Source organism: Pantoea sp. Cy-639 (assembly GCF_011752525.1).
Lineage (GTDB): Bacteria > Pseudomonadota > Gammaproteobacteria > Pseudomonadales > Pseudomonadaceae > Aquipseudomonas.
This window is the reverse complement of record NZ_VWXI01000008.1, coordinates 173,014-229,930: the sequence shown is the minus strand read 5'-3', so window position 1 is coordinate 229,930 and position 56,917 is coordinate 173,014. Positions and strand designations below refer to the sequence as shown.

General features: G+C 66.3%; 47 protein-coding genes, 2 pseudogenes and 2 riboswitches (2 of these 51 running past the window's edge). Of the genes and pseudogenes, 19 read left to right on the top strand and 30 right to left on the bottom strand.

The features are described from left to right. On the top strand, positions 1-59 hold the 3' end of the coding sequence (locus F3J43_RS12650; protein ID WP_166886445.1) for a DUF4019 domain-containing protein. It extends 442 nt beyond the left edge of the window; 59 of the gene's 501 nt are visible here — the last part of the coding sequence; the start codon falls outside the window, past its left edge; the stop codon is at positions 57-59. A 75-nt stretch (positions 60-134) separates the two neighbouring features. Here the strand turns inward: F3J43_RS12650 and F3J43_RS12645 are convergent, their stop codons facing one another. Beyond that, positions 135-494 carry a hypothetical protein gene (locus F3J43_RS12645; protein WP_166886442.1) on the bottom strand — a complete coding sequence of 120 codons (360 nt, stop codon included), beginning with the start codon at positions 492-494 and terminating at the stop codon, positions 135-137. Here F3J43_RS12645 and F3J43_RS12640 point away from each other — a divergent pair. Next, complete coding sequence (locus tag F3J43_RS12640; RefSeq protein WP_166886439.1) at positions 493-798, top strand: hypothetical protein; 306 nt, start codon at positions 493-495, stop codon at positions 796-798. The two genes, F3J43_RS12645 and F3J43_RS12640, sit on opposite strands and share 2 nt — an antisense overlap. Positions 799-947: 149 nt before the next feature. Beyond that, complete coding sequence (locus tag F3J43_RS12635; RefSeq protein WP_166886436.1) at positions 948-1,214, top strand: hypothetical protein; 267 nt, start codon at positions 948-950, stop codon at positions 1,212-1,214. A 105-nt stretch (positions 1,215-1,319) separates the two neighbouring features. Here F3J43_RS12635 and F3J43_RS12630 read toward each other — a convergent pair whose 3' ends face one another. Genes F3J43_RS12630 through cobW form a run of 4 tightly spaced genes read right to left on the bottom strand, consistent with a single transcriptional unit; the run spans position 1,320 to position 7,821 of the window. Next, entirely contained in the window at positions 1,320-1,934 is a 615-nt protein-coding gene (locus F3J43_RS12630; RefSeq protein ID WP_205297822.1) for a vWA domain-containing protein, read from the bottom strand. Positions 1,935-1,987: 53 nt separating this feature from the next. After that, positions 1,988-2,986, bottom strand: coding sequence for a magnesium chelatase ATPase subunit I (locus F3J43_RS12625; RefSeq protein WP_166886431.1), 999 nt, complete (start codon positions 2,984-2,986; stop codon positions 1,988-1,990). A gap of 2 nt (positions 2,987-2,988) precedes the next feature. After that, on the bottom strand, positions 2,989-6,750 hold the full coding sequence (gene cobN / locus F3J43_RS12620) for a cobaltochelatase subunit CobN (RefSeq protein ID WP_166886427.1): 3,762 nt from the start codon (positions 6,748-6,750) through the stop codon (positions 2,989-2,991). Positions 6,751-6,753: 3 nt separating this feature from the next. Further along, on the bottom strand, positions 6,754-7,821 hold the full coding sequence (cobW, locus tag F3J43_RS12615; RefSeq protein ID WP_166886424.1) for a cobalamin biosynthesis protein CobW: 1,068 nt from the start codon (positions 7,819-7,821) through the stop codon (positions 6,754-6,756). A gap of 101 nt (positions 7,822-7,922) precedes the next feature. After that, positions 7,923-8,121: riboswitch (cobalamin riboswitch) on the bottom strand. Positions 8,122-8,193: 72 nt separating this feature from the next. Continuing rightward, positions 8,194-8,420: riboswitch (cobalamin riboswitch) on the top strand. Positions 8,421-8,520: 100 nt separating this feature from the next. Between cobW and F3J43_RS12610 the strand changes: the two genes are divergently transcribed. The 7 genes from F3J43_RS12610 (at position 8,521) to F3J43_RS12580 (ending at position 14,990) form a co-directional block, all read left to right on the top strand. Further along, positions 8,521-8,706 carry a CbtB domain-containing protein gene (locus F3J43_RS12610; protein ID WP_166886419.1) on the top strand — a complete coding sequence of 62 codons (186 nt, stop codon included), beginning with the start codon at positions 8,521-8,523 and terminating at the stop codon, positions 8,704-8,706. A 10-nt stretch (positions 8,707-8,716) separates the two neighbouring features. Continuing rightward, positions 8,717-9,406, top strand: coding sequence for a CbtA family protein (locus F3J43_RS12605; RefSeq protein WP_166886415.1), 690 nt, complete (start codon positions 8,717-8,719; stop codon positions 9,404-9,406). After that, entirely contained in the window at positions 9,406-9,816 is a 411-nt protein-coding gene (locus tag F3J43_RS12600; RefSeq protein ID WP_166886410.1) for a cobalamin biosynthesis protein, read from the top strand. Before F3J43_RS12605 ends, F3J43_RS12600 begins: the two co-directional genes overlap by 1 nt. A 29-nt stretch (positions 9,817-9,845) precedes the next feature. Continuing rightward, positions 9,846-10,598: a precorrin-4 C(11)-methyltransferase gene (gene cobM / locus F3J43_RS12595; RefSeq protein ID WP_166886405.1), complete on the top strand. Its 753-nt coding sequence runs from the start codon at positions 9,846-9,848 to the stop codon at positions 10,596-10,598. Between the two features lie 64 nt (positions 10,599-10,662). After that, positions 10,663-10,905, top strand: a complete 243-nt coding sequence (locus F3J43_RS12590; protein WP_166886400.1) for a DUF1272 domain-containing protein — start codon at positions 10,663-10,665, stop codon at positions 10,903-10,905. 206 nt (positions 10,906-11,111) lie between these two features. Further along, positions 11,112-11,726, top strand: a complete 615-nt coding sequence (locus tag F3J43_RS12585) for a response regulator transcription factor (protein WP_166886397.1) — start codon at positions 11,112-11,114, stop codon at positions 11,724-11,726. Between the two features lie 3 nt (positions 11,727-11,729). Beyond that, positions 11,730-14,990, top strand: a complete 3,261-nt coding sequence (locus F3J43_RS12580; RefSeq protein WP_205297821.1) for a transporter substrate-binding domain-containing protein — start codon at positions 11,730-11,732, stop codon at positions 14,988-14,990. Here F3J43_RS12580 and F3J43_RS24445 read toward each other — a convergent pair. Together F3J43_RS24445 and F3J43_RS24440 are read right to left on the bottom strand one after the other, a co-directional pair. Continuing rightward, a pseudogene (locus F3J43_RS24445) lies at positions 14,965-15,399 on the bottom strand (methyl-accepting chemotaxis protein); the annotation flags it as partial. The gene F3J43_RS12580 and the pseudogene F3J43_RS24445 overlap by 26 nt on opposite strands. 102 nt (positions 15,400-15,501) lie before the next feature. Next, positions 15,502-16,218: pseudogene (locus tag F3J43_RS24440) on the bottom strand (PAS domain-containing protein); the annotation flags it as partial. Positions 16,219-16,581: 363 nt separating this feature from the next. Between F3J43_RS24440 and alkB the strand changes: the two are divergent. After that, positions 16,582-17,226 (top strand): DNA oxidative demethylase AlkB, encoded by a 645-nt coding sequence (alkB, locus tag F3J43_RS12570; protein WP_166886392.1) that lies wholly within the window; start codon positions 16,582-16,584, stop codon positions 17,224-17,226. Between the two features lie 12 nt (positions 17,227-17,238). On the opposite strand, the gene F3J43_RS12565 is transcribed toward alkB, so the two are convergent. The 10 genes from F3J43_RS12565 to F3J43_RS24435 all read right to left on the bottom strand — a co-directional run bounded on the left by F3J43_RS12565 (position 17,239) and on the right by F3J43_RS24435 (position 27,309). Further along, complete coding sequence (locus F3J43_RS12565) at positions 17,239-18,165, bottom strand: LysR substrate-binding domain-containing protein (RefSeq protein WP_166886390.1); 927 nt, start codon at positions 18,163-18,165, stop codon at positions 17,239-17,241. Positions 18,166-18,261: 96 nt separating this feature from the next. Continuing rightward, positions 18,262-19,218: a peptidylprolyl isomerase gene (locus F3J43_RS24310; protein WP_166886387.1), complete on the bottom strand. Its 957-nt coding sequence runs from the start codon at positions 19,216-19,218 to the stop codon at positions 18,262-18,264. After that, the gene (locus F3J43_RS12555) at positions 19,215-19,691 is read right to left on the bottom strand and encodes a YbjN domain-containing protein (protein ID WP_166886385.1); all 477 of its coding nucleotides are present in this window, start codon (positions 19,689-19,691) and stop codon (positions 19,215-19,217) included. Before F3J43_RS12555 ends, F3J43_RS24310 begins: the two co-directional genes overlap by 4 nt. A 40-nt stretch (positions 19,692-19,731) precedes the next feature. Further along, positions 19,732-20,379, bottom strand: a complete 648-nt coding sequence (locus tag F3J43_RS12550; protein WP_166886383.1) for a DNA repair protein — start codon at positions 20,377-20,379, stop codon at positions 19,732-19,734. A 15-nt stretch (positions 20,380-20,394) separates the two neighbouring features. After that, on the bottom strand, positions 20,395-22,092 hold the full coding sequence (locus tag F3J43_RS12545) for a putative porin (RefSeq protein WP_166886381.1): 1,698 nt from the start codon (positions 22,090-22,092) through the stop codon (positions 20,395-20,397). Between the two features lie 38 nt (positions 22,093-22,130). Then, positions 22,131-22,802 (bottom strand): TonB family protein, encoded by a 672-nt coding sequence (locus F3J43_RS12540; RefSeq protein ID WP_205297820.1) that lies wholly within the window; start codon positions 22,800-22,802, stop codon positions 22,131-22,133. A gap of 8 nt (positions 22,803-22,810) precedes the next feature. Further along, positions 22,811-23,236: an ExbD/TolR family protein gene (locus F3J43_RS12535; RefSeq protein WP_011534002.1), complete on the bottom strand. Its 426-nt coding sequence runs from the start codon at positions 23,234-23,236 to the stop codon at positions 22,811-22,813. A gap of 10 nt (positions 23,237-23,246) precedes the next feature. After that, the gene (locus F3J43_RS12530) at positions 23,247-25,052 is read right to left on the bottom strand and encodes a DUF2341 domain-containing protein (protein ID WP_166886375.1); all 1,806 of its coding nucleotides are present in this window, start codon (positions 25,050-25,052) and stop codon (positions 23,247-23,249) included. Between the two features lie 47 nt (positions 25,053-25,099). Next, positions 25,100-26,692 carry a ShlB/FhaC/HecB family hemolysin secretion/activation protein gene (locus F3J43_RS12525; protein ID WP_166886372.1) on the bottom strand — a complete coding sequence of 531 codons (1,593 nt, stop codon included), beginning with the start codon at positions 26,690-26,692 and terminating at the stop codon, positions 25,100-25,102. 35 nt (positions 26,693-26,727) lie between these two features. After that, complete coding sequence (locus F3J43_RS24435; protein WP_205297819.1) at positions 26,728-27,309, bottom strand: transposase; 582 nt, start codon at positions 27,307-27,309, stop codon at positions 26,728-26,730. 253 nt (positions 27,310-27,562) lie between these two features. Here F3J43_RS24435 and F3J43_RS24305 point away from each other — a divergent pair, with 253 nt between their 5' ends. Further along, entirely contained in the window at positions 27,563-29,887 is a 2,325-nt protein-coding gene (locus F3J43_RS24305) for a putative bifunctional diguanylate cyclase/phosphodiesterase (protein WP_166886365.1), read from the top strand. Next, positions 29,878-30,750, top strand: a complete 873-nt coding sequence (locus F3J43_RS12510) for a phosphate/phosphite/phosphonate ABC transporter substrate-binding protein (RefSeq protein ID WP_166886363.1) — start codon at positions 29,878-29,880, stop codon at positions 30,748-30,750. The genes F3J43_RS24305 and F3J43_RS12510 overlap by 10 nt, the downstream gene beginning before the upstream one ends. A 20-nt stretch (positions 30,751-30,770) precedes the next feature. Here the strand turns inward: F3J43_RS12510 and F3J43_RS12505 are convergent, their stop codons facing one another. Further along, positions 30,771-31,913 carry a glycerate kinase gene (locus F3J43_RS12505; RefSeq protein ID WP_166886359.1) on the bottom strand — a complete coding sequence of 381 codons (1,143 nt, stop codon included), beginning with the start codon at positions 31,911-31,913 and terminating at the stop codon, positions 30,771-30,773. Positions 31,914-32,141: 228 nt separating this feature from the next. Next, a complete protein-coding gene (locus tag F3J43_RS12500) occupies positions 32,142-33,239 on the bottom strand; it encodes a sugar diacid recognition domain-containing protein (RefSeq protein WP_166886357.1) in 1,098 nt (365 codons plus the stop codon). A gap of 162 nt (positions 33,240-33,401) precedes the next feature. On the opposite strand from F3J43_RS12500, the gene F3J43_RS12495 reads away from it, so the two are divergent. Continuing rightward, positions 33,402-34,730, top strand: coding sequence for an MFS transporter (locus F3J43_RS12495; RefSeq protein WP_166886354.1), 1,329 nt, complete (start codon positions 33,402-33,404; stop codon positions 34,728-34,730). A gap of 42 nt (positions 34,731-34,772) precedes the next feature. On the opposite strand, the gene F3J43_RS12490 is transcribed toward F3J43_RS12495, so the two are convergent. After that, on the bottom strand, positions 34,773-35,885 hold the full coding sequence (locus tag F3J43_RS12490) for a DmpA family aminopeptidase (protein ID WP_166886352.1): 1,113 nt from the start codon (positions 35,883-35,885) through the stop codon (positions 34,773-34,775). 15 nt (positions 35,886-35,900) lie between these two features. Then, on the bottom strand, positions 35,901-37,265 hold the full coding sequence (locus tag F3J43_RS12485) for an APC family permease (RefSeq protein ID WP_166886350.1): 1,365 nt from the start codon (positions 37,263-37,265) through the stop codon (positions 35,901-35,903). A gap of 258 nt (positions 37,266-37,523) precedes the next feature. Between F3J43_RS12485 and F3J43_RS12480 the strand changes: the two genes are divergently transcribed. Continuing rightward, complete coding sequence (locus F3J43_RS12480) at positions 37,524-38,315, top strand: helix-turn-helix transcriptional regulator (RefSeq protein ID WP_166886348.1); 792 nt, start codon at positions 37,524-37,526, stop codon at positions 38,313-38,315. 79 nt (positions 38,316-38,394) lie between these two features. On the opposite strand, the gene F3J43_RS12475 is transcribed toward F3J43_RS12480, so the two are convergent. Genes F3J43_RS12475 through F3J43_RS12465 form a run of 3 tightly spaced genes read right to left on the bottom strand, consistent with a single transcriptional unit; the run spans position 38,395 to position 42,205 of the window. Further along, the gene (locus tag F3J43_RS12475; RefSeq protein ID WP_166886346.1) at positions 38,395-39,777 is read right to left on the bottom strand and encodes an aspartate aminotransferase family protein; all 1,383 of its coding nucleotides are present in this window, start codon (positions 39,775-39,777) and stop codon (positions 38,395-38,397) included. Between the two features lie 21 nt (positions 39,778-39,798). After that, positions 39,799-41,310, bottom strand: a complete 1,512-nt coding sequence (locus tag F3J43_RS12470; RefSeq protein WP_205297818.1) for an aldehyde dehydrogenase — start codon at positions 41,308-41,310, stop codon at positions 39,799-39,801. Between the two features lie 46 nt (positions 41,311-41,356). Then, positions 41,357-42,205, bottom strand: a complete 849-nt coding sequence (locus tag F3J43_RS12465) for a helix-turn-helix transcriptional regulator (protein ID WP_166886341.1) — start codon at positions 42,203-42,205, stop codon at positions 41,357-41,359. Between the two features lie 306 nt (positions 42,206-42,511). Between F3J43_RS12465 and F3J43_RS12460 the strand changes: the two genes are divergently transcribed. Continuing rightward, on the top strand, positions 42,512-43,582 hold the full coding sequence (locus tag F3J43_RS12460) for an enoyl-CoA hydratase/isomerase family protein (protein WP_166886339.1): 1,071 nt from the start codon (positions 42,512-42,514) through the stop codon (positions 43,580-43,582). Between the two features lie 16 nt (positions 43,583-43,598). After that, positions 43,599-44,750, top strand: coding sequence for an acyl-CoA dehydrogenase family protein (locus F3J43_RS12455; protein ID WP_166886336.1), 1,152 nt, complete (start codon positions 43,599-43,601; stop codon positions 44,748-44,750). Positions 44,751-45,160: 410 nt separating this feature from the next. Here F3J43_RS12455 and F3J43_RS12445 read toward each other — a convergent pair whose 3' ends face one another. The 3 genes from F3J43_RS12445 to ptrR form a co-directional block, all read right to left on the bottom strand. Then, positions 45,161-45,676, bottom strand: a complete 516-nt coding sequence (locus F3J43_RS12445; RefSeq protein ID WP_502706609.1) for an acyloxyacyl hydrolase — start codon at positions 45,674-45,676, stop codon at positions 45,161-45,163. Positions 45,677-46,069: 393 nt separating this feature from the next. Next, positions 46,070-46,513: a carboxypeptidase regulatory-like domain-containing protein gene (locus F3J43_RS12440; RefSeq protein ID WP_166886330.1), complete on the bottom strand. Its 444-nt coding sequence runs from the start codon at positions 46,511-46,513 to the stop codon at positions 46,070-46,072. An 82-nt stretch (positions 46,514-46,595) separates the two neighbouring features. After that, a complete protein-coding gene (ptrR, locus tag F3J43_RS12435; protein WP_353618228.1) occupies positions 46,596-47,480 on the bottom strand; it encodes a putrescine utilization regulator PtrR in 885 nt (294 codons plus the stop codon). A gap of 105 nt (positions 47,481-47,585) precedes the next feature. Here ptrR and F3J43_RS12430 point away from each other — a divergent pair, with 105 nt between their 5' ends. After that, the gene (locus tag F3J43_RS12430; RefSeq protein WP_166886324.1) at positions 47,586-48,971 is read left to right on the top strand and encodes an aldehyde dehydrogenase family protein; all 1,386 of its coding nucleotides are present in this window, start codon (positions 47,586-47,588) and stop codon (positions 48,969-48,971) included. Positions 48,972-49,108: 137 nt separating this feature from the next. Here F3J43_RS12430 and F3J43_RS12425 read toward each other — a convergent pair whose 3' ends face one another. The 3 genes from F3J43_RS12425 to F3J43_RS24300 all read right to left on the bottom strand — a co-directional run bounded on the left by F3J43_RS12425 (position 49,109) and on the right by F3J43_RS24300 (position 56,520). Then, entirely contained in the window at positions 49,109-52,108 is a 3,000-nt protein-coding gene (locus F3J43_RS12425; RefSeq protein ID WP_205297828.1) for an autotransporter outer membrane beta-barrel domain-containing protein, read from the bottom strand. A gap of 191 nt (positions 52,109-52,299) precedes the next feature. Then, positions 52,300-55,299, bottom strand: a complete 3,000-nt coding sequence (gene eprS / locus F3J43_RS12420; RefSeq protein WP_166886317.1) for an autotransporter serine peptidase EprS — start codon at positions 55,297-55,299, stop codon at positions 52,300-52,302. A 315-nt stretch (positions 55,300-55,614) separates the two neighbouring features. After that, positions 55,615-56,520, bottom strand: a complete 906-nt coding sequence (locus F3J43_RS24300) for a helix-turn-helix domain-containing protein (RefSeq protein ID WP_166886313.1) — start codon at positions 56,518-56,520, stop codon at positions 55,615-55,617. A gap of 162 nt (positions 56,521-56,682) precedes the next feature. On the opposite strand from F3J43_RS24300, the gene F3J43_RS12410 reads away from it, so the two are divergent. Next, positions 56,683-56,917, top strand: partial view of a glutamine synthetase family protein gene (locus tag F3J43_RS12410; RefSeq protein ID WP_166886310.1) — the 5' portion only. Its footprint extends 1,124 nt past the window's final position; 235 of the gene's 1,359 nt are visible here — the first part of the coding sequence; its start codon is at positions 56,683-56,685; the stop codon falls past the right edge of the window.

Sequence of the window (56,917 nt, the reverse complement as noted above, 5' to 3'; positions counted from 1 at the left end):
TTGTCGGCTATAACATCAGTAAAACCGTCGAAGTCACCGCTGGGGTTCGGTTGTTCTAGCGGGAGTAAAGGCCGCCGAGCAGCGATCAGCCAAGGCGAAAGCAAGCAATGCTGGCCACAGCCGCTAACGCCGTTTCAGATCCCTGCCGAGCGTCGGGCCTGATCAGAGCGGTACCCGTGCAGCGACCTGCGTGAGCGCAACAGGTCGCCGCACTTGATCAGCAACACCGCTCCCCAAGGCAGGAGCAGGCCAACACTGAGCAAGGTCATCAGCAGTACATGGCGCTCCCCCATCCGGTAGAAGTCCAGCGCGGCGCAGCCAAGCAGCAGTGCCATGCCCAGCGCCATGGCCGCTCCGGGGCTGAGCAGCGGCTTGCCATTGGCCAGTGGGTGCTGGCGGACATAACCGATGAGCCAGAGGAACCCCCAGCTCGTGACCGACGCCATGAATACCGTGAAAAACAGCAAGCGATAGCCAAGCATCGAGGCGTGCATGAGCGGCCTCCCCTCCCTTGTGAACGTGCGATGCCTCTGTTCTATGGGAGTGAAGATGAAAGATCCGTCAAAAATACGTATGGATGGCCTTCTGCCCTTCGAGCTGACGTCAACCTGTGAGAGCACCGTGCGCAGCGCTGGGAGCGATCAGATAAGATTTTTTCAAGAAGAAACAATAAGTTGTGGTTTACAACTGAACAGAAACAGCGAACTTTATGCGTCCATCACCGCTGCTCAGTCCGACCGCACTCTATTATCGGAGGTGGGAATTTTCATGAAATTCCACCGTCACATCCAGCGCTGAAAAGACAGGACCGTAAAAATATTTTAGCCAGCCTGTGACTCGAACCCTGACTTGGAGCATCAGTAGCAATAACCCCGCGCTGTATACTTTGCCGGAATATCACCGCGGAACAATTATTTCGCTGTTTGGGACCACAGAGAGACCGAACCATGAACGCCTCGCTCCGTGTCAACGAAGCACTGCTGATCGCCGACCACGCCTTCGAACCCTTCCAGTGCGTTGCCTGGGATGCCCCTAACGGCACCGGTGAGCTGAGCCTGGCCGTGGTCGACCGAACCAGCACCCGTATTGGTGCCAAGCAGGTATCGTCGCGGGTCTATACCGATCCGGCACAATGGGCCAGCCTGATCGAGGAAGTGCGCGCGGAACTGTGTGAAAAAGGTTACGACCTGCAACCCTGGTCGATGCCAAAGTAATTCAGCCGGCACAAAAAGTGCGTGACCGTCACGCACTTGTGCAACGGTTCCAATTGCCTGACCAGCAACTTTCAATATTGCGACATATTGTCGCACCCTGCATGTTCAATCCAACACACTGAACTGTTCGATGTGCCGGTAGTCGGCCTGTAACTGTTCAGCAAGTTGTCGTGCCCGCCCCACACGGACGGCCGCACGCTCAATATCCACCAGCAGCGTCGTGCACGGTAATGGCTGTACCGGCTGCCAGGGTTTCAGTCGCCCATCGGTCAGCACCAGGCAACGCTGCACTTCGTGAGGCAGACGCTTGCCGCGTGCATGCAACCAGTGTCGGGCCTCCTCCAGCGCTGCGAGCAGAGGCGTGCCGCCACCGGCACCGAGCGCCTGCAGCCAGGGCTGCAACGCCGCCGACGCTTTCAGTCCATGGCGCTGCCACTGTGGTTTTCCGCCACTGGCCGTGAGCAAGGCAAGCCGGGCCCGCTGTCGGTAGGCCTGGTCGAACAGGCTGGCCAGCAGCCCTTTGGCCTGGGCCAGGGCCTGGTACCGGCGAGTGGAGGCCGAAGCATCGACGATCACCAGCCACAATTCCGGCGCCTGAGCCTGGCGCTGCTGCCAGCACAGGTCGCGGCGCTGTCGGGGGCGCCCCTTGAACAGCGTCGGCAGCCAGGCGACACGACCATTGTCGGCGGCCCGCGAACGTCCTCGGGAGGTTCCGCTCAATTGGCCTGAGCGTGGCCTTGCATCCGCCGCCTGGGCGTCACGGGGGCGGATGCTCAGGGCTTTTTTGCCCAGTTCGGCACCTCGCGCCGCGCACCTGCGGCTACAGGCTGGGGCGGCATGGCGCCCCAGTCGCCCTGCCCGCCTGCGGCCTCGGGACGGCTGGCCTGCTCGGCAGGCGCGCTGGCCGGAGGCGTCGATGCGCCAGAACGGCGGCGATGGCGCAAGGCGAAGTCGGCGACAGCCTCGACATCGCCCTCCTCGATCACCGTACGCCCATGCCAGGCCGCATGGGCTCGGGCGGCGCGCAGCCAGACCAGGTCAGCGCGCAAGCCATCGACTCCGGCGGCATAGCAACGCTCGGTGATCCAGGCCAGCGCCTGGTCGTCCAGGGCGATGCTCTCAAGGTGTTCGCGAGCCGCCTGGCAACGCGCGCGCAACGCCTCCTGCGCTGGCGCCCACTGGGCACAGAACGCCTGTGGGTCGCTGTCGAAGGCCAGGCGTCGGCGAATGATGTGCTGACGGGCCTCAGGTGCCGGCAACCCCTCCAGCGCCACATTGAGGCCAAAGCGATCGAGCAGTTGCGGGCGCAACTCACCCTCCTCCGGATTCATCGTGCCGATCAACACGAACCGCGCCGGGTGGCGGTGGGAAATCCCGTCACGCTCGATACGGTTGGTCCCACTGGCGGCAACATCCAGCAGCAGGTCAACCAGTGGGTCGGGCAACAGGTTGACCTCGTCCACGTACAGCACGCCGCCGTCGGCCTGGGCCAGCACCCCGGGCGAGAAGCGTGCCTGCCCCTGCCCCAGCGCGGCGTCCAGGTCCAGGGTGCCGATCAGCCGCTCTTCGGTGGCGCCCAGCGGCAAGGTGACGAATGGCCCGTCGCCAAGCAGGTCGGCCAGGCCACGGGCCAAGGTGCTCTTGGCCATGCCCCGCGGGCCTTCGATCAGAACACCGCCGATCTTCGGGTCGATGGCGATCAGGCACAACGCAAGCTTCAGCTCATCGGCGCCGACCACGGCGGCCAGGGGGAATTGCACGGGTTCACTCATGTTCAACTGTCTTCCTCGCCTTCGAGCAACTGCTGCTCGAGGCTGTCGCGGTAGTCGCCCGGTTCCTGCCACAAACCGCGCTGCTGGGCTTCCAGCAGCCGCTCGGTCAGGTCGCGCAGGGCCTCGGGGTTGTGCTCGCGCATGAAATCGCGGGTCGCCGGGTCGAGCACGTAGGCGTCGGCCAGACCTTGGTAATGATGATCGTCGATCAGGTGGGTGGTCGCGTCGAAAGCGAACAGGTTATCGACCGTGGCCGCCAGCTCGAAGGCGCCCTTGTAGCCATGGCGCTTGGCGCCGTCGATCCACTTGGGGTTGAGGGCACGGGCGCGGATCACCCGGTTCAGTTCTTCTTTCAGGGTACGGATGCGTGGCCGATCGGCCTGGCTGTGGTCACCGTGGTAACTGGCCCGCGTACTGCTTGCCAAGGTTTCGGCGGCGGCCAGCATGCCACCCTGGAACTGGTAGTAGTCGTTGGAGTCGAGCAGGTCGTGCTCGTGGTTGTCCTGGTTTTGCAGCACCGCCTGCACCTGGCTCAGGCGCTGGGCGAAACGGGCGCGGGCCGGCGTGCCTTCGTCAGTGGCGCCATAGGCATAACCGCCATGGTTGAGGTAGACCTCGGCAAGGTCTTCACGGCGCTGCCAGAGGCGGCCGTCGATGGCATTCTGCACACCTGCGCCATAAGCGCCGGGCTTGGCGCCGAACACCCGCCAGCCGGCCTCCCGGGCAGCCTGCTCGGCCGTCAGGCCTTCGTCGAGCAACGCCTGACGCTCGGCACGCACACGGGCGGCCAGTGGATTGAGGTCGTCCGGCTCATCCAGCGCCGCCACGGCCTGCACCGCCGCGTCGAACAGGCGGATCAGGTTGCCGAAAGCGTCACGGAAGAACCCCGAGACGCGCAGGGTAACGTCAACCCGCGGCCGGTCGAGCAGGCTCAGGGGCAGGATCTCGAAGTCATCGACCCGCTGGCTGGCGCTGGCCCATACCGGTCGTACGCCCATCAGCGCCATGGCCTGGGCGATATCGTCGCCGCCGGTGCGCATGGTCGCCGTGCCCCATACCGAAAGGCCCAGTTGGCGCAGATGGTCGCCATGATCCTGCAAGTGGCGCTCGAGTATCAGGTTGGCCGAGGCGAAACCCAGACGCCAGGCCGTGGTAGTGGGCAGGTTGCGCACATCGACGGTGTAGAAATTGCGGCCGGTCGGCAGCACGTCCAGGCGTCCACGGCTCGGCGCGCCGCTCGGCCCGGCCGGCACGAAACGACCGGCCAGCGCAGCCAGCAGGCCGGCGATCTCGGCGTCGCCACAGGCATCCAGCTGTGGTGCAACCTGTTCGACCAGTGCCTGTAGCACTTCGCCTACCGGCTGCCAGGAGGGTGCCTCCGGCAATGCCACAGGCGCCTGCAGCGCCTGCTCGATCAAGCGTGCCGCCAACAGTTCAAGGCGCTCGCGGGTATCGCCGGTAGTGCGCCAGAGGCTGTCATCGATGTCCTGCAACACAGTCGGCCGTGGTCCTTGCCATGCCTCGCCGAGGTCGCAGTCCAGCGGGTCGAAGCCCAGCGACAGGGCCTTGGCCAGGGTGCGGATGAGACTGGCGTTGGCACCCTTGCCGTCGCCACGCTCGACCCGTAGCAAGGCCAGCAGGGTATCGTTGCGCAATCGCCCCACGGGGGACTGGCCGAATACGTGCAAGCCATCGCGGATCTGCGACTCCTTGAGGTCGCACAGGTAGGTGTCCAGCCGGGGCAGCCACACCGCCGCGTCATCCAGTTGACCTTCGAGCGCCAGCTCGCGGTCGATATGGTTGGCCTTGAGCAGCGCGAGGATGTCGCGCTGCAACTCCTGGGCGCGACGCGGGTCGAGCAGTTGCGCCTCGTAGTATTCGTCTGCCAGCTGTTCCAGGTGACGCAGCGGGCCGTAGGTTTCGGCACGGGTCAATGGTGGCATCAGGTGGTCGATGATCACCGCCTGGGTACGCCGCTTGGCCTGGGCGCCCTCGCCCGGGTCGTTGACGATGAACGGGTAGATGTTCGGCAGCGGTCCGAGCAGAGCATCCGGCCAGCACTCGGCGGACAACCCGACCCCTTTGCCCGGCAGCCACTCGAGGTTGCCATGCTTGCCGACGTGGATCAGCGCATCGGCGGCATAGCCGTTGCGCAACCAGAAGTGAAACGCCAGGTAGCCATGGGGCGGAACCAGGTCCGGATCGTGGTACACGGCACTGTGGTCGACCTGGTAACCACGGGCCGGCTGGATACCGACAAAAGTCAACCCATAGCGCAGCCCGGCTACCATCAGCCGGCCATCACGATACATCGGGTCCTGCTCCGGCGCGCCCCAGCGCTCGAGCACGGCGCGCTGGTTGGCAGCCGGCAGCGCGGCGAACGCCGCCTGGTAGTCGTCCAGGGCCAGGCTCTGGGCACAGGGCCGCAGGTCAAGGTGGTCCAGGTCGTTGGTCACCCCGCCCAGCAACTGGTGGATCAGTTCGCTGCCAGTGTCAGGCAGCCCTGCCACCGGATAGCCCTGCGCCTGCATCGCCTGCAGGATGTTCAGCGCTGCGCCCGGGGTATCCAGGCCGACACCATTGCCGATGCGCCCGTCGCGGGTCGGGTAGTTGGCCAGCACCAGCGCCACGCGCTTTTCCTGGTTGTCCAGACGTGCCAGCTCGACCCAGCGCCGCGCCAGTTCGGCGACAAAATCCATGCGCTCGGGGTGGGCGCGGTAGCAGACCACGTCCGACTGGCTGCGCTCGCTGCGCCAGGCCAGGTCCTTGAAGCTGACCGGGCGCGTGATGATGCGCCCATCCAGCTCCGGCAGGGCAATGTGCATGGCCAGGTCACGGGCACCCAACCCCTGCTCGCTCTGCTCCCAGCCTGGCTGGTTGTCCTGGGCACAGATCGCCTGCAGCACTGGGACATCGCGGCGCAGTGGGCGCAGGTTCGGTTGCTCGGGGCTGGACAGGGCAAAGCCGGTGGTGTTGATCACCACTTCGGCCTGCACTTCGTCGAGCCAGGCGTCGACCTGGTCGAGGCAGCCACGCTCCTTGAGGCTGGCCACGGCGATCGGCAACGGGTTCAGGCCACAGGCTTGCAGGCGCTGGCAGAACACATCGATGAAGGCCGTGTTGGCCGCCTGCAGGTGCGAACGATAGAACAGCAAAGGCGCCACTGGTTGCTCAGGATGCCAGTCCGCGTACCAGTCCTGGGGGCTGCTGGCCGTCTTGCCTGGGTGATAGACCGTGGTGCGAGGCAGTGGCTGGGGCTCTTCCCAGGCATAGTCACGTCCCAGCCATTGGCTCGCCAGACAGTTGAACAAATTGATGGCGTTGGCCCGACCGCCCTGGCGCAGGTAGTGCCAGAGGCGCTCGGCCTGCATGCCACGTACCGAGCCAAGCTCAGTGAGCTCGGGGTCGGGACGGTCGTCACCTGGCACCAGGATCAGTTGCACGCCCTGGCGGGCCAGCTCCACCAGTTGCTCGACGCCATAGCGCCAGTAGCCGATGCCGCCGTGCAGCGATACCAGGATGACCTTGGCATGGCGCAGTACCTGGTCGACATAGAGGTCGACCGAGGCATGGTTCTGCACCTGCATGGGATTGGCCAGGCGCAGGCTGGGAAAATCGTCCGGCAACTGCTCGGCGGTATCGGCGAGCAGTGCCAGGTGCGAATCACCGCTGCAGAGGATCACCAGTTCGGCGGGTGTCTGGCCGAGGTCGGCGATGCTGTCGTCCGGCACGAAGCCGCCGGGCTGGGTCCGCAGCAGGTGCATCGGTCAGGCGCCCAGAGCCTGGCGCAGACGCGCTTCCAGCTGGGCTGCATCGAGATCCTGGCCAATCAGCACCAGGCGCGTGATGCGTGCCTCACCGCTGCGCCAGGCGCGGTCGAAGTGCTTGTCGAAACGGGTACCCACGCCCTGGATCAGCAAGCGCATCGGCTTGCCGGGGATTGCCGCGAAGCCCTTGGCGCGCAGGATGCCGAACTCGGTGACCAGTTGCGCGAGCGCGTCCAGCAGCAGGCCTTCGTCGGCCTCGGGCAGGTCGATGGAGATCGAGTCGAAGGCATCGTGATCGTGGTCATCGTGATCGTCACCATCATGGTGCGAGTCGTGGTGGGTGCGGCGGCCATCGATGTGCACCTCTGACTCGGCGCCCACGCCCAGCAGCACGTCCAGCGGCAGGCGGCCGCTGCTGGCTTCGATCACCTTGACCGCCGGCGGCAGTTCCTCGGCCACTTCGGCACGGACCTTGGCCAGGCCCTCGGCGTCGATCAGGTCGGCCTTGTTCAGCACCACCAAGTCGGCGCTGGCCAACTGGTCGGCGAACAGTTCGTGCAGCGGCGACTCGTGGTCCAGGTTGGGATCGAGCTTGCGCTGGGCATCGACCTGCTCCGGGTAGGCGGCGAAGGTGCCGGCCGCCACTGCCGGGCTGTCGACCACGGTGATCACCGCATCGACGGTGCAGGCATTGCGGATTTCCGGCCACTGGAAGGCCTGTACCAATGGCTTGGGCAGTGCCAGGCCACTGGTCTCGATGAGGATATGGTCGAGGTCGCCGCGACGCGCCACCAGCTCGCGCATCACCGGGAAGAACTCTTCCTGCACGGTGCAGCACAGGCAACCGTTGGCCAGCTCGAACACCCGACCGACAGCTTCTTCCTCGGTGCAGCCGATGCTGCATTGCTTGAGGATCTCGCCATCGATGCCCAGTTCGCCGAATTCATTGACGATCACCGCGATGCGGCGGCCCTGGGCGTTGTCGAGCATATGCCGGAGCAAGGTGGTCTTGCCCGAGCCGAGGAAGCCGGTGACGATGGTGACGGGGAGCTTGGCCAGTGTTTTCATGTCGCGTTGCCCTTGGCTGCAATGGCGCGGGCATGCGGGACGCCAGCCTCGGGCCTGAGCGGCCGGGCGCGTTCGCCACCGGATCACCCCGCCCGGTTGAAAGTCGAAATCGTGACGAGGCAGGTCTCCTGGCTTGCACGGTGCCAGCGGCATGGCTGGCGGGATGGCGCCTTCCCGCGCGTACGCAGTGGCTGTGCCGATCCGTTACGGTGCTTACAGTTGCGGGGGCAGCCGCGGCTTGTACCGCGTTCCCGTCTTAGCTCCGGCCTGGGCCGGAGAACCTCGAAGCGGCAAGGCTACGCAGTGCCTGGCGTGCGGTCAACTGGCCGACCGGTGCTGCGGCGCGATTGACGCCGCCTCTGCCCCATGATCTGCTAGCGCATTGCGTCCAGGTGCCCCCGTTCGGGGGTGAAACGGGAAACCGGTGCGTCGCGCTTCGCCCTGCGCGAGGTCGAACAAGGCCGGTGCTGCCCCCGCAACGGTAAGCGAGTGAAGCGTCTTGACCACTGTGCCGCTCGATCGGCATGGGAAGGTGACGCCGTCACGGGAGCCCTGCTCCTCTCGCCAGCCCGGAGACCGGCCTGACGTCCTGATCTACACTCCCGCGGTGGGCGGGCGCTGTCGTTTGTCCTGGGCAAGCCTTGCCCGGGACTGTCGCGCTTGCCCGTTGCCACAACAAAAGCAGCAGAGGAACGCGTCATGCCAGTCACCAGTGCCAAGCACAGCCTCACCACACCCGTCACGCTCAGCCAGCGCCTGGTCATCGCCATCGGGGCCAGCCTGCTGGGGTTATGCCTGGTCTACTTCGCCGGTTTCTCGCACATCGAGGCGGTCCACAACGCCGCCCACGACACCCGCCACAGCGCCGCCTTCCCCTGCCACTGAGAGCACTCGAATGATCACACGCATCGCCCGCACCGCGGGCTTCAGCGGGTTGCTCGCGGCCCTGCTGCTGACCCTGCTGCAGAGTTTCTGGGTGGCCCCGCTGATCCTGCAGGCAGAAACCTATGAAAGCGCGGCCCCCGCCATCGAGCAGCATGAGCATGCCGAGGGCGCCGCCGCGCATGAACACAGTGCCGAAGCCTGGGCGCCTGAGGACGGTTGGCAGCGGGTGCTCTCCACCACGGGTGGCAATCTGGTGGTGGCCGTGGGCTTCGCCCTGATCCTTGCCGCGCTGTACAGCCTGCGCGAGCCTGGCCGAGTGGCTGCCGGAGCGCTATGGGGCCTGGCCGGCTTCGCCGTGTTCTGCCTGGCGCCGACCCTGGGCCTGCCGCCGGAGCTGCCCGGCACCGCGGCGGCCGACCTCGGCCAGCGCCAGACCTGGTGGATCGGCACCGCCGCTGCCAGCGCCGCCGGCCTGGCCTTGCTGGTGTTCGCCCGCCACTGGCTGTTCAAGGTGCTCGGCGCAGCCCTGCTGGTCACGCCTCACCTGATCGGCGCGCCACAGCCTGCGGTGCATGAAAGCCTGGCGCCAGAAGCCCTGGCGACCCAGTTCAAGATCGCCTCATGGCTGACCAACGCCGCCTTCTGGCTGGCCCTGGGTCTGCTCAGCGCCTGGCTTTACCGCCGCGCCGGCCAGGCTTGATGTCCACCCACTCTCCTCGGTCGGCACTGTACGCCGGCCTTGGCTGTCGCCGCGGTTGCCCGGTCGAGACCCTGGCGGTCCTCCTGCGCCGGACCCTGACTGACCAGGGAATACCGCTGAGCGCCCTGCGTGGCATCGCCAGCATCGCGCCGAAGGCGCGTGAGCCCGGACTGCTGGCCCTGGCCGAACGCCTCGATCTGCCACTGGTGTGCTTCGAGGCCGAGCAACTGCTCGACTTCGAGCCGCTGCTCAGCCAGCGCTCGGCCACGGTCTTCGCCCAGACCGGTTGCTGGGGCGTCGCTGAAAGCGCCGCTCTGGCGCTGGCGGGCCGCACCTGCAGCCAACCGCGCCTGTACGTGCCACGGCGCATTCTCGGCGGCGCTACCCTGGCGCTGGCCAGTGGCGGATAATCCGTCCTTTTTACCTGCAAGGAACCCCCATGACGGTCTATTTCATCGGTGCCGGCCCCGGCGATCCCGAGCTGATCACGGTCAAGGGCCAGCGCCTGATCCGCCAGTGCCCGGTGATCATCTATGCCGGCTCGCTGGTTCCACCGGCCGTGCTCGAAGGCCACAACGCACAGCATGTGATCAACAGTGCCGAGCTGCACCTCGAACAGATCGTCGAGGCGATGCGCGAGGCCCATGCCCAGGGCCTGGATGTGGCCCGGGTGCACAGCGGCGATCCCAGTCTCTACGGCGCGATCGGCGAGCAGATCCGCCACCTGCGCGCGCTGGGCATCGACTACCAGATCGTCCCCGGTGTCACCGCCACCGCCGCCAGTGCCGCATTGCTCGGCTGCGAGCTGACCCTGCCGGACGTGGCGCAGACAGTCATCCTCACCCGTTATGGCGACAGTTCACCAATGCCACCGGGTGAGCAGCTCGCCGACCTGGCCCGCCACGGCAGCACGCTGGCCATTCACCTGGGCGTCCGCCACCTTGAACGCATCGTCGCCGAACTGCTGCCACATTATGGTGCCGACTGCCCGATAGCCGTGGTGCACCGGGCCACCTGGCCGGACCAGGACTGGGCCAGGGGCACTTTGGAGAGCATCGTCGAGCAGGTGGCAGCCAAGGGCTTCCGGCGCACGGCGCTGATCCTGGTCGGACATGTCCTGGGCGATGCGCCGTTCGCCGACTCGGCGTTGTACCGTGCCGGCCACGCCCATCTCTACCGGCGCGGCGACTGACAGGATTGCCGCAGGAGCGTGCCCCGTAGCACACTGCGGCCATCCCTGGATGGAGATCACGCTCATGCTCGAACTACGGCCCAACTGCGAATGCTGCGACGTCGACCTGCCGGGCGATAGCCCGGATGCCTTGATCTGCTCGTTCGAGTGCACGTTCTGTCGAGCCTGCAACGACCAGCATTTCCACGACCAGTGCCCCAATTGCGGTGGTCGGCTGAGCCCCCGTCCACCCCGTTCCGGGCAGGCCTTGAAGAACAACCCTGCCACTACCCAGCGGGTACTGAAAAAACACCAGTCCTGCGGCTAAGGCCTGTGCCAGAGGCTTTCGTGGAGGCACGCGCTTTTCTTCCTTGTAGGACTTTTCAACAAAGTATCCGCGCCTTTTCAACACACCTATACTCGCCTATTACCAAGGATCCTGAATCCTCGTAAGGTGCGCGCCTGCCTACCAGGCCCGCCGCTCTCTCCAGCACCCAAGACAGGGCGCGGGCCCCTATCGACAGGAGTTACCGAATGACATCTGTGTTGTTGGTCGATGATCATCACATTGTTCGGCTGGCCGTGCGCATGCTGCTCGAGAGTGAGCGCTTCACCGTGGTCGGTGAGACCGGCAAGGGCAAGGAAGCCGCGCGCCTTGCCGAACAGACCAAGGCCGAGGTGGTGATTCTCGACATCGGACTGCCTGACCTGGACGGCATGGAAGTGATCAAGCGCCTGAAGCTGCTCCAGCCGGCCCCGCGGATCATGGTCCTTACCGGGCAACCCGCCGATCTCTACGTGCGTCGCTGCATGGATGCCGGTATCAGCGCCTTCGTCAACAAGGACGAAGACCTCGATGCCCTGCTATTTGCCCTCAAGGCGCTGGTCAAGGGTTATTCGACCTTCCCGCAGATGGCCGTCAACAGCAATACCCTGGAAAGCGAGAACGACCGCCTGCACAGTCTCTCCAACCGAGAGGTGGAAGTGTTGCGAAGGCTCAGTTGCGGACAGAGCAACAAGCTGATCGGCGAACAGATGAACCTCAGCGCCAAGACCATCAGTACCTATCGCGGGCGGATCCTGGAGAAACTCAAGGCCGAGTCGTTGGTGGAGATGGTCGATCTCGCCAAGCGCAACAAGGTGGTCTGAACAATGATCAGGCGCACCCTGTTGTGCCTGTTGCTGGCCTTGCTGTCCGTTCCCGCCGTGGCCGACGTCCCGGGCGAAAACCGCCGTCTGCTGGCGCGGGCACTGAGCGCCGCACCGCCCATGGTCCTCGCCACAGTGGACCGGCAATGGCTCGACGAACATGGCAGGTTGCTGCTTGGCAGCTCGCGTCCTGACTACCCGCCCTTCGACATCAACACCAGCCTGACCGACTACGAAGGTCTCAGCGCCGACTACGCCGGCCTGCTCTCCGAACAGCTGGGCATACCCGTCGAAGTCCGCCGCTACCCCAGCCGGGCTCAGGCAATCAACGCGCTGCGAGCGGGTGAGATCGACCTGCTCGGCAGCTCCAACGCCTATGAAGCCAGCGACGCCAACCTTGCGCTCAGCCAAGCCTACGCCGACGACCTGCCGGTGATTGTCTCGCGCCAGCGCAGCACCTTGCGGGACAATGAGTCCCTGGACGGGCTCACCCTGGCGATGGTCGACCACTACCTGCCGCTGCCCACCGTGCAGCAACACTTTCCCCAGGCGCAACTGAGCCTCTACCGCTCGACCCTGGGTGGCATCGCGGCGGTGGCGCTGGGCCGGGCCGACGCCTACCTGGGCGATGCCATCAGTACCGACTACATGATTGCCAAAGGCTTCCAGGGCATGGTCAAGGTCGATCATTTCGTGAAAATGCCAGGCAACACCTTCGCCTTCGCCCTGGCCCACGACAACCCCCGGCTGTTGCGCCTGGTGGACGAGGCGCTGGGACGTGTCGCCGACAGCGAGCGGCTGAACATTCTGCGACGCTGGACCAGCGGCAGCACCAGCACCCTCCTCGACCGGCGCCTCGATGCCCTCAGCCCCGAGGAGCGTGACTGGATCGCCAGTCATCCGACCATCAAGGTGATGATCAACACGACTCTGGCCCCGCTGAGCTTCACCGACGTCAATCAGCATCCCCGTGGCATTGCCGTCGACCTGTTGCAGCGGATCGGCCTGCGCACCGGCCTGAACTTCCAGATCATCGAGTCCGACTCCTTCGAGGACATGGTCGAAGCCACCGCGCAAGGCCAGGTCGACATGATCGGCGCAATCGGCTACGGCACCCACCGTGCCCAGCGCTTGCGCTATACCCGCCCCTACATGATCAGCCCACGGGTACTGGTGACCCGCCAGAGCGCCCCGCCGCTACCGCTCACACAGCCCCTGAGCGGCCAGCGCGTGGCGTTGCTGCGTGGTTCGCCCTTGCTCGAGGAGCTGCTGCGTCAATCCCCCGGCATGCGCCCGGTCGAGGTGGAGAACCCGTTGCAACTGATGGAGGCAGTGGCCAATGGCGATGCCGACGTGGCGCTGAGCTCGCAGGTGAATGCCGTGTACTTCATCAACCAGGTATTCAAGGGACAGTTGCGGGTCGCCGGCCTGCAAGGCGACGAGCCAGCCTTGGCCGCATTTGCCGTCAATCCGGCGTTGCCGCAGTTGCAGGGGATCCTCGACAAGGCCTTGTTGAGCATTCCACCCGATGAACAGGAACAGTTGGTCAATCGTTGGCGCACCAACGCCGTGGTCAGCGACAGCCCCTGGCGCAACTACCGGACCCTGGCACTGCAGGTGCTGGCCCTGGCTGCGGTGCTGCTGGCGGGCGTGGTGTTCTGGAACACCTACCTGCGCAAGCTGATCCACCAGCGCACCGAGGCCCAGCGTGCCTTGCAGCAGCAACTGGCGTTGAGCCGCGGCCTGCTCGAGCAATTACACCAGGCCAAGAACGACGCCGAGCAGGCCAGCCAGGCCAAGAGCACCTTCCTGGCGGTCATGAGCCATGAGATCCGCACGCCGATGAACGCAGTCATCGGCCTGCTGGAGCTGGCACAGGAGGATAGCCGCCACGGTTTCAGCGATACCCAGGCGCTGGAGACCGCCCACGCGTCGGCAACCGGTCTGCTCGACCTGATCGGCGATGTGCTCGATATCTCGCGCATCGAGTCAGGGCACATGAGCCTGCAACTGGAGGCCGTCGACCTGGTGAACCTGGTCCGGGCCACGCTGCACGTTTTCGAAGCCAACGCCAGGTTCAAGGGCATCGGCCTGCAGGCCACGCTGCCGGACGCGCCCTGCTGGGTACAGGCCGACCCGCTGCGACTGCGCCAGGTGTTGTCCAACCTGTTGAGCAATGCCCTCAAGTTCACCGACCAGGGTTTGGTCGAGGTCAAGCTCGATACCCGCGCCGCGCCAGGACGGGCAGTCGCGGTCGAACTGCAGGTCAAGGACAGCGGCATGGGCATCAGTGCTGCCGACCAGGCGCGACTGTTCAGCGCTTTTGCCCAGCTCGATGGCCGCAAGGGACGCCAGGGCGCCGGGCTGGGTCTGGCGATCAGCCGCAACCTGTGCGAGCTGATGGGGGGCGAGCTGGCCCTGAAGAGCCTCGAGGGCCTGGGTACCCAGGTCGACGTGCGTCTCACCCTGGCGCTCGCCGACCCCGTCGCCACTCCCGTCATGGCCGACGAACAGGCCAGGACAGATGGCAAGCCACTGCGCATTCTGGTGGTCGATGACTATCCGGCCAACCTGATGCTGCTCGAGAAGCAGTTGCACACGCTGGGACACCAGGTCCGGCTCGCCGAGCAGGGCGAACAAGCCCTGGCGCTCTGGCAAGAGGGCGGATTCGATGTGGTCATGAGCGACTGCAGCATGCCCGTGATGGACGGCCATGCACTGGCCCGACGCATCCGCGCCGAGGAGCGCGAGAAAGGCCTGCCACCCTGCCGGATCATCGGTATCACGGCCAATGCCCAGGCCGAGGAGCGTGAACGCTGCCTGGCCAGCGGCATGGACGAATGCCTGTTCAAACCCCTCGGCCTCCAGGCACTACGGGCCTGCCTGCCCCAGGCGACTGTCAGCGCCACCATCCGCCCCAGTGGCTTCGACTTGCAGGCGCTGCGTCACCTGACCAAGGACGACGAACAGCTGATCCAGCGCCTGTTGCAGCAACTGGCCGAGAGCAATGGCGAGGATCTGCAGGCCCTACAGGGCCTCGGCGACGAGCCGGCCCCGGCCGTGCTGGGGCCACTGGTACACCGTATCCGCGGTGGCGCACGCATGCTCAAGGTCACGCATGTGGTGGCCGATTGCGAGGCGGTGGAGCTCGCCATCGCCGAGGGCCGTTCGGTAGCCGCGGCGCTCGCGCACCTTCGCGCGAGCCTGCAGGGGCTGGAGCAGGAACTGCGCGAAGGCCTCAGTGCAATTGCAGGGTCGAGCTGATCTGGCTGATCGCATCCACCACGTGCCGTGAACCCTGCTGGATCTCCATGATGACCGTGCCCGCCTCGTTGGCCAGTTCCACGCCCAGCCCGGTGCGGGTCAGGCTCGACTGCATGCTGGCTACTGCCGTCAACGACAGGTCGTGGTTCTGCCGCACCACCTCGACGATCTCCAGGGTCGCCTTGCTGGTGCGCGCGGCCAGGTTGCGCACCTCGTCGGCCACCACGGCAAAACCACGCCCGTGCTCGCCGGCCCGGGCGGCCTCGATGGCGGCGTTGAGCGCCAGCAGGTTGGTCTGGTCGGCGATGCCGCGGATGGTCAGGACGATCTGCCCGATCACCTCGGACTGCTTGCTCACCGCATCGATGCTGCGCGCGGCCTGGTTGAGCTCGGCGGAAATCTGCTCGATCACCTCGACCGTCTGCTGCACCACCTGGGTGCCCTTGCGCGCGCAGGCGTCGGTCTGCACGGAACTGGCGTGAGCGGCATCGGCGGCAGTCTGCTGGGTGCTGACCTGGCTGGTGATGTCGCTGGCGAACTTCACCACTTTGTACAGGCGCCCCTTGTTGTCGAAGATCGGGTTGTAGGACGCCTCCAGGTAAACGGTCTGCCCCTGCTTGTTGACCCGCTCGAAACGGTGGGAGTGGTATTCGCCGCGATTGAGGGAGGCCCAGAACTCCCGGTACTGGGCGGATTCACGTTCGTGGGGCAGGCAGAACAGGCCGTGGTGACGCCCGCTGACCTCCTCCAGGCGGTAGCCCATGGTGTCCAGGAAGTTCTGGTTGGCCTTGATCACCCGTCCGGCCGGGGTGAACTCGACCACCGCCATGGAGCGACCGATGGCCTTGAGCAGGCTTTCGCTCTCGTGCTCTTCGTTGACATGGCGGGTGATGTCCGAGGCCACCTTGATCACGCTGGTGACCTGCTGGCGCTCGTCGAGCACCGGCATGTAGCTGGCCTCGAGCCAGACTTCCCGGCCATCCTTGGTCAGGCGCTCGAAGGTGCCGCTGATGGCCTTGCCCTGGCCCAGCTCCCGCCACAGTTGCTGGTACTCGGCACTCTTGGCGTAGGCCGGGTCGCAGAAGATCCGGTGGTGCTTGCCACGGACTTCATCGGCGCTGTAGCCCATGGTCGCGCAGAAATGCTCGTTGGCATCGAGAATGGTGCCATCGGGGGCGAACTCGATCATCGCCATGGAACGGCTGATCGCGGCCAGCTTCGCCTCCATGGTGGACAGGGCCTGGCGGCAACGCTGGATCTCGACCAGGTCGGACTTGCGATGGTACTCGAACATGAGCCGGGTCTCCTTGTGGCCACGGGGTGTTCCTGAGCATAGATCGGGGTTTGCGGGGTGCAAGCGAACTGATATCACCTTGGGGTTGGGACTGAGGTGGTGGTTTTGCGGGATGTATGCGCATCTACACCTGGCCTTCTGAAGTCGCAATGGGGGCGCCTGGACTATTGCGCGCTTAAAAGCCCAAACAAGAGCAACAGCCACAAGCTGGAGTTGAAGCACCTGTTTCATTGCACGGCTGGGCGCTGGTCCTTGTCGGGGATACACTTCCCGTATTCACGCTCCGGCGGCACAGCAATGATCCAGTCCGACCTCGACCTCTTCGATACACAACCACAACGGCTAGCCAGCCATACCGTGCTGCTTCCAGGCTTTGCCCTGCCAGTGGTCGAACAGCTGCTCGACGGGTTGCGGCCTGTGCTGCGCGCCGCGCCATGGCGCCACATGCAGACACCCGGCGGGCTGCGCATGGCCGTGGCCCTGAGCAACTGCGGCAGCCTCGGCTGGATCAGCGACGACCATGGCTACCGCTACACCCCTACAGACCCGCTCACCGGCAAGCCCTGGCCCGAACTGCCCGCGGCATTGCTCGAACTGGCCAGCGCCGCCGCAGCGGCAGCCGGGTTCCCGGACTTCATTGCGGATGCCTGCCTGATCAACCACTACCTGCCTGGCACCCGCCTGAGCCTGCACCAGGACCGCGATGAGCGGGATCACGGGCATCCCATCGTCTCGGTGTCACTGGGGTTGCCGGCCGTGTTCCTGCTCGGCGGCCTGCAGCGCGCCGACCGTACCCGGCGAGTGCCGCTCAGCCATGGCGATGTGCTGGTATGGGGCGGGGAAGATCGCCTGCGCTTTCATGGCGTGCTGCCCATCAAGCCAGGCGTGCATCCACGCCTGGGCGAACGCCGCGTCAACCTCACCTTGCGCAAGGCCGGCTGAGCGGCAAGCGCTTCATATCCCGGCAAACCACTCCCGACGCTCGTCGAATGCCGCCCGGATCGCCGCCACCATTACCTGCACCAACGGATCGCCCTCGGTGTCGGCATTCACGGCTAGCCACACGCGTCTGCGCATCGGTTCCCGGAACATTCCCGGCAACGCCAGCAGGCCGCGGTCCAGATGAGACGCGTAATGGGGCAGCAGGCCCACGCTCGCGCTGCACTTGATCAACTGGCAGTACATGTCGTAGTCCTGGATCTGCGTCACCCCAGTCGAACGGCTCTGCAACAGGCTGTGCCACGGCGTCAATGCCACCACGCCCGCCTCGCCCTGCCATTGCACCAGCATATAGTCCTGCAGGTCGGCCAGGCTGGCCGGCCGATTCGCCTCGCGAGCGTAGCGCTTGGCAATGTGCGGCAGGTATTCCAGGGTTGCCAGCGCCTCCGGCTGGGCGCCGGCGAAGTCCGTGGCACGGGCACCGTGCTGCAGGTCCCCCAGCCACAGCGCCACGTCGACCTCCCGGCCGGGCGTCTGGCTGGCGTCGAAGGTGTCCACCTCCAGGCGCATGCCGGCATGCTGGCGAACGAAGTTGATCAGGTTGCGCCCGAGCAGGTCCTGCAACAAAGGCTCGGCCACTGCCAGGCGCACCCGGGTGGGCGCGGCACAGGGCTCAGGCGGCAGCACGGCAGGTTCACGGGCCTGGAGAATCGACAACAGCCGCTCGCCCTGCTGGCTCAACACCGGGTTGTTGTTGCGGTTGACGAACAAGCCATAGCCCAGTCGCGCCTCCAGCACCGCCAGGCGCTTGCGCAATGCCACCGGCTTGAGATTGAGCCGCCGCGCGGCCTGCATGAAGCAGCCACAGCGTGCGGTGACCACGAAACAGTTCAGCGTCTGTTCGTCCAGGGCCAGCGGCACCTGGGGGCGAACGACAGGCATGGCAGTTTCCGGGGGTCGCCCCCGGGACAGTTCGATCGGCATCCCTCGCCTCCCGCGGGCCCGTGTCCACGGGCCCGGTTCTTCCATGGTTAAGGATTAACGGCTGCTCTCCAGCACCTGGTTGAGCGCCGCGCCATCGATACTCAGTGTCGCGTTGTCGAACATCCCCTCGACATAGGCCTTGGCTACCTGCTCCTGGCGCTGGGCGCGCAGCAGTTGGCGCAGGCGCGGAGCGACCTCCTCCAGCGTCGCGGCCCTGGCAGGCTGCTGTTCGACCAGCTTGATGATGTGATAACCCGCCGCGCTCTGCACCGGCTCGCTGACAGCGCCGACCTTGAGCTTGGGCACCACCCCGCGCACCTCTGGCAACAACTGCGCCAGGGCTTGCAGGCCGGTGTCCCCGCCCTTGGCGGCCGTCTCGGCATCCTGCGAGTGCGTGCGGGCCAGCGCGGCGAAATCGGCATCGCCCGCCTGGGCCTGCTTGGCCAGGGCCAGCGCCTGCTTGTGTACCGCCTCGTCATCCTTCGGGTTGGCCACCCGCAGGAAGATCTGGCTCAGGCGATAGCGCACCGGCAGCTGCAAGCCGGCCTTGCCGGCCTCGTAGGCCTGTTTGAGTTCGGCTTCGCTGGGGTAGTCATCGGCGACCTTGCTCACCGAGTCGAGGTAGTCGCGCAAGACGATCTGTTCGGTCGCCGCACGGGTCTGGGCCTGGATATCCGGACGCTGCAGCCAGCCCTGGGCCTCGGCCTGCTGGTACAGCGTCTTTTCCGCCAGACGGGTGCGAATCCACGCCTCCAGGGCTGGACGATCACCGCGCAGGCGACTGCGGGTGTCCTCCGGCAGTTGGCTGAACAGCGCCTTGAGCTCGCCACTGCCGACCTGCTGGTCGCCCAACCGGGCCAGGCTGGGGCCGCTATCGGCCGGCAACGAGGTGGCCGCCGGCAGCGAACGGGCCGCCGCCACCGGCTCGTCGCCCGGGCGCAAGGCCAGGGCGACGGCTACCGCGACAACGGCCAGCGCACCGGCGCCGGCCCAGAAAGTGCGCGCCGTCACGAGGCGCTCACTGCATCACGCTCGACCGCCTCGGCGCCCTGCTCAGCGACATTGCGGCTGTAGTCGCGCAGGTAGACGATGAACTCCTGCAACAGGCGATCCCACAGCACCAGGCTGCCCAGCAAGTGCTTCTCGCTGACGCCATCGGCGACCACCACATCCTTCTCCATCACCAGGAACTCGCCTTGCACCGACAGACGGGCGAAGCGGCGGCTGGCATTCCACAGCTCGGCCAGGCCCTGGGGCAACTCGCCCTGGATGCGCAAGGCGCAACTGAAAGTGAAATCGAGAAACTCACCGTCCTTGTCCACGGCCCGGTTGCCGAATCGCACGGCATAGCCCACGCCCTGGCTGGCGCTGAGCAACTGCACCACGGCATTCTGCTCGCTGCGGTTGACCCGGCAGCCGGCATCCTGCAACAGCTTGGTGAGGGAGTCGGCGCTAACGGTTTCGATCAGGGTGACTTCGGTCATGTCTTGCCTTCCTTGCTGTTATGAAAAAGGTGATGGAACGTCACTGCATCACGCCCGGTGGGGCGTCGAACTGGCTTTCGTAGAGTTTGTCGCCATAGGCCTGGGCAAGCTCCTCGAACCTCACCCGGGCGCTGCCGGCGAACGGCTGGCGCAGTTTCACCACATCGGCGATATCGACCTTCTCGTAGGCGGCCAGCATTTCCTTGGCCACCCCGTACATCTGCTGGTTACGTGCCTGGCACTGCTGCACCTGGCCGTCGCGCTCGGCCAGGCGCGCCTGCAGGCTGGCACGCTCGCCCTCCTTGCTCCGGGCCATGCCCAGCAGTTCTTCATAGGCTTGCTTGTACTTGTGCAATTGCTCGTTGCTGCTGGCCACCAGCGCCTGGGCCTGGCTGTGCACGGCCTGTTGCTGGCCGGCCAGTTGCTCGCTCTGGCCGCGCGCCTTGGCCAACTGCGCGGTGAGCTCGCGTACCTGGCCCAGAGCCGCGTCACGCTGCTGCTCGGCCGCCTGGCGGGCAACGCTGGCCTGGGCCTGCTCGCTCTGCAGTGCCTGCAATTGCTGGGTGGTGCTGCGCAACTGGGCGCGTAGACGCTCTTCGAGGGTGTCGGCCGACACCGAGGCCGCCAGGCTTGCGCCCAGGGCCAGTATCAACCAGGTGCAACGACGGCGGTAGGCTCCCTTGTTCATCCCCGTGCTCCTTCCCTAGAACCGCGTGTTGACTTCAAGTTGTAGCACATCGATGTCAAACGGCGCGCCGTAGACCGTCTCGCTGCTCAACCAGCGTGCTGTAGCGTAGACGTTGTTGGCCAGGCCGTAGTTGCCACCGAGGAAATAACCCTTGGCGTTGGTGCCGCCGAGGTGGAAGCTCGAGTCGTTGAAACCATCCGGCAGGGCGTCCGGTTCGATGCGCTTGTAGCCGGCGAACAGGTTCCAGTCCCCCGCCTTGCGCATGTCCAGGGCATTGCCCAGGGTGAACTGGAACATCCAGGCGTCGCTGCCGCTCTTGATGTTGCCGTTCGCGTCGATGTTGTTGGCGAGCTGGCCGGCCGAGCGCTTGCGCATGTCGCCTTCATCGTAGGCCAGGTTGTGGATGTAGTTGGCCTGGCTGCGCAGCTTGAAGTCATGCGGCAGGTCGGCGTCCCACACCAGGTTGAGGTCGAGCAGCTCGAACTCCGAGGCGATGCCGACGAACTGCGGTTGCGGCGTCGCCGCCGGATTGGCCGGGTTCGGCGTGATGTCGCGCAGCAGGAACACGGTGTTGCCCTTCTGCATGAAGGTCGGCCGGGTCTCGTCGCTGTCGCAGCCGGGCTGGCCGTCCCACGGGGCGCAGGGGCTGGAGCGTTGGCCAGCGATGTCGTCGAAGCGGTAGTAGGCCATCGCGCCCTTGAGCCGGTGGTGGTCGTTGATCGCCCACTTGGCGCCGAGCTGCGCGCCATACAGCCACTTGTTGTCACTGCCTTCCTTGTCGAAGCCGTTGCTGCTGGCGCTGTCGTCGCTGTACTGCACCGGGAAGGCGCCGACTGTGCCGAACACACTGAGGTCACGGTTCACCGGCTGGTTGAAGAGCGCCGCCAGGCCGTCGAAGTTGAGGTCGTTGGAATACAGGATGTCGGTGGACATGAACGGGTTGGCAATGCGGCCACCGGTGAGGGTCAGGCGCTCGCTGGGACTCCAGCTGACATAGCCCTGGTCGAGCCAGATGTCCTTCTTGCCGAAACCACCGCCGAGGTTCTGGGTGGTCGAGACCGGGTTGTTGTTGCCACCGGTGGCGATGCGGATACCCGCCACCCAGTCCTCTGCCAGCTGTGCCTTGAGGCCGAAGCGTGCCCGCAGGCGCAGGATGCTGTCGCGGTCTTCGCGGGTGTTGAGCAGTGGTGGCAGGCTCGAACTGCTGTTGGGGTTGACGTCGTACGGGCCTTTGTCGTTGAGCTTGGCGAAGTCGACGATCTCGTTGCTGTTGCCATCGGCGTAGTAGCGCGACTCGCCACGCAGGCGCAGGTCGCCGTCGAAGCTGATGCGCGAGGCCCAGTCGGGGAAGCTGTTGGGCGCCGCCCAGTTTTCCTGCTTGGCGGTGTGCATCACCTCGGCCTTGATCTCGTCGCGAATCTGCTGACGAACGATGGCCGGCACATACTGCACCCGCACCTCGCCGTTGGCCGCCGGGGCCTGGGCAACGATCGGCGCGCTGCTGGCGGCGCGGGCCTGCTGGGCCTCGCGCTCGGCCTGGGCGATCAGGGCATCGGCCTTGTCCTGCTTGAGCACGCCCTGTTCCACCAGCAGGCGGATCAGGTTGACGGTCGCGTTATCCGACGGGGCGGCCTGCGCGACTGCCGGACCGACCGCGGTGGCCGCGGCCAGCAGGCCGAGCGCCAGGGTCAATCGGTTCACTGGGCACTTCATGGTTGTGCAACTCCTGTTGGTCAGTCGTGCTTCGTTGTTCATGGCCGGCGCCCCTGCAGGGCGACTTTCACCGGCAACGTAAGGCTGGCGGGCGGACGCTGGTCGAGGGCACGGGCGGCGCGCAGGGCCGCCAGCACCTGGGCGTCGACCTGCGGCTCGCCGCTGGAGCGCAGCAGCTCGACGCGGGTGATCTCCCCGGCGGCGCTGAGCCAGATCTCGGCCTGCAGGTTGAACACCAGGTTGCGCAGCTCGGGGGTCTCCCGCAGCAGGCGCTGGAAGGCGTAGGCCAGGTACTGGCTGTAGGTGCCACTGCCCAGGCCGCCTGCGCCACCTCCTGCCATGCCTGCGCCCTTGCCGGCGCCGACGTTGAAGCTGTCGCTGCCGGACTGGGCGTCGCCGTCCATCTGCATCGGCTCGGCCAGGTCCTGCGCCGGATCCGGAGCGTCCTCGGCGGGCTTGACCTCCTCGGCCTCGGGTACCGGCTCGGGCTCGACGATCTTTTCCTCGACCGGTGGCTCGGGCTCCTTGGGCGGCTCCGGAGGCGGTGGTGGTGGCGGCGGCAGCGGGATGATCGCCGGTACCTTGGGCGCCTCGCGGCGCACCCCGGCCATGTCGTTGGCCCACTGCCACAGCAGCCAGGCCAGGCCGGCGCCGACCACGGCCAGCACCGCCCAGAACAGCAGCCGACGAGGATTGGCTGTACGTTCCATGCCGGTCCTCATCCCTGATTCGGCTTGCCGGTGACCAGCCCGACCTGGGCCAGCTCCAGACGGCGCAACAGGTCGAGCACCTCGACCACCTTCTGGTACTGCACCCCGGCGTCGCCGCGCACGATCAGCGGGAAGTCCGGATTGCGCGCTTTCTCGCTGCGCAGCCGGTCCTCCAGTTCCTGCAACGTCACCGGGTAGGCGTCGAGGAACACCTGGCCGGCGTCGTTGATCGAGATCGCCTTGGTCTTGGGCTGGGCCAGCGACACCGAGGCGCTGGCCTTGGGCAACTGGACCTGGATGCCGGAAACCTGGGCGGTGGCGGTGAGGATGAACATCACCAGCACCACCATGAGCACATCCACCAACGGCGTGATGTTGATGCTGTCGACCGCGGCGTCGGCGTCGTCGTCATGGGCGTTGTTCACGGATGCCATGGCTGCGCCCTCACGCCGGAACCGACGGGTTGTGGATGCGTTCGGCCTGGCGATGGGCCGCCTCGCCGGCCTGCCCTTCGCCATGCAGCTCGGCCAGCCGAGTGATGAATTCGTCGACGAATACCCGCATGTCGGCGCTGACCTCGCGATTGCGGGTGGTCAGGCGGTTGTAGCCGAACAGCGCGGGGATGGCGACGAACAGGCCCATGGCGGTGGCCAGCAACGCCGCGGCCATGCCTGGGGCGATGGCGTTGATGTTGACGTCGCCGGCCATGGCGGTGCCGAGGAACACCACCATGATCCCCAGCACGGTGCCCAGCAGGCCGATGTACGGGCCGCCGGCGATGGCGTTGGACAAGGTCGAGAGCTTCGCCGACAGCACCTGGTTCTCACGGGTACGCACGCCGTCCATGGAGCAGCGGATGGCTTCGATGGTGGCGGCGGACACAGCGCTGGTATCGGCGCCTTGGGCGCGGCGGGTGCGGATTTCCTGCACGGCCACCCCATACAGGCGCCACAGCGACGAGTCGTGCAGTTGCACATGCAAATCGCGGTCGTCGGCGAACTGCTCGAGGCGGGTGCCGACCGTGGCGAAGCGCTCACGGAACAGGGCGTTGGCGGTGGTGACGCGGTTCAGCGCGCGCTGCTTGCGCAGCATGATCACCCACGATTGCACCATCATCAGCAGCAGTACGGCGATGATCACCCAGGCATCCATCGGCACGGCCTTGAGCAGAAAGCCCAGGCTGCCGAAGCCGAAGCCCGACTGTTCTTCATCGACGCCATAGCTCACCAGGCGCGATTCGGCCCCCTGGGCCAGCACGTCGGCCTGCAGGCTCGCCTGGCTGCGGGCCACGCGGGAGATCCGCAGCTCGTCCAGGGCCCCGACGAAGGCGGCGAATGGGCTGGGCGACTCGCCTTCGGCTGGCGGCAGGTCGCCGGCGATACCCACCGCGGTGGTGAAGGCCGGCAGGCTGGTCGCCAGGCGTGCCACCGGTTGTCCTTCGAGCAACAGGCTCAGGTTGCCGCCCTCGCCCACCAGTGCCAGGTGTTGCCACTGGCCGGCGGAAAGCGACTGGTTGGCGCTGGCGCGCTGGCCGTCGACCTCGACGAACGGCACACCCTGGGCCAGGCCCAGCAGCAGGCTGTGGCCCGCGTCACGACGGGCCAGCAGCAGTTGCTCGCCGACTGCCTGGTCCTGGCGCAGCCAGGTGCTGAAGGTGAACGCGCCACCGGCAGGCAACTGCAGCGAGGCGCTGGCCGGCAGTTGCAGTGGCTGACCGCCAAGCTGGATAGCGCGGCCGATCACCCCGTCGACGGCAACCACCGGGCCTTGCAGTTGGTTGCCATACGGGCTGGCATCGTGCGCGGTCGCGCCGTCGAAGTGGTACAGCGCGGTGTAGTCGGCGTCGAAGCTCGGCTGGCCGTTGGGCGCCTGGGCCTTGGGGTTGCCGTAGTACATCCACAGTTCCTGGCGCTGGCCGGCCTCGATGCGCGGCACATCGACCCAGATCAGTGCCATGCCCATCAGCGGGTCGAACTGCTCAACATGGTGGTTGAGCACGGTCTTGTCGTCAGCGCCGACGAAACGGATGTCGGCGCCGCTCTCACTGATGCCGTCGAAGCTGAAGTTGCCGGTGTGCAGGCGCACCAGCAGCGCGGTGCGGCCCAGCGCCTGGGTCAGTCCGGCGCCCTGGGGGGTGGTGTCCACGGCGATCTGCTTGCGGTACATCCAGTCGTCCTGCCACCAGGCGCTGGCGCTGCCGGGCAGGGCGAAGCCCAGGCACAGCAGCAGGGTCAAGATCAGGCGTTGCATGAGAGGTCTCCAGGGTCGATGCCGGTCGGTGATTCGTTGATTTGGGCTCAGAAGGTCGCCTGCACGCTGAAGTGCACCCGCGAGTCGTTCTTGTCGGTGTTGGGGCCGTCCTTGAGCGGCACGGCCCAGTCGAGGCTGCCGGACAACCAGTCGTTGAGCGTGGCGCGGGTGCCGATGCCGACACTGGCCAGGCTGTAGCTGTCGTCCTGCTCGGGCAGGGCGTCCTGTAGTCGCAACTGGGCGCCCTCGGCAAACAGGTAGAAGCGCCAGTCGCTGATGTAGTTGCCGACATAGCGGCCGATGGACGGCGTGCGCAGCTCCTGGGAGAACAGCACGCCATCGTCACCGGTGCGCTCGGCGGCCAGGTAGCCACGCACCGAGGTGGCGCCACCGGCGGCGAACTGCTCGTTCGACACCAGCGGGCCGGAGGCCAGCTGGAACGCGAGTTTCGATGCGCTCTGCCAGTTGCCGGCGAAGTCGAAGGTGTAGCTGGTGTCGCCCTTGAGCACGGCGAAGCTGGGGTTGGCGCGGTAGCGCTTGTAGTCGAAGTCGCCGTCGTCGCTGCCGTAGCCGAACAGCCGGCGGGTACCGGCGACCAGGTTCAGGCCCAGGCTCAGTTGGTCCTGTTCGGTGAAGCGGTAGCCGTTGTAGCCCAGGGTGATCGGTGCGTACTTGAGCGGTACCTTGTCGCTGTTGCCGCCCAGTCCGACCTGTTCCTCGAAGTCCTTGAAGTCGATGCCGATCGACAAGGCATTGGCCCAGGCGCCGACACCCGGCAGGTTGTAGACGACCGAGACGCCATAGGAATGCCCCTTGCCCAGCACATTGGTGCCACCGACCGTGGCCACGTTGCTGTCGGAGTGATAGCCGGAGAACTGCAAGGTCCAGCGCTCGTTCAGCGGCGCGGCGTAGGAACCGGACCAGACCTCGGCGTTGTTGCGGTCCTGCGGCGCGGTGAACCAGGTCAGCGACACGCTGTGGCCGGCCTGCCACAGGTTGTTGTAGCCAAGGCTGACGACACTGCGCAATTGCTCGGTGTCGGCACTGTGGTCGTTGTTCAGGCCCAGGCTGAGGTTCCAGGGCTGCTTGTCCTCGACCTGCAGGTCGACATCCATGGTGCCGGGCCGCTGCCCTTCGCGCACCAGCGGCATGACCTGGCGGCCCGGGGTGCGGTTGAGGGTCGCCAGCTCTGCCTGCACTTGTTCGAAGTCGGGTACCTTGCCCTCCTCCAGCGCCGGCACCTGCTCGCGGATCTCCACCGGCGAATGGTGCTTGGCGCCAACCACCCGCACACGGCCGACCTTGGTTTCACTCACCTGCAGGTAGACGATGCCACCTTCGACCTTCTGCTCCGGCAGCTCGACGAACACCGACTGGTAGCCGTGGGCCTGGTAGCTTTTCTGCAGCGCTTCGCGGGCGCCCTCGAGGTCGGCCAGGGTCTTGTCCGGGCCCAGGTACGGGTACACCGCCTCCTCGATTGCCTGGGCATCGAGCACGCTGTTGCCGCGCACCACGTATTCGTTGATCTCGACCCGCCGCTCAGGCTGGGTCGGTGCCTCGTCGGCGCTTGCCTGGGTCGCCAGCAGGCACAGCAGTGCCCCTGCGCCCATGCCGCATCGCTTGAAGAAAAAGTGCTCCACACCGCCCCCTTGAGCGCCAGGAATTCGAATGGTTTCTAGTGATTGTCGGGCGAACCCTGGCCGTGGTGACGGGCCAGCCAGCTGTGCAGCAGGGCCAGGTTGAGGCTGAACTCGGGCATGCCCTGCAGACTGGCGCCCAGCACTTCATCGACCATGCGCTGCAGCAGCGACACGGCCATCGCGTTGCCGAGCAGCACGCCGAGGTCGTGACTGAACAGGCTGAAGCTCCACATCCGCGACTTCAGCTCCAGCCCGGCGAACCAGCGGAACAGCAGGTTGTAGTTCAACTGCTCGTAGAGCTGCTTCTCGCTGGGCACCGAGTACAGCAACTGCAGCAGCAGCACCTGCATCAGCGTGTGCGGGGCGATACTCATGCCCTGTTGCTCGGCCAGTCGCGCCAATGGCACCTGGTGCTCGCCGAGCAGCGCTTCGATGCGTGGCCTGAGCAGCGCCAGCGAATGTCCCGGTGGCACGCAACTGGCCACTTCGCGCAGGGCCCCCTGCCAGTCCTCCTGGGACACGATCCAGACCCACGGCGCGCCGTAGCGGTACACCGAGACCGGCTGCTTGCGCGCCGCCTCGACGATCTTCGCCAGGCGCTGGTCCAGCTCCTGCATTCCCACTTTCGTGTAGCGCTCCATAGTTCCCATCGCCCCGCTCCCCAGCCTGCTCCCGCGACGCGTCGTGGCCCCTCGGGCAGACGCTTCGTCCGTGTCCCTGGCTTGACGGAGATGGCGCTTTGCTACCGAACTTTTGTCATGAAAGGTTCATCAGCCCGGCATTCGCCTGGAGGCAATCTGCCACCAGTCATCGCGCTGTCATTTGCCTGTCGTATTTTCTGCCGACCACCCAAGGCCGGGGAAACCAGCCGTGATCCGCCGTTCCCGCTCTTCCGCGGGGCTGTTGCCCCTGCTGTTGCTGATGCTGTGCGCCGCGACCCTGACCTTCCTGTGGGGGCTGCACTTCAATCAGAAAGCCGCTTCGCGCCAGGATGCGCTCTCGGCCAAGGCCATCGAGCACCTCAACCTGGCCAGCATCGTCGCCGAGAACCTGCGCCAGCTGGTCGACCGGGCCCAGGCTGTCGGTCGGGTCACCCAGGACGACATGAAGCGCCTGCGCCAGGGCAACCTGAGCCTGGCGCGGATCCTCGCCGAGGACCCGGTGTTCAAGCGCATGAGCCTGTACGACCACAACGGCCGGCTGCTTTCCTCCAGCCACGGCGACGAGCCGGCGCAATTGCCCCAGGCCTGGCTCGAGCAGCTCAAGCACCACGTCGGGCAGCATGGCTTCAAGGCTTTCCTGCCCCGGATGGCGGCGGCCAGTCCGGCATCGGTGCTGCCCAGTTGGCGCCTGCCGTTCCTGCTGCCGTTGACCGACCTGCCGGGCCGCGAGATCGACAACATCCTCGTGGTACAGCTGGACATCGGTTACCTGGCGGTGCTGTTCCAGCACATCGACCTGGGCCACACCGGGCTGGTGCGCCTGCTCCAGGACGATGGCCAGGAGCGCCTGCGCATCGACACCAGCGGCGTGGTGGTGGCCGGCGAAGCGCTGTTGCCGGGCTTGCCGGACGCGGGCGAGGCCAGTGGCCAGCTCACCCAGTACAGTCTCGAGGGGCCCTTCCAGAGCCTGTACCGGCGAGTGCCCGAGCGCGGCTTCAGCGTTGTCGTCAGTCAGCGCCATGACGAGATCCTCGCCCCTGCACTGCTCACGGCCGATCGCCAGTTCTGGCTCAACCTGAGCATGACCCTGATGATCCTCGCCAGCCTGGCCTGGGGCCTGCGCCTGCTGCACAAGCGCCAGGAGGCGTTCGCCGAGCTGGAGCGCGCGCAGCAGGTCAACCAGCAACTGATCGGGCGCCTGGAAGACGAGCACCGGCGCAGCAGCCAGGCCGCCGCCACCGACCACCTCAGCGGCCTGCACAACCGCCGCCAGTTCGTCGAGATGGCCGCCCAGGCGCTCACCCAGCAGCGCGGCAGGCGCCGTTTGCTGGCGATCCTGTTCATCGACATGGACCGCTTCAAGTCGATCAACGACTCGCTTGGCCACAAGATCGGCGACCTGTTGCTCCAGGCCGTGGCCGGACGCATCCAGCGCCTGCTGGAATCAGGCGACGAGGCCTCGCGCTTCGGTGGCGACGAGTTCGTCGTGCTGCTGGCCGGCGAGCGCGGCGAGGAACAGATCGACGCCTGGGTTCGTGCGTTGGTGGAAAAGCTCTCGGCCACCTACGCCCTCGACGGCCAGGAGGTCAACACCAGCCCCAGTGTCGGGGTGAGCATCTGTCCGCGCGATGGCCAGGACATCGACAGCCTGATCCGCTGTGCCGACGCCGCGATGTACTCGGCCAAGCAGGCCGGACGCGCCCAGTACCGTTTCTTCGACCCTTCGCTGAACCTCGCCGACATCCAGGCCTTCACCCTCGAACAAGCCTTCGGCAGCGCCCTGGCCGAGCGCCAGTTCGTCCTGCACTTCCAGCCACAGATCCGCCTCGACACCCTGCAGGTGCTGGGCTACGAAGCGCTGGTGCGCTGGGACCATCCCGCGTTCGGCCTGCTTTACCCGGACCGTTTCATCGGCGTCGCCGAGCGCAGCGGCTTCATCGTCGAACTGGGCTGGGAGGTGCTGCGCCTGGCCTGCGAGGAGCTGGCGCGCTGGTGCTTGCGCGACCATGGCGCGTGCCTGGCGGTCAACGTCTCGGCACTGCAACTGCGCCAGGCCGATTTCAGCGAGCGCTTGCTCGCCGAGCTCGACTACTACGGCATCCCCTCCCGGCGCCTGGAGCTGGAAATCACCGAGACCACGGTGCTCGAGCCCGAGGGCACCGCCGTGGAACACCTGCACCGCCTGCGCCGCGCCGGACTGGGGATCAGCCTCGACGATTTCGGCCGTGGCTACGCCGGTTTCGCCCATCTGCAGGCGCTGCCGCTGTCCAAGCTCAAGATCGACCGCGCGCTGATCGCGCCACTGTGCAACAGCCATGACGACAGCCCGATCGTGTCCTCGACCATCATCCTGGCCAAGCGCCTGGGGCTGGAAGTGGTGGCCGAGGGCGTCGAGACCCGCGAGCAGGTGGTGTGCCTGAAGCTGGCTGGCTGCGACATCGCCCAGGGCTACCACTTCAGCCGGCCCCTGTCGGCGGCGCAGTTGTACGACTATCCCCCCTTCAACAGCCACGAGGAGAAGGCATGCGTGTAGTGAAGATCCTGGCAGCCGTGGCCATGGCCCAATGGCTGGCCGAGGCCGCCCTGGCCACGTGCAATCCGCACAGCCTGCGCCTGGCGGTGATCCCGTTCAAGAGCGTCGAGCAGATGACTCGCGAGCACCAGCCATTGCTCGAACGCCTCAGCCAGGCGGCCGGGGTACCAGTGGAACTGGTGCTGAGCGCTTCGTACGAGAGCGTGGTCGACGCGGTGGTTTCCGGAGGCGTCGATATCGCCCGGCTGGGGCCTGCGTCGTACATCCTCGCCCATCGGCGCGACCCGCGCATCCTGCCATTCGCCACCTTCACCCTCGCCGCCGGGCCCTACACGCCAGCCGGGAATCATTACCAGGCATTGTTGCTGGCACGTGCCGATGGCCCGGCCAGCCTCGATGCCTTGCGTGGAGCCCGGGTGGCGCTGAGCGACCCGGCCAGTACCTCCGGCAGCCTGGTGCCCAGTGTCGAGTTCGCCGGGCAGGTGAACATGCCGCTAGCGCGCTACTTCGGCGCGCTGGTGTATGCCGGCAATCATGACAAGGCGCTCGATGCGTTGCTCGCTGGCCGGGTGGACGCGGCCTTCGTCGCCAGCGAGCGGGCCGATGCCTACCTGGCCAGCCACGCCATCGCCCCGGCGCGCCTGCAGGTGCTATGGCGTTCGGCGCCGATCTATTACGACCCGTATGTGTTCAGCGCCGGGCTGTGTCCGACGCTCAAGGCGCGCTTGCGCAAGGCAATGCTGGAAACCCCGGAAGCGCTGGCAGCGTTCGTCGCTTCACAGGAAGCCACTGGGCTGGTGCCTGTGGGGCATCAGGAATATGCGGGGGTGGAGCGGATGATGGCACTGACGCCGCAGCCTTGATGAATGCAGTACGACAGGTGTCACCTGGCGAGATGAGCGACCTGCCACAAGCGCGCCAGATCACCCGCCCGCGCCTTGAGTAGCGCACCGGCCTCGGCACAGGCCTGCTCCAGGGTCATCGGTCCATTGGCCAGGGCAAAGGCGGCATCGATGCCATGGGCGTACAACTGTTCGTAGCCGGCACCCAGCGTGCCGGCCAGCACCAGCACCGGCACGCCATGGCGCTTGGCCACCCGCGCCACGCCCAATGGGGTCTTGCCGCGCAGGGTCTGGGCATCGAAACGCCCTTCCCCGGTGATCACCAGGTCGGCGCCTTGCACCAGGGCGTCCAGGCCGGCCAGTTCGGCAACCACCTCGACGCCAGGGCGGAACTGCGCCCCCATGAACGCCTTGGCCGCGAACCCCATGCCTCCGGCCGCACCACTGCCCGGCTCGTTGCGCACATCCTTGCCCAGCAGGCCGGCACAGTGCTCGGCAAAATGCCCCAAGGCCTGGTCCAGTGCCTGCACCTGTTCGGGGCTGGCACCCTTCTGCGGCCCGAAGATCGCCGAGGCACCGTTGACGCCACACAGGGGATTGTCGACATCGGCGGCAACGTCCACCTGCACTTCGCCCAGGCGCGGGTCGAGATCGCTGGCATCGATATGCGCCAGTTGCGCCAGGGCCAGGCCACCTTCGGCCAGCGGCTGGCCGGCGGCATCGAGCAGGCGCAGGCCAAGGGCACGCAGCATGCCACTGCCGCCGTCGTTGGTGGCGCTGCCGCCGATGGCCAGGACAATGCGCCGGGCACCGGCCGCCAACGCGGCGGCGATCAGCTCGCCAGTGCCCCAGGTGCTGCTGCGGCAGGCATCGCGACAGGCGCCGGGCACGAGTTGGATGCCACTGGCCTGGGCCATTTCGATCACCGCGGTACGGCTTTGCGCCAGCCAGCCCCACGTGGCCTCGACAGGTGCGCCGAGCGGGCCGCGCACTACCTGGCGCCGCTGTTCGCCCTGGCTGGCGGCGACGATCGCCTCCAGGGTGCCCTCGCCGCCATCGGCCATCGGGCACTCGATCAGTTCGGCCTGGGGCCAGACCTCGGCCAGCCCTGCGGCGATGGCGCTGGCGACACCGGCAGCATCGAGGCTGTCCTTGAACGAGTCGGGGGCGATGACGATTTTCATGGCGGTTCTCCTGTCCTGTTACCGCGCATGCTGACAGCTACACGCTACAGCGGCCTCGGTCGGATGCACAAAAGCGTAGGGGGAGTGTTTGGGCGAATGCCTTCGTCCGATGCCGCCGAAGCAGACATTAGAAACACTACGGGAACATTCGAATTCAGCATTTAAAAACAAGCAGCTTGAGACTTTGGCTAGCGCCGAGCGCCGCCAACGTTTCTTTCAGCCTGCAAGTCATCGCACGACCAAAAGTTGCATGCCCAAGTAAAGACTTAACATTCCATCCATCTTCGTCGGATTCACCTCCCCTAACTCAGCAATGCGTTCCAACCTGTATCGAAGACTATTGCGATGAATACCCAAAGCATCTGCACACGCCTGGCTCTGGCCGTCATGGGCGCACCAGGCACGCAGGGTGGCAAGCAACTGACCGCTGGTGTCCTTGGCCCTAATGCGTTGCAGCGGTTCGAGCAACTCGTCCAGCGCATCGTCGTTACGGTGCCGCCAGAGCAGTACCGGCAAGCGATAACGCGCAAGGTTCAGCAAACGCTCGGCGGGCAATACCTCGCGGCCATAAGCCAGCAGGTCACGCACTCGACGATAACCCCGGCGCAACTGCTCCAGGCTTTGCGCCGGGCTACCCAGGGCCAGGCGCTCGATCTCCCAGCCATGGCGCTGCAGGCGCTCGAGCAGGCGCGCCTCGTCCAGCGCCGCGCCGGCCGGGCGGCACCACAGCAGCGACTGGCGCGCGGGGCTGACGCACCAGCTGTCCGGATAACGACTCATCAACCACGCCGACAGCGCTTCGGCCGGCGGCCCGGCCTGCAGCTCGAACAGGCAGGGAATGCGCGGCAGGTTGGGTTTCAGGCCCAGTTGCCGGGCCTCATCGACCAACCGCGGTGAGTCACCGCTTCCCCCCAGCAGCAAGGCCAGCAAGTCGTCGCAGCGCTGCCGTCGCCATTGCTGCTCCACCTGCAGGTGGCGCTGGGCCAGGAGCATTTCGGCGGTCATGCGCACCAGTTCACCATAAGTGCGCAGCGCTTGCGGATCGCCGGTCAGGCCGAGCACGCCGATCAACCGGCCATCGAGCAGCAATGGCAGGTTGACGCCTGGCTGCACGCCCTTCAGGCACTTGGCCGCCTCGTTGTCGAGCTCGACGATGCGCCCGTTGGCCAGCACCAGCTGGGCGCCCTCATGGCGGGTGTTGATGCGCTCGGGCTCGCCGCTGCCGAGGATCAGCCCCTGGCTGTCCATCACATTGACGTTGCACGGCAGAATGGCCATCGCCCGGTCGACGATGTCCTGGGCCAGCTCGTGGTCCAGTTCGAACATGAGGGATTCCTTGCAGTGGCGGGATTTGGTCGACGGCACAGCAGCCGCTGCCCGCGGCTGTGCACAAGCACAAAGACAGCCGCGCTACACTCCCCGAGACTTTTCCTGGCGAGCGCCAGCATAGGCGACGCGGCGATAACCATAACAACAGAGAATCCGATCATGGCACACAGCCCCGCCCCTGACCAAGGCACCGACACCACCCGCGACGCGCTGTACCGGCGCATCACCTTGCGGCTGATCCCCTTCATCTTCATCTGCTACCTGTTCAACTACCTGGACCGCGTCAACGTCGGCTTCGCCAAGCTGCAGATGCTCGACGCGCTGAAGTTCAGCGAGACCGTGTACGGCCTCGGCGCCGGTATCTTCTTCATCGGCTACGTGCTCTGCGGCCTGCCCAGCAACCTGGCGCTCAACCGCTTCGGCCCGCGACGCTGGATCGCGCTGATGATGATCGTCTGGGGCAGCTTGTCCACCTGTTTGCTGTTCGTCACCACGCCCGGCGAGTTCTACGCCTTGCGCCTGCTGACCGGCGCCGCCGAGGCCGGATTCTTCCCTGGCGTGGTGCTGTACCTCTCGCGCTGGTTCCCGGCTGACCGGCGTGGCCGGATCATGGCCCTGTTCATGTCGGCGATCCCGGTCTCGGGCCTGCTCGGCGGGCCGTTCTCCGGCTGGATCCTCGACCACTTCGCCGCAGGCCAGCACGGCCTGGCCGGCTGGCAGTGGATGTTCCTGATCCAGGGGCTGCCTACCGTGGTGCTCGGGGTGCTGGCCATCGGTCTGCTCAGCGACGGCTACCAGAAGGCTGCCTGGCTGAACCCGGCCGAGCGCCGACTGATCGAGGCCGACCTCAAGGCCGACGCCGCGAGCAAGCCGAACACCATGGGCGACAGCGTGCTGGCAGTGCTGACCAATCCATTGGTGTGGACGTTCGGTTTCGTCTACTTCTGCATCCAGAGCGGGGTGTACGCGATCAACTTCTGGCTGCCCTCGATCATCAAGAACATGGGCTTCGACAGCCCGCTGCTGATTGGCTGGCTGAGCGCCATTCCCTACTTGCTGGCCGGGGTGTTCATGATCCTGGTCGGGCGCTCGGCCGATCGACGCAACGAGCGGCGCTGGCACCTCGTGGTACCGATGCTGATGGGCGCCCTGGGTCTGGTGATCGCGGTCAACTTCGCCGCCACGCCGACTATCGCCATTCTCGGCCTGTCGATCGCCACCATGGGCGCGCTGACCGGCCTGCCGATGTTCTGGCCGATGCCGACCGCCCTGCTCAGCGCAGGCGCTGCGGTGGCGGGCCTGGCGATCATCAACTCGGTGGGGCAGATGGCCGGTTTCCTCAGCCCCTACCTGGTGGGGTTCATCAAGGACCAGACCGGCTCGACCGATGCCGCGCTGTATGCACTGGCGGCGTTGATCGTGATCGGCAGCCTCGTCGCCCTGCGCGTATCGCGCACCGGCAACCGCGCGCTGGCCAGCGCCCGCTGAGGCAATGATTGGCAGGCGCCAGCCGGGCTGGCGCCTGCCCGGTCAGCGTGCACGGGGCTTCCAGCCCACCTCGTGCAGCGCTGTCAGCAGGGTATCGGCATCCAACTGCGGTACCACCACGCCCCCTTTGCCGCGCATCTCGCGCCCCGCCAGCAAGGCGTTGACGATCGCCTCTTCCACCGCCTCCGCCGCAGCCAGGAACACCCCGGAGATGTGGTCATTGTTGAGCATGCGCACCGCGCTGCACTGCTCCAGGCCCTTGCGCCCGTAGTCCGCCGGCGGCAGGTCGTGGTTGCCGGTAGAGAACGCCAGGAAGACATCGCCGCTGGAATCCTCGGTACCGCCACCGGTGCGGGCGATGCCGATCGAAGCGCGCTGGGCCAGGCGCTGGCACTGGTGCGGCAGCAAGGGGGCATCGGTGGCGATCACCACCACGATCGAGCCCATGCCCGGGGTGCCTGTCTCGGCCTCGGCGAACGGCGATGGCAGATGCCCCAGCTGTCGTCCCACCGGATAGCCGTCGACGCGCAGCTCACGGCGCTGGCCATGGTTGGCCTGCACCAGCACGCCGACCGTCCAGCCCCCCTGCTCGTCCGCCAGACGCCGCGAGGCCGTGCCGATTCCGCCCTTGAACTCATGGCAGATCATGCCTGTGCCGCCGCCCACCGGGCCCTCCTCCACCGCGCCGCAGGCCGCTGCCTGCAGGGCCTGGCGCACCTGCGCGGCGCTCACATGCTGGCCCCAGATATCGTTGAGCAGGCCGTCGAACGTTTCCATCACCACCGGCATGCACCAATACACTGCATCGTCGGCGAGTTGCTCGCGTTCGGCAGCGATCAGCGCATCGCGCACCACCCCGACACTGTGGGTGTTGGTGATGGCGATGGGGGTGGTCAGCAGCCCCGCCTCGCGAATCCACTCCAGCCCGGTGGCATCGCCGTTGCCGTTGAGCACATGGCAACCGGCAAAGCACGGCTGCAGCCTGGCCGCCCCGGCTCGGGGCTGGATCAGGGTGACCCCGGTGCGCACCGGTGCGGGGAGCTGTTCGTCGATCAGGGTGCTGTGGCCGACCCGTACCCCGGGTACATCGGTAATGGCATTGAACGGGCCCGGGGTGCCAAGGCCCAGGGTGATGCCCAGTTGACGCGCGCGCATGTGTACTCCTTGGATTCACAATTTCTGGAAAGTCGGGCTGAGCCGGCCATGGGTGCTGTAGAGGGTCACCGACACCGCCAGCAGCCCGAGGATGATCAGCAAGTCACGCAATGAAGCCTCACGCAGCAGGGCCACCAGCAGCCAGCCTGCGCCACTGGCCGCCAACAGTGCCGGCAATGGCCACAGCGGCATGCGGTACGGGTGTTCGCGGTCGCGGCGCAGCACCCGGCTGCACAGTGCGCAGGACGCGACCACCAGGTAGATCAGCAGCAGCAACAGCACGGTGAACGAGGTCAGTTCCTCCAGGCTACCCGACAGGCTCAGCAAGGCCGAGGGCACCGCGAGGAACAGCGTGGCCAGCCACGGCGACTCCCAGCGTGGGTGGATCACGGTAAACGCGCGGTTGAGGGTCGGCGTCCAGAGCGCGTCGCGGCCACTGCTGTACACCACCCGCCCGACCTGGATGACGATGGCGACGATGGCGTTGAACACCGACAGGAAGATCCCGGCACTGACCAACCGGGCCAGGGCCGGGCTGCCATGGGCGGTCAACAGGTAGCCGATAGGGTCGCCGCTGGCCAGCATCGCCTGCAACGATGGGGCGCCGATCAGCAGCGCCGCCAACGGGATCACCTCGATCGCCACCACCACGGCCAGCGACCACAGCACCGCGCGATGCACGGTACGCCCGCGGTCCTTCATGTCTTCGGCCAGCAATACCGCGCCGCCATAGCCGTTGAAGGCGAACAGCGCCATGCCCACAGCGCCCACTACCAGCGCCCACGGCGCGGCGACCAGGGCGCCCTGCTCGAGCATCTGCGGCTGCAACAGGCTGGCCGCCGGCTGACTGGCATGACCGAAGCCCAGCACCACGATCACCAGCAACGCGGCGACTTCGCAGAACAGGAAAACCCCGGTGATCCAGGCGTTAAGGCGAATGTTGAGGATACCCAGGGCATAGCTGCAGACCACGATAACCAAGGCCACGGCCTGGGTATCGAAGCGCGTGCCCAGGGCATTGTTCAGGTAGGTGGCGGCGCCGGCGGCGAGTACTGGCGGAATGAACAGCATCGACGCCAGCACGGTGAGGAAGGTGGCGTAGCCTGCCAGGCCGCCGAACACCCGCTTGGCATACACATACTCGCCCCCGGCCGAGCTGTGGGCACGGCCCAGCTCGGCGTAGCACCAGGCGAACATCAACGCCAGGGCGCCGGCCATGATGAACGACAGGAAGGCGCCGCTGCCGGCCTGCTGGATGGCGAACGGGGCGATGACGAACACGGAACTGGCCGGGGTCACCGCCGAGACGGTGATGGCGACCACGTCGAACACGCCCAGGCGCTGCTTGAGTGCGCTGGCGGGCTCTGCACTGGAGCTCATGGCGTTTTTCCTCTGATTGTTATTGGTTGTGAGGGGAAAACCGGTCGAGCGGCCGCGGGACCTGGACTGGACTGTAGGGCGTGGCGACGCCATGGCCAATTACCCTATGGGGGTACGCCTATTGACGAGGAGCGCAAAACATCCCGAGACTTGTGGCCGCTGCGATGACGTCAGGCCAGGCAACCCGGAGCATCGTGGCCAAGCCCGCCGCCAGCCGCTTTCGTGACAGCGGTAAACCTGACTTCGTAACGGGGCCACATGCACAACCTATTCACCGAAGCCAGTACCCATACCGGCCTGGCCCGCACCGTCGAACAGCTTGGCCAGCCGCGCTTCTGGCGCCAGCTGATCCTGCTCCTGCAGCAATGGCTGGCGTTCGACAACGCCCTGGCGATGCTCTACCCACGCGACGGCCTGCCGCGGGCGCTGGAGATCTTCGATGCCCGCGGCGAGGGCAATCCCGAGGCCATGGCCTTGTACCTGAGCGGGCTGTACCAGCTCGACCCGTTCTACCAGGCCTGCCAGGAGCGCATCGGCGATGGCCTGCACCGTCTCGAGGAAGTGGCGCCGGACCAGTTCCGCCAGAGCGAGTACTACCTCAAGTATTTCCATGACCATGTGCTGGAAGACGAGGTGCAGTTCATCGTCCAGCTTGGCGACAGTGGCGCACTGTCATTGTCGCTGGGTACCCGCGAGCGTTTCGACCCGACCCGCCATGGCCTGCTGGCGCTGATCTGTCCGTGGGTGCTCGCGCTCATGGGCCAGCACTGGATGAGCCAGGGCTCGCGCCCGGCCCCGGCGATGGCCAGCCAGGTGCGCGATGCCATGAGCCTGTTCGGGGCGAAGGTGCTGTCGGAACGCGAGCTGGAAATTGCCCGGCTGATCTTGCGGGGGTATTCCTCGAAGGCCATGGCCGAACGGTTGGCGATTTCGCCGGAGACCATCAAGGTGCACCGCCGGCATTTGTACGCCAAGCTGGACATCTCGTCGCAGCCGGAGCTGTTTTCGCTGTTCCTGCAATCGCTGGGGCACGACCCGCAGGATCCTTGATGACACAAGGCCGCCCTGCTGGAAACGCTTGCAGGAGCGGCCTTGTGCGAGAAAGGGGCGCAAAGCGCCCCTGCCAGAATCAACGCCTGCCAACCATTCCCGCCACCCGGTCCACCGCGATGCGCGTCTTTTCCACCAGTTCGTCCAGCTCGCCACGGCTGGCCACCAGTGCCGGCGCCATGATCATCCGCCCCAGGGTCGAGCGGATGATCACCCCCTCTTCGAAACCAAAGGTCCGGCACTGCCAGGCCAGTTCGTTCTCGTTGGCGAAACGCTTGCGCGTGGCTTTGTCCTCGGCGAACTGCAACGCCGCCACCAGTCCTGCGCCCTGCACTTCGCCGATCAGCGGATGGTCGGCGAACACCTCGCGCAGGATGCGCTGCAGGTACGGGCCGGTGTCGTCCTTGACCTGACGCACGATCCCCTCGTCGCGCAACGCCTTGAGGTTGGCGATGGCCACCGCCGCCGCCACCGGGTGGCCGGAGTAGGTCAGGCCGTGGGCGAACACCCCGCCACGCTCGACCAGGGCCTCGGCGATGCGCTTGCTCAGCACCAGGCCGCCCATGGGCACATAGCCGCTGGTCAGGCCCTTGGCGATGGACAACGTGTCGGGCTCGAAACCGAAGTGCTGGTGGGCGAACCATTCACCGGTGCGGCCAAAACCGCCGATCACCTCGTCGGCGCACAGCAGCACGTCGTACTGGCGGCAGATGCGCTGGATCTCGGGCCAGTAGCTCTCGGGCGGGAAGATCATGCCGCCGGCCCCCTGGAACGGCTCGGCGATGAAGCCGGCGACGTTCTCGGCACCCAGTTCGAGAATCTTCTCCTCCAGTTGCAAGGCACAGCGGCGGCCGAACTCGGCCGGGCTCAGCGCCGCGCCCTCGGCGTACCAGTAAGGCTCGTCGATATGCGCCACGTCCGGGATCAGCCCGCCCATCTCGTGCATGAACTTCATCCCGCCCAGCGCCGTGGCCGCCAGGGTCGAGCCGTGATAGCCGTTCCAGCGGCCGATCATGATTTTCTTGCGCGGCTGGCCGACCACCTGCCAGTAGCGGCGCACGGTACGGATCAGCACTTCGTTGGCCTCGGAGCCGGAGTTGGTGTAGATCGCGTGGCTGTAGTGCCCCGGCAGCAGGCTGAACAGCAGCTCGGACAGCTCGATCACCGCCGGGTGGGTGGTGTGGAAGAACATGTTGTAGTAGGCCAGCTGGTCCATCTGTGCGGCGGCGGCGGCGGTCAGGTCCTTGCGGCCATAGCCGAGCTGGGTGCACCACAGGCCGGACATGCCGTCCAGGTAGCGACGGCCGTCGTTGTCCCACAGGTACAGGCCCTCGCCGCGGGTGATCACCCGCGGGCCTTCGGCGTTGAGCGCCTTCTGGTCGAGGAAGGCGTGGATGTGGTGGGCCGCGTCGCTGGCCTGGTAGTCGCGGGTGTCGCGTTTGACGGTGGCAGGTGCGTTCATGGTTGTTCTCCTAGGTAAAGGTCAGCGCAGCTGGATCCAGGTGGTCTTGAGCTGGGTGTACTTGTCGAACGAATGCAGCGAGAGGTCGCGGCCAAAACCGGACTGCCGGCCACCGCCGAACGGCACGCTGACGTCCAGGGCGTCGACGGTGTTGACCGACACGGTGCCGGCCTTCAGGCGCCGGGCGACACGATGGGCACGGTTGAGGTCGTCGCTCCACACCGAGGCCGCCAGGGCGTAGACGCTGTCGTTGGCCAGGGCGAGCGCCTGTGCTTCGTCGTCGAAGGCGCTGACGGCAAGCACCGGGCCGAAGATCTCTTCCCGGGCCAAGGCCATGTCCGGGCGCACGTCGGTGAAGATCGTCGGCATGATGAAGTTGCTCGCGCCGTTGATGCTCAGGCGCTCGCCGCCGCACAGCAGCCTCGCGCCCTGCTCCAGCCCGGCGCCGATGGCCGCCTCGATGCGCGCGGTCTGTTCGGCGTCGACGATGGCCCCGGCACGGCTGGCCGGGTCCAGCGGGTCGCCGGGCAACCAGGCGCGAGCCTTGGCCAGCAGGCGCTCGACGAATTCGTCATGGATCGAGCGCTGCACATACAGCCGCGAGTTGGCCGAGCACACCTCGCCCTGGTTGAAGAAGATGCCGAACGCCGCTTTCTCTGCCGCCAGGTCCAGGTCACGGCAATCGTCGAACACCAGGTTCGGGCTCTTGCCGCCGCACTCCAGCCATACCTGCTTGAGGTTCGACTGCGCGGCGTACTGCATGAAGTACTTGCCCACCTGGGTGGAGCCGGTAAACACCAGGCAGTCCACATCCGGGTGCAGGCCCAGGGCGCGACCAGCGCTCTCGCCCAGCCCGGGTACCACATTGAACACGCCTTCGGGCACACCGGCCTCGAGGGCCAGCTCGGCCAGGCGCAGGGCCGAGAACGGCGACTGCTCGGCGGGCTTGAGCACCACGCTGTTGCCTGCGGCCAGCGCCGGGGCGACTTTCCAGGCGGCCATGTCCAACGGGAAGTTCCACGGCACCACCGCGCCGACCACGCCCAGCGCTTCGCGGGTGATCATCGCCACCGCGCTGGCGGCGGTCGGCGCAACCTGGTCGTAGAGCTTGTCCAGTGCCTCGCCATACCAGGCGAACACCTGGGCCGCGCCAGGCACGTCGATGCTGTAGGCGTCCATCACCGGCTTGCCCATGTTCAGCGAGTCGAGCAAGGCCAGTTCCTCGCGATGGGCCAGCATCAGCTCGGCCAGGCGCAGCAGGACCCGCTTGCGCTCGGCCGGCGCCATGCGTGCCCAGGGCCCCTGCTCGAAGGCGCGCCGTGCAGCGGACACGGCCAGGTCGATCTCGTGCTCGCCACAGGCCGCAACCCGGGCCAGCAGCTGGTTGGTCGCCGGGTTGATGGCATCGAAGGTCGCCCCTGTGGCGGCTGCCACCGGCCGGCCAGCGATCAGCGCCGAGGTCATGAAGCGTTGCTGCGCAGCGCGTTGCTGCCAATCACTTTTGCTATGCACGCAGGTCTCCCATCCGGCCATGCGCTGGCCGGTCGTTGTCGTTGTCAGGATGCGCCGAAGCGGTGGTTCAGCGTCTTCGCAGGTAGCTTTCCAGCGGGTCCTTGCTCAGGCCTTCCTGGGCTTGGGCCAGGGAGGCGATGAACAATGAGAACAGCTCGGCCTGGGTGGCGATGTCGAGCTTGGCGTAGAGGTTCTTGCGATGGGTCTTGATGGTGTCTTCGCTGATGCCCAGGCGCTCGGCCAGGGAGCGGGTCGAGTGGCCGCGCAGCAGGTACTGGGCGATGTGGCACTCGCGCTCGGTGAGCACGGAGGCGCCGAAGTTGTTCAGCGCGGCATTGATCTGCCGGCCCAGGGCGCTTTCGAAGCGCCCGCCCAGGGTCGCGCTGTCCAGGTGTCCCCAGTGCCGACGCACTACCGCGACCACCCAGGCGGCGATGCACTTGAGATCGCCCACCTCGCGACTGCCGAGGCGGCGGACGCTGCCCAGGGCAACGGCGATGGACAATTGCTCGTCCAGCGGCGCGATGTAGTTGAGCTCGTCCTCCAGGTGTGCGTGCTGGTAGAACGCGGTGTAGTACTCGCTGCGCTTGAAATGGTCAGGGGCGACGTCACTCAGGCGATAGCAGCCGGCCCCCACGCCGTCCATGCAGGCGCGGTAGAACGGGCATAGCAGGTAGTAGCCTTCGAGGTACTTCTGCACATTGCCTTCCGGCAGCCACGGCCCCTCGTCGTCCTTGGCGAACAGGGCCGAAGGCAGGCCCTTGCGCGGGTAGAGGAACACGCTGATCGCCTGGCAAGGCGCCAGGCTGTTGAGCGCGGCGAACAGCGTCTCGACGAACCCCGGCGTGCCGATGGCATCGGTCACACGGGCCATCTGCGTATACCAGTCGGGCGAATTCAGCTGGGCCTTGCTCATTGTTATGGTCCCCGCCAGGGTGAGTGCTGGGCCGGATTGTTTCACGCGGCGGCACGACCGGCCATCACCCTTCGGGGTGAGCTGGCGCCTGGCGTCTGCGAGATGGCGCAACGCCCCCTTGTGCCCTCCCGCCACGGCGCTAAAGTGGCAACACCGAGGTCTGGCCAGGTCACCCAAGGCAAAAATGCAGAAACGCCCTGCAGATTTGCCAATTGTGCAAGGCAAATTCGCATGACAGGATCCTGCGATCCGCCCGCGAATTCCAGACTTCACTTGGAAAATCAATAACAAAGCAGGGAGACCGCGATGACCGCGCACGCTCAACCCTCGGCAACGGATCAGGTACTGGCCGAGGTCCGCAACCACATCGGCCACCTCACCCTCAACCGTCCCGCCGGCCTCAATGCCCTGACCCTCGACATGGTACGCAGCCTGCAGCGCCAGCTCGACCAGTGGGCCGACGATCCGCAGGTGCATGCCGTGATGCTGCGCGGTGAAGGTCCCAAGGGTTTCTGCGCCGGTGGCGACATCCGCTCGCTGCACGACAGTTTCAAGGCCGGTGAGAAGCTGCACGAAGACTTCTTCGTCGAGGAGTACGCCCTGGACCTGTGCCTGCACCGCTACCGCAAGCCGGTGCTGGCGTTGATGGACGGCTTCACCCTCGGCGGTGGCATGGGCCTGGCCCAGGGCTGCGACCTGCGTATCGTCACCGAGCGCAGCCGCCTGGGCATGCCCGAGGTGGGCATCGGTTACTTCCCGGATGTCGGCGGCAGCTACTTCCTGCCCCGTGTACCCGGCGAGCTAGGCATCTACCTGGGCGTCACCGGCACCCAGGTCAAGGCCGCCGACGCCCTGTACTGCGGCCTCGCCGACTGGTACCTGGACAGCGACAAGCTCAGCGCCCTGGACCAGGGCCTGGACAAGCTGCAGTTCGGCGACCACCCGCTCAAGGATCTGCAGGGCCTGCTGGCCCGACTCGGCACCCAGGTGCTGGAAGACCCGCCACTGGCCAGCCTGCGTCCGGTGATCGACCACTTCTTCGCCCTGCCCGACCTGCCCAGCATCATCGAGCAACTGCGCGCCGTAACCATCGGCGACAGCCATGCCTGGGCGCTGGATACCGCCGCCCTGCTGGAAACCCGCTCGCCGCTGGCCATGGCCGTCACCCTCGAGCTGCTGCGCCGGGGCCGCCACCTGGTACTGGAAGACTGCTTCGCCATGGAACTGCACATCGACCGTCAGTGGTTCGAGTACGGCGACATCATCGAGGGCGTGCGCGCCCTGATCATCGACAAGGACAAGCAGCCGCGCTGGAACCCGCCGACCCTCGCCGGCCTCACCGCGCAACGCGTCGACCAATTCTTCGAAGGCCTGTGAGCCGGGGAGTACACAGATGCAAGACCTGGAACTGAGCGAAGAGCAGATCATGATCCGCGACATGGCCCGTGACTTCGCCCGCGGCGAAATCGCCCCCCATGCCCAGGCCTGGGAAAAGGCCGGCTGGATCGACGACGCGGTGGTGCGCAAGATGGGCGAGCTTGGCCTGCTCGGCATGGTCGCCCCGGAGCAGTTCGGCGGCAGCTACACCGACTACGTGGCCTATGCCCTGGCGGTGGAGGAAATCTCTGCCGGCGACGGCGCCACCGGGGCGATGATGAGCATCCACAACTCGGTGGGCTGCGGTCCGCTGCTGGCCTACGGCACGCCTGAACAGCAGCAGGCCTGGCTGCCGAAGCTGGCCAGCGGCGAGGTGATCGGCTGCTTCTGCCTGACCGAGCCACAGGCGGGCTCCGAAGCCCACAACCTGCGCACCCGCGCCGAGCTGATCGACGGCCAGTGGGTGATCAACGGCGCCAAGCAGTTCGTCAGCAACGCCCGCCGCGCCAAGCTGGCCATCGTCTTCGCCGTCACCGACCCGGAGCTTGGCAAGAAAGGCCTGTCGGCGTTCCTGGTGCCCACCGACAACCCGGGGTTCAAGGTCGATCGCAGCGAACACAAGATGGGCATCCGCGCCTCCGATACCTGCGCGGTGACTCTCGACGACTGCCGCGTCCCTGCCGCCAACCTGCTCGGCGAGCGCGGCAAGGGCCTGGCCATCGCCCTGTCCAACCTCGAGGGCGGGCGCATCGGCATTGCCGCCCAGGCCTTGGGAATCGCCCGCGCGGCATTCGAGGCGGCGCTGCTGTACTCGCGCGAACGCATCCAGTTCGGCAAGCCGATCAACGAGCACCAGAGCATCGCCAACCTGCTGGCCGACATGCAGGTGCAGATCAACGCCACGCGCCTGCTGATCCTGCATGCCGCGCGCCTGCGCACGGCCGGCAAGCCCTGCCTGTCGGAAGCCTCCCAGGCCAAGCTGTTCGCCTCGGAAATGGCCGAGCGAGTGTGCTCGATGGCGATCCAGGTGCATGGTGGCTATGGCTACCTCGAAGACTACCCGGTGGAAAAGTACTACCGCGATGCGCGGATCACCCAGATCTACGAGGGGTCGAGCGAGATCCAGCGCATGCTGATCGCACGGGAGCTCAAGCACTATCCGCTGTGATGCCGCGACGGCCAGTGGCGCCCTGCTGGATGTCAATGTCTTCGTCGACGATGTCGACACGTTCGGCCTGACGGGCGACGGCAACGAGTGCGCAGCGCCCATGCCCTGGCGCTACAGTGCAACGCCGAACGGCGCCTGTTGCATGTCTGTGACAGTGCTCGCCCCCCTATCGCCGACTTCGGCGCCGGCACGGTGACCATGCACTAGGGTCTGTACGAAAAGTCTTGAGACGCAGGTCAGGCAAGGCGAAAACAGCCGAGGAACGGTCGGAGTCGCGCACGACTGTACTGGAGTACATGAGCATTCCGAGGCTGTTTTCAACGCAGCATGAACAAGTATCAAGGCTTTTCGTACAGACCCTAGCGAATGCCCACCGCAGAGGCCTGGCTGGCCCCTGCGGTGGATTGGGCTCAGAACGCCTTGCTGTAGAACAGCGAGTACGACTCGATCCCGTCGTTGGGCTGCTTGAGGCCGGCGTTGGAGTAGTGGATCGCACGGATACCGACCTTCTGTTCGGCCGGCAGCTTCAGGCCGAAGCCGATGCGATCCTCGAAGTTGACCGACGAGCCCAGGCGCTGGTCGCCGACATCGGTCTTGGAGAACGCCGCCAGGCCGATACCGGCCTCGATGAACGGCGTGTAGGTGAAGCCGCTGAACTCATAGACGAACACCGGCGCGAACGACAACGAATGGGCACCGCTGGCGTCACCCCCCTCCCAGTAGGTGTATCCCGCATCCCAGTAGCCGGTCAGGTGACCAGTGCTGCTCTGCCACCACTGCTTGTCCCAATCCCAGGACAGGCCGATACGGTAGGTCATGTCGCCTTGGCTGGTGGCCCCCACGGCACCAGAGATCGACGCGGCCTGGGCCAGGTTGGCCCCGGCAAGCGCCAGCACTGCAGCCGCCAACGAAGCGGCGAGACGGATTTTCATCAATGACTACTCCTGATGGTCTTCACGAACAGGCCCGCGTGCGGATGCGGGCCTGTGGCAAGTGGGGGCTGGGCCCCTCGTTGTCCACATGCGGACTGGCACTCCCGCCAGGTCACAAGTGGTAATACTTTCCCGATTATTGTACGAACAGTCTGAAAGTTAAAAGTCATTTGCCACTATTGCAGCAAGACACTGTGTTGCATCCAGCGGTTCAATCGTATTCGGCCTTGGTCTGCTCGCCGAGCAAGGCGTGGATCCCCGCTTCGGCTAAAGGAGCGCCCGGCGCTCCTGCGATGGGCCGGCGGCCTGCCGCGAGCACGCCCGTGGCAGGCCGCTTCGAGCGCAATCACTTGGCAGCGCAAGGCTTACAGGTGTGCGCTCCTGGTCTTAATGCCAGTTCATGTCCACCCGCGCCGGGGTGTTGCCATTCACCGTCACCATCTGCTGGTGCGTCTGTCCGCCAGCGGAGCCGGTGACCTTGTACTGCCCGGGCGGCAGTTGCACGAAGACCAATGGGCCGACGTCCTTCAGCGCCAGGACCGAGTCGCCCTTGGCCGACTGGATATCCACCGCCGCCCCGGTCTCGAACTCACCGCTCGCACCGGTGGACAGGGTGATGTGCAGGTCATAGCCCGGCGTCTTGCGCAGCGCGTTGGCTTCGTCCTGGCCGATACCGCCTTGCAGATAGCGGATACCGTGCTGTTCCTGGGGTACCAACTGCACGCCTTGCGGATCGATGGGCGCATTGAGGTCGGCGGCGGCCGTGACGGTCCAGGGCATGGCCAGGGCCAGCAGCAGCGCCGCGCAGTTTCCGTAGTGATGGGTTCGCATGATGTCTGTCTCCCTCGAAGGGATGGGTACACAGTTTGGATACCTCCCAGGGGTCGCTGTTCGAGCAGCGCGCAACCGTTGGTCAGAGCGTCGCGCCGACCACCTCGACACGGCGTTCCTCCAGCAGCTTGATGAACATGCTCAGGCTGCGCGACACCGTGCCCCGACGCCACACCAGCCAGGTCTTGAGGTAGCGGAAATCCTCGGCCATCGGCCAGGCGCTGACCGTGCTGCACCCCGGCATGTTGTCGAGCATGCTGCGCGGCATCATCGCCAGTCCGGCGCCGGCGCTGACGCAGGCAAGCATGCCGTGATAGGACTCCATCTCGTGGATCTTGCCCGGCACCGCCTGGTCGTGGACGAACCAGCTCTCGAAATGATGGCGATACGAGCAGTTGGCGCGAAAGGCGTAGATGCTCGCGCCATTGACATCCCGGGCGCGGGTCACCGGCGCATGGTTCAGTGGCGCGATGACCATCATCTCCTCTTCGAACACCGGCATGCCTTCAAGCGTCGGGTGCAGCACCGGACCGTCGACGAACGCCGCCACCAGGCGACCAGACAGCACGCCTTCGAGCATGGTCCCCGACGGTCCGGTGGACAGGTCGAGGTCGACCTTGGGGTAGCGCTGGTTATAGGCCGCCAGCAAGGCCGGGATACGCACTGCGGCGGTACTCTCCAGCGAGCCCAGGGCGAAAGTCCCCTGTGGGTCCTCGCCCGCCACGGTGAGCCGCGCCTCGTGCACCAGGTCGAGGATGCGCCGGGTGTACTCGAGGAAGTTCCATCCGGCCGGCGACAGGCGCAGGCGACTCTTTTCGCGGATGAACAGCTCGACCCCCAGGTCTTCCTCCAGTTGCTTGATGCGGGTAGTCAGGTTCGACGGTACCCGATGAATGCGCTGGGCGGCGGCGCTGATGCTGCCATGCTCGGCCACGGCCTTGAAGATCTCCAGTTGCACCAGGTCCACAGTCATTCTCCATTCGTGAATGTTTCGCTCATTATTATTCAGTTTTCATTAAAGCTTGCCACCCCTAGTCTGGGCCCACTGATTCATAACAACGAGACTCCAGCCATGAGCGAGATCAGCAGCCTGACCCATGCCATTTCCGTCGACCCGTACACCGGCGAGCGGATCGGCCACTACGCCTTCGATACCGACGCCGCACTGGACGCGGCGCTGCAACGCGCCAAGGTGGGCTACAGCCAGTGGCGCAAGGTGTCGCTGGGTCATCGCAGCGAATACCTCATCGCCCTGGCCAACGCCTTGCAGGCCAACGCCGAGGCATTCGCCCAGATGATCGCCCGCGAAATCGGCAAGCCGATCACCCAGGCCCGTGGCGAAGTCAGCAAGTGTGTCGGGCTGTGCCAGTGGTACGCCGAGCATGGCCCTGCGATGCTCGCCCCCGAGGCCACGCAGATCGAAAAGGCACGTATCGAATATCGCCCGCTGGGTCCGATCCTCGCCGTGATGCCATGGAACTTCCCGGTCTGGCAGGTCTTGCGTGGCGCCGTGCCGGCCTTGCTGGCCGGCAACACCTATGTGCTCAAGCACGCCCCCAACGTGATGGGCAGCGCCTACCTGCTGGCCGACCTGTTCAAGCGCGCCGGCCTGCCCGAGGGCGTGTTCGAGGTGCTCAACGTCACGCCTGAAGGCGTCACCCGGGCCATCAACGATTCGCGTATCGCCGCCATTACCCTGACCGGCAGCGTGCGCGCCGGCATGGCCATCGGCGCCCAGGCCGGCGCCGCGCTGAAGAAGTGCGTGCTCGAGCTGGGTGGTTCCGATCCGTTCATCGTGCTGGCCGACGCCGACCTCGACGCGGCGGTCAAGGCTGCCGTGATCGGCCGCTACCAGAACACCGGCCAGGTCTGCGCCGCGGCCAAGCGCCTGATCGTCGAAGACAGCATCGTCGATGAGTTCACCCGCAAGTTCGTCGAGGCTACCCGTGCCCTGAACATCGGCAACCCCTTGGACGATGCCACCTACATCGGCCCGATGGCGCGCTACGACCTGCGCGACGAACTCGATGGCCAGGTCCAGGCAACCCTGGCCGAAGGCGCCACCCTGTTGCTGGGCGGCCACAAGGTCGAAGGCGCGGCGAACTTCTATGCCCCGACCGTGTTCGCCAACGTCACGCCGGACATGACCGCCTTCAAGCAGGAACTGTTCGGACCGGTGGCGGCGATCATCAGCGCCCGTGACGCCGAACATGCGCTAGCGCTGGCCAACGACAGCGAGTTCGGCCTGGCCGCGACGATCTATACGGCCGACCATGCCTTGGCCGAACGCATGACCGCAGCGCTGGATACCGGCGGCGTGTTCATCAACGGCTACTGCGCTTCCGACCCCCGTGTGGCGTTCGGTGGCGTGAAGAAAAGCGGTTTCGGTCGCGAGCTGTCGCACTTTGGCGTACGCGAGTTCACCAACGCCCAGACCGTGTGGCTGGATCGCAACTGATCTGCCCTGGCCAATGGAGATCGACCTGCCGACGCAAGCGCCGGCAGGTCGATTTCTGCTTGATTGAACCTGGGTGTTCACCCCCGCGCCGATTCGCGAGGGGCTGCTACATCACCCTGGCGCTCCGTTAGCGAGTTTCAGAATGCCCAGTCCAGGGTCAGGCCGACCCCGTGGCTCTTGTCGCGATTCCCCAGCAACCCGTTGTAGTCCAGGTTGACCCGGGCCTGGCGACCCAGGGCGACCCCTGCCCGCACGCCGACTACCGCCGCATCACGATCCAGGGACAGTGCCTGGACCTTGTAGCTGTCACCCTGGCCCGCAAAGGCCAGGTGCTGGTCGGCCCCGGTGGAGCTCAGGTTGTGCTGCCAGCCGAGGGTGGCGGCAAGCTCCACCGCCTGGCCGCTGGACAACTGCAGTTGCTTGCCGACGCGCATACCCAGGGTCGAAAGCCAGGCGTCACGGTTATCCTGCCCCCCCTTGAGCGCAGCCGCGCCGCCATGCTCCTTGAAGCTGTCGCTGTCGATATGCACATAGGCCAGGTTGGCGAACGGCTCCAGCGCCACGCTCGGCACTGCGAGCTTCCACGCCGCCTCGCCGAACACCTGGGTGCTCTGGGCATCGCGCTTGCTCTTCTGGCGATCGGAGACTTCGTTGTACTGCAGCTCGCGCTTGGTCTCGATGCGGTGCCAGCTATGGCTGCCCCCCAGGCTCAGGCGCACTTGCTCCAGTTCCTTGCCGGCATAGGCGCCCAGGTGGTAGCTGTCGACGCTGGCCGAGGAATGTCGACCATCGCCCATGCTCAGCGAACTGTCGCTGTAGCCGGTGAAGACCCCGACGCGGGTGTCCTCGCTCATCTGCCCGTCGACCCCCAGCAGCAGGCCGCCAATGGAGCTGCTGTAACGCGCGTGCCCGGAATCACCATCCGCCTTACCCCAGGCCCCCAGTGCCTTGATCCACAAGCCGTTGTCCTGGCCTTCCCGAGTCGGTGCGGCGGCAACGCCCTGCTGGCGGGTGCGCTCACCTACCGCGTCGCGCAACTGGCGACTGTCGTTGAGCAACAGGTTGCTCACCGCCGGGTGGATTTCCCCGGACAGTTGATCGAACGCCTGCTGGACGCTGGCGGCATTGTTCGACAGCAGCAGGCTCTCGTAGACCGGGTGGCCCGCGCCGAGCCGATCGGCGGCGGCCCCCACCGAACGCTGGTTGGCGGTCAGTCCGACACTGGCGAAGGAGGTGCCGTTGCGCTGCACCGCCAGCTGTACCCCGCTGCCGGTATAGGCCAGGCCGCCACCAAGGAACAGTGAGTTGGCCTGCACGGTGGCGAAACTGCCCTGCACGCCGCCCGCGGCATCCAGGATGTCGTACTGACGCCCCAGCAGGCTGGTTGCCTGCGAGGACTGCAGCGAAACCCCCGGGTTCTGCAGGTCCAGGGCCAGGTTCGCGCCGCCCAGGGAAACCTTGCCATCGCTGACCAGGCGGTCGCTGCCGGCGGCATCCACTTCCACCGCATAGGTCGAGCCCGGCTGGAAGGCCACGTCGGAACTCACGTGCAACGTGCCGATGGAGTTGCCTGGCGCCACTACGCCACCGCGGTTGACCACCAGCGCGCCGATCCGGCCGTTACCGCCCAGCACGCCGCCGTCATTGACCGTCACCGTCGATTGCAGCGAGCCATTGATCGCCAGGCGGCCCTGGTTGACCAGGGTCGGGCCGGAGTAGGTGTTGTTGCCGGTGAGCACCAGCGTACCAATGCCCTGCTTGGTCAGGCCGCCATGGCCAGCGATGTCGTTGCTCCACAGATCGAGCACGCAGCTCAGGTCGTTGCAGCGTCGCTGGGTCGGCCGGCCGGCGTCCACCAGGGCGCCGACACCCGGCAGATCGACCACGAACTGGCTCGGGCCATAACCACCGGCAATACGGAACTCCTCGGGGATGTCCTGTTCGGTCACCAACATGCCCGGGCCACGGATGCCCTTCTCCAGGTTGATCATGCCCCAGCCGTACAAGGCATCGATGCCCGGCGCGCCCATGTCGGTGGCGGTGGTGCGCAGCACGCTGGCGATCTGTGCGCCGCTCATGTAGGGGAAGCGCTCCATCAGCACCGCCGCCGCGCCGGCGGCATGGGGCGCGGCCATGGACGTACCGTTCTTGTTGGCGTAGTCCAGGGTCAGGTCTTCCAGGCTGGTGCCGCCAATCACCGCGCTGTAGATCCGGGTACCGGGGGCCGAGACGCAGAAGCTCGCGGTATAGCCGCAACGAGAAGAGAAGGTACTGATCTGGTACGGGTTGGCGCTGCTGGCATCGGGGTTCTGCTGCAACGCCGCCACGGTCATCCAGTTGGGGGCGATTTCCGGGACGAAATAGCCCAGCCCGGCAATCGCATCGGGGTTGTTCAGGTTGTAATCGTTGCCTGCGGCGAAGATCGTCAGGACCCCACTGCGGGCGGCGGCGATGGCGCCATCATAGGCACCGCCTGGCAAGGTGCCCAGCAGTGGCTGGATCTGTGCGAACTGCGCCCGCGCATCGTTCACGGTGAAGTGCGCAAAGTCCGGGTTGCGCCCGCCCTTGGCGAAGCGATCAGTGATGCCGATGCCCCAGCTGTTGTTGATGATCCGCGCGCCGCTGTTCACCAGGCTGTCCCAGCCGGCCTTGTACACCGCGCCATCGTTGCCCAGGACGATGCCATCCTCGGGGCCGGGGTCGCCGTTGTCGGCACTGATGATCTGCGCATCGTAGGCCACGCCGTGCATCGACACGCCGTCCCGGTTGCCGGCGGCGATCCCGCCGACGTGGGTGCCGTGGGAGCCGAGCTTGCCATCCGACCCCACCGACGGGCTGCCGTCATAGCGGAACGCATCGCCGGCCTTCACCGGGATGTAGGGGTCGGTGTACTGGCGAATGCCGCTGGTGACCAGGGTCACGATCTTGTCCTTGCCGGCGAACTCGGGGTGCTTGGCATAGACCGGCTGGTCGAAGATCCCAAGCTTCACCCCCTTGCCGCTGTAGCCGGCGGCATAGGCGCTGTCAGCGTGGATCGCCCCCAACCCCCAATCGGCCTTGAATTCGTTGCTGCGCCAACTGCTGGCATCGCCCAGTCGGCCACTCTCCACATAGGGCGCGGCCTGGGCCGTGCCCATCAATGCCGCCCATCCCACCAACGCCCGCCCCAGTGGGGCCAGGGACCAACCCTGCCCGAGCGCGCTGTCATCCTTTTTGACGTGCTTCACTACGACCTTCCTTAGCTGCATTGATAAAAACCGCGTCAGTCCAACTCGGTATTGCAACGCCAGGCTGGCGAGACCTTGGCCCCGCCAGCGTCACTGCGTTTTCAGAAACGCCATTGCAGGTTGAGCCCTGCGCCATGCTGTTGCTCGCGGCTGGCCAGGCGCCCCTGGTAGTCCAGGCTCAGGTCCAGGTCACGGGTCAGTCCCATCCGGGCCTGGAGCCCTACCAGCGCGGCATCGCGCAAGGCTGGCGCAGTCTCCACCCGGAATGGCAGGTCGCTACCGGCGAAAGCCAGTTGCTCGCGATCCTGGGTGCCACTCAGGCGGTGTTGCCAGCCCAGGCTGGCGGCCAGTTGCATGTCTTGCTGCGGGCCCAGTTGCCAGTGCTGGCGCCCACGCAGGCCCAAGGTGCTGAGCCAGGCATCCCGCTGCTCATCGCCGGCATGCAGCGCCGCGGCATCGCCTTTCTCATGGAAGGCATCACGGTCCAGGTGCTGGTAGGTCAGGTTGGCGAAGGGCTCCAGCTGCAGCGCCGAATCAGCCAGGCGATAGGCCGCCTCGGCGAACAGCTGCTGGCTACGGGCATCGACCCGCGCACGCTGACGACCGGACACCTCTTCATAGGCCAGGTCGCGCCGGACCTTGGCACGGTGCCAGCTGTAGCTGCCGCCCAGGCTCAGGCGCAGCTGGTCCAGGTCGTGACGGGCATAGGCGCCCAGGTGGTAGCTGTCGACCGTGGCCCGGGAGTGGCTGCCGCCCATGCCCAGGGAGCTGTCGCTGTAGCCTGCGGCCAGGCCGGCCCGGGTCTGATCGTCGAGGTCTCGGTCCAGGCCCAGCAACATGCCGCCCAGGGAGCTGGTATAGGACTCGCTGCCCTGCACTCCCTCGATGCGCCCCCAGTTGCCCAGGCCCTTGAGCCAGAGCTGGGTCGAGCCAGGTTCGCCCGCCGCCGCGCCAGGTGCGTCGACAGTACGCGCGGGCGCCTGCAGGCGCTCGCCAAAGGCATCGCGCAAGACCGCGCCCTGGCTGAGCAGCATCGAGTCCAGCGCCGGGTAGATTTCTCCGGACAACTGCCGCAGGCCGTCCCGGGCCTGGTCCGCCGAGGTCGAGAGCAACAGGCTTTCATACACCGGGTTGCCCGGCCCCAGCCGCTCCACGGCGGTGCCGCTGGAGCGCTGGTTGGGCGTGGCGCCGACACTGGCGAACGTCATGCCGCTACGTGTCACATCCAGTTGCACGGCGTTGGCCGAATAGTCGAGTACAGTCCCCAGAAACAGGTAGCCGGGCTGGACCTGGGCGAAGCGCCCATCGACGCCACCCGCGGCCTGCAGGATATCGAACTGGCGCCCCACCAGGCTGGCCACCGGGCCACCAGCCAGCAGGTTCGGCCGAGCCAGGGGCTCCAGGCTCAGGTTGGCGCCACCGACACTGGCCTGGCCGCCCACGACGAGCCGGTCGCTGGCGGCAGGTGACAACTCCAGCCGATAGCTGGAGCCCGCTTGCAAGTCCAGATTGCCGGCGACATTCAAGGTGCCGATGGAGTTGCCAGGAGCCACTACCCCCCCGGCACTGGCGGTCAGCGCACCGACCTGGCCATTGCCGCCCAGCGTGCCGCCTGCGTTGACCGTGACCGCCGACTGCAGGTTGCCATTGACGGCCAGCAAGCCGCCATCGACCCGAGTCGGGCCGCGGTAGCTGCTGTCACCGCTGAGCACCAGCCAGCCGGCCCCGGACTTGACCAGACTGCCCTGGTAGATCCGCTGCGCGGCCGCTGCGTCCCGCGCCATGCCCAGGGCATAGTCGCTGCGCTCCTGCTGGCTGGCGCCCGCTGCCAGGCCATGTTCCCAGCCGCGATCCTTGAGAGTCTGCTGCCACGCCTGGCGCTCCGCGGCATCCTCGGCCTGGCGCTGCGCCAGGGCCTGGTCGGAAATGCCATTGCTCCAGGTGTCGCCCTGGCCGCGTCCGAGGTTGACGTCGAACTCACCCAGCAACTGTCCTGGGCCGTGCAAGGCCCGGCCCAGGTCCGGGACACCCCAGCCCACCTGGTCGCTGGGCCCCTGGGTCGGCGAGCCGTCGAGCTGGCGCGAGGTGGTCAGCAGCACTTGCAGGGCCTGCTGGTTGTTCAGGTAGGGATAGCGCTCCATCACCAGCGCCAGGGCCCCGGTGGCGTGGGGCGCGGCCATCGAGGTGCCGTTGTAGGTGGCGTAGCCGCCACCGGGCACGGTACTGGTGATCGCCGCACCCGGGGTCGCCAGGCACCAGTACTTGGCGATGCCGCACTGGTTGTATTTCTGCTGGTTGTTCTTGTCCAGGCCCGACACCGCCAGCCAGTGGCCTTCCAGCTCCGGCTGGAAGTACGGCAACGCCGAGCGCACGCTGGCATTGGCGTAACCACTGTTGCCGGCGCTGAACACGTTGATCACGCCGCGACGCGCTACGTCGCCGGCGGCATCGAGCCAGGTGTCCTGCTGGAAGTGCTGGGCGTAGGCCGCGCGCAAGCCATCCAGGGTCTGGTAGCTGACGTCCTTGGGCTGGCTGCCCCAGCTGTTGTTGATGGCGCGCACCCCGGCGTCCACCAGGGCATCGTAGACCGCCTTGAAATACCTCGGATCGGGGTCGGTGCCGAACAGGAACTTGTCGTTCTTGTTGGTGTTGCCCACGTACACCTGGGCATCGAAGGCCACGCCATGCATGCCAGCGCCATCGCGGGCCGCGCCCATGGTGCCGGTGACATGGGTGCCATGGCTGTCGTTGGCGTCGTTGAGCACACCGGACACGCTGAACGGAGTACCGTCGAGGTACTGCCCGGTGGCGGTGACTGCGTGGAAGCGTCCCGGGCTGGCCTCGGGGTGGGCGGCATCGAAACCTGAGTCCAGGGCGCCGATGCGGACTCCCGCGCCGGTGACCCCGGCGGCATAGGCCTGGTTCGCCTGCATGCGCTCCAGCCCCCAGTCCTGCTGGTACTCGGTCGAACGCCAGCTGGCGGGATCGCCCAGGCGTCCAGTCTCCTGATAGGCCGCCGCAGCCGATAGCGGCAGTCCGCTGGCGAACGCCAGGCACAGGGTGCCCGTCAGCCTCTTGAGCTGATCACATCTCACATCCATGTCGATGACTTCTCTTGTATTTGTTGTTGGATCGCCCGTCCTGGGTCGACCGGTGTATCGCTGCAATGCTCGGCCGCAAACCCGCGGCCCCATCAAACCAGGGGTGGTTGCCCACGCCTGGCAGGGTTATTTCGGCTCAAGGACAAGGAGATGGCCTACAGCTGAAAGTCGTGAGTGTCTGAAATTGATTACGCCAGGTCAATCGGCATCGCTACATCGTCAGCAGCGTCGGTGAATATCAGGGGCGCATCGGCACGATCGCGCACCTCGATCCCGAGCCTGCAGCGCCATGGCCAGGACGCCCCGCCCAGCAGCTCAGGCCCCTCCCCGCGCACGCTTGAGCGTCTCGCTCGGCAGCTCGCGAAACAGCTGGCGGTAGCTCTCGGAAAACCGCCCCAGGTGCCAGAACGACCAGCGCATGGCCACCTCGGCCACTGTGACGTCGGCCTCGCGCAACAGGTCCCGGCGTGCGCCATTGAGCCTGCGCAGACGCAGCCAATGCGCGGGGGGCAACCCGGTGAAAGCCTTGAATGCCTGCTGCAGTTGACGCAGCGACACGCCCGCGACCTGGGCCAGCTCCAGCAGGTTGAGGGTCTCCTCGGGGCAGTCGGCCGACCATTCGCTGACCCGCCGCATGATCGCCCGCTCCTCGTCGCGCCGCCCCAGGGCATCGCCCTGCAGGCGCTGGCCGGCGTTGTCGAGAATGAACAGGCAGTCTTCCAGCAGTTGCTCGGCCAGCGCCCTGCCCTCCAGCGCGCAGTCCGCCTGGCCCAGGCGACTGAGCGTGGCGCTCAGCCAGTTGCCGAACAGGGTGTTCTGCCGGCAGGTCAGCGGCACCATGAACAAGCCCCGCAGGCGTTCCATGTCCAGGCCATGGCTGCGCAGGAACGATTGTTCGAACACCACCGCCACTTCCTGGTAGTTCTCCGGAGTGATCCAGATATTGCGACTGTCCTCGTTGAGCAGGTACAGGCTGTTTTCGCTGCGGTCGAAACAGAACGCCAGTGCGCCGCTGGGCGCACGGAAAAACTGCTCGACCCGAGTGTTCAGGCGCTCCTCGTACACCTCCACGCCCTCGAGCCCCAACCAGCGCAGCTGACCGCTGAAATGCCCCGGGGACATCTGCCGGTACTGCTGCTGCCAACCTGGGGTGGCGCGGGTCTGTTCGGTCACATCGGTGGTGCGGTAATCCTGCACTTGCAAGGCGGTTGGCGTTGTCACGCGCTGTCCTATTGCACTCTTTTGGTGCATTCAACGACGACAAAAGTGGATAGATCGGCCCGGCGGGCTGCGCCCAAGATAGTCCTCAGCGGCACCTGTGGGAAGTGACCCTGCGTGCAGGCCACCGCTCCCAGCACAAAAAAAACCAACCACGAGGTCTGTATGAACGCCCCCTTCGATCAGCTGTCCACCTGGCTGAAAGAACACCGGATCACCGAAGTCGAATGCGTGATCAGCGACCTGACCGGCATCGCCCGCGGCAAGATCGCCCCGACCGCCAAGTTTCTCCATGAGCGCGGCATGCGCCTGCCAGAAAGCGTGCTGCTGCAGACCGTCACCGGTGACTACGTCGACGACGACATCTACTACAGCCTGCTCGACGCCGCCGACATCGACA

What these genes read in the sequence shown, in the direction of transcription:
- F3J43_RS12640 (WP_166886439.1), top strand. Translation starts at nt 493, where the DNA reads ATGAGCGGCCTCCCCTCCCTTGTGAACGTGCGATGCCTCTGTTCTATG.
- F3J43_RS12645 (WP_166886442.1), bottom strand. Translation starts at nt 494, where the DNA reads ATGCACGCCTCGATGCTTGGCTATCGCTTGCTGTTTTTCACGGTATTC.
- F3J43_RS12635 (WP_166886436.1), top strand. Translation starts at nt 948, where the DNA reads ATGAACGCCTCGCTCCGTGTCAACGAAGCACTGCTGATCGCCGACCAC.
- F3J43_RS12625 (WP_166886431.1), bottom strand. Translation starts at nt 2,986, where the DNA reads ATGAGTGAACCCGTGCAATTCCCCCTGGCCGCCGTGGTCGGCGCCGAT.
- cobN (WP_166886427.1), bottom strand. Translation starts at nt 6,750, where the DNA reads ATGCACCTGCTGCGGACCCAGCCCGGCGGCTTCGTGCCGGACGACAGC.
- cobW (WP_166886424.1), bottom strand. Translation starts at nt 7,821, where the DNA reads ATGAAAACACTGGCCAAGCTCCCCGTCACCATCGTCACCGGCTTCCTC.
- F3J43_RS12610 (WP_166886419.1), top strand. Translation starts at nt 8,521, where the DNA reads ATGCCAGTCACCAGTGCCAAGCACAGCCTCACCACACCCGTCACGCTC.
- F3J43_RS12605 (WP_166886415.1), top strand. Translation starts at nt 8,717, where the DNA reads ATGATCACACGCATCGCCCGCACCGCGGGCTTCAGCGGGTTGCTCGCG.
- F3J43_RS12600 (WP_166886410.1), top strand. Translation starts at nt 9,406, where the DNA reads ATGTCCACCCACTCTCCTCGGTCGGCACTGTACGCCGGCCTTGGCTGT.
- cobM (WP_166886405.1), top strand. Translation starts at nt 9,846, where the DNA reads ATGACGGTCTATTTCATCGGTGCCGGCCCCGGCGATCCCGAGCTGATC.
- F3J43_RS12590 (WP_166886400.1), top strand. Translation starts at nt 10,663, where the DNA reads ATGCTCGAACTACGGCCCAACTGCGAATGCTGCGACGTCGACCTGCCG.
- F3J43_RS12585 (WP_166886397.1), top strand. Translation starts at nt 11,112, where the DNA reads ATGACATCTGTGTTGTTGGTCGATGATCATCACATTGTTCGGCTGGCC.
- F3J43_RS12580 (WP_205297821.1), top strand. Translation starts at nt 11,730, where the DNA reads ATGATCAGGCGCACCCTGTTGTGCCTGTTGCTGGCCTTGCTGTCCGTT.
- alkB (WP_166886392.1), top strand. Translation starts at nt 16,582, where the DNA reads ATGATCCAGTCCGACCTCGACCTCTTCGATACACAACCACAACGGCTA.
- F3J43_RS12565 (WP_166886390.1), bottom strand. Translation starts at nt 18,165, where the DNA reads ATGCCTGTCGTTCGCCCCCAGGTGCCGCTGGCCCTGGACGAACAGACG.
- F3J43_RS12555 (WP_166886385.1), bottom strand. Translation starts at nt 19,691, where the DNA reads ATGACCGAAGTCACCCTGATCGAAACCGTTAGCGCCGACTCCCTCACC.
- F3J43_RS12550 (WP_166886383.1), bottom strand. Translation starts at nt 20,379, where the DNA reads ATGAACAAGGGAGCCTACCGCCGTCGTTGCACCTGGTTGATACTGGCC.
- F3J43_RS12545 (WP_166886381.1), bottom strand. Translation starts at nt 22,092, where the DNA reads ATGAAGTGCCCAGTGAACCGATTGACCCTGGCGCTCGGCCTGCTGGCC.
- F3J43_RS12540 (WP_205297820.1), bottom strand. Translation starts at nt 22,802, where the DNA reads ATGGAACGTACAGCCAATCCTCGTCGGCTGCTGTTCTGGGCGGTGCTG.
- F3J43_RS12535 (WP_011534002.1), bottom strand. Translation starts at nt 23,236, where the DNA reads ATGGCATCCGTGAACAACGCCCATGACGACGACGCCGACGCCGCGGTC.
- F3J43_RS12530 (WP_166886375.1), bottom strand. Translation starts at nt 25,052, where the DNA reads ATGCAACGCCTGATCTTGACCCTGCTGCTGTGCCTGGGCTTCGCCCTG.
- F3J43_RS24435 (WP_205297819.1), bottom strand. Translation starts at nt 27,309, where the DNA reads ATGCAGGAGCTGGACCAGCGCCTGGCGAAGATCGTCGAGGCGGCGCGC.
- F3J43_RS12510 (WP_166886363.1), top strand. Translation starts at nt 29,878, where the DNA reads ATGCGTGTAGTGAAGATCCTGGCAGCCGTGGCCATGGCCCAATGGCTG.
- F3J43_RS12505 (WP_166886359.1), bottom strand. Translation starts at nt 31,913, where the DNA reads ATGAAAATCGTCATCGCCCCCGACTCGTTCAAGGACAGCCTCGATGCT.
- F3J43_RS12500 (WP_166886357.1), bottom strand. Translation starts at nt 33,239, where the DNA reads ATGTTCGAACTGGACCACGAGCTGGCCCAGGACATCGTCGACCGGGCG.
- F3J43_RS12495 (WP_166886354.1), top strand. Translation starts at nt 33,402, where the DNA reads ATGGCACACAGCCCCGCCCCTGACCAAGGCACCGACACCACCCGCGAC.
- F3J43_RS12490 (WP_166886352.1), bottom strand. Translation starts at nt 35,885, where the DNA reads ATGCGCGCGCGTCAACTGGGCATCACCCTGGGCCTTGGCACCCCGGGC.
- F3J43_RS12485 (WP_166886350.1), bottom strand. Translation starts at nt 37,265, where the DNA reads ATGAGCTCCAGTGCAGAGCCCGCCAGCGCACTCAAGCAGCGCCTGGGC.
- F3J43_RS12480 (WP_166886348.1), top strand. Translation starts at nt 37,524, where the DNA reads ATGCACAACCTATTCACCGAAGCCAGTACCCATACCGGCCTGGCCCGC.
- F3J43_RS12475 (WP_166886346.1), bottom strand. Translation starts at nt 39,777, where the DNA reads ATGAACGCACCTGCCACCGTCAAACGCGACACCCGCGACTACCAGGCC.
- F3J43_RS12470 (WP_205297818.1), bottom strand. Translation starts at nt 41,310, where the DNA reads ATGGCCGGATGGGAGACCTGCGTGCATAGCAAAAGTGATTGGCAGCAA.
- F3J43_RS12465 (WP_166886341.1), bottom strand. Translation starts at nt 42,205, where the DNA reads ATGAGCAAGGCCCAGCTGAATTCGCCCGACTGGTATACGCAGATGGCC.
- F3J43_RS12460 (WP_166886339.1), top strand. Translation starts at nt 42,512, where the DNA reads ATGACCGCGCACGCTCAACCCTCGGCAACGGATCAGGTACTGGCCGAG.
- F3J43_RS12455 (WP_166886336.1), top strand. Translation starts at nt 43,599, where the DNA reads ATGCAAGACCTGGAACTGAGCGAAGAGCAGATCATGATCCGCGACATG.
- F3J43_RS12440 (WP_166886330.1), bottom strand. Translation starts at nt 46,513, where the DNA reads ATGCGAACCCATCACTACGGAAACTGCGCGGCGCTGCTGCTGGCCCTG.
- F3J43_RS12430 (WP_166886324.1), top strand. Translation starts at nt 47,586, where the DNA reads ATGAGCGAGATCAGCAGCCTGACCCATGCCATTTCCGTCGACCCGTAC.
- F3J43_RS12425 (WP_205297828.1), bottom strand. Translation starts at nt 52,108, where the DNA reads ATGGGCACGGCCCAGGCCGCGCCCTATGTGGAGAGTGGCCGACTGGGC.
- eprS (WP_166886317.1), bottom strand. Translation starts at nt 55,299, where the DNA reads ATGGATGTGAGATGTGATCAGCTCAAGAGGCTGACGGGCACCCTGTGC.